The 57671-nt window shown below is 71.5% G+C and carries 52 protein-coding genes and 2 pseudogenes (2 of these 54 only partly in view); 33 read left to right on the top strand and 21 right to left on the bottom strand.

Translation table 11 applies throughout. The features are described 5' to 3' along the window. Positions 1 to 271: the 5' end (the start) of a hypothetical protein gene (locus ACN27J_RS27095; RefSeq protein WP_421370513.1), read on the bottom strand. The gene continues 683 nt to the left of window position 1, outside the view; only the first 271 of its 954 coding nucleotides appear in the window; the start codon lies at positions 269 to 271; its stop codon lies off the left edge, out of view. 305 nt (positions 272 to 576) lie between these two features. On the opposite strand from ACN27J_RS27095, the gene ACN27J_RS27090 reads away from it, so the two are divergent. From ACN27J_RS27090 to ACN27J_RS27080, 3 genes are read left to right on the top strand one after another with little or no spacing between them, the layout of a single operon-like run. Further along, a complete protein-coding gene (locus ACN27J_RS27090) occupies positions 577 to 3192 on the top strand; it encodes a nitrate- and nitrite sensing domain-containing protein (RefSeq protein ID WP_421370511.1) in 2616 nt (871 codons plus the stop codon). Positions 3193 to 3230: 38 nt separating this feature from the next. After that, on the top strand, positions 3231 to 3635 hold the full coding sequence (locus tag ACN27J_RS27085; RefSeq protein WP_123603540.1) for a roadblock/LC7 domain-containing protein: 405 nt from the start codon (positions 3231 to 3233) through the stop codon (positions 3633 to 3635). Positions 3636 to 3640: 5 nt separating this feature from the next. Continuing rightward, positions 3641 to 4864, top strand: coding sequence for an ABC transporter substrate-binding protein (locus ACN27J_RS27080; RefSeq protein WP_421370509.1), 1224 nt, complete (start codon positions 3641 to 3643; stop codon positions 4862 to 4864). Between the two features lie 91 nt (positions 4865 to 4955). Here ACN27J_RS27080 and ACN27J_RS27075 read toward each other — a convergent pair whose 3' ends face one another. Then, a complete protein-coding gene (locus tag ACN27J_RS27075) occupies positions 4956 to 6335 on the bottom strand; it encodes a cellulase family glycosylhydrolase (RefSeq protein ID WP_421370507.1) in 1380 nt (459 codons plus the stop codon). A gap of 186 nt (positions 6336 to 6521) precedes the next feature. After that, a complete protein-coding gene (locus ACN27J_RS27070) occupies positions 6522 to 7610 on the bottom strand; it encodes a LacI family DNA-binding transcriptional regulator (RefSeq protein ID WP_421370504.1) in 1089 nt (362 codons plus the stop codon). Positions 7611 to 7769: 159 nt separating this feature from the next. Between ACN27J_RS27070 and ACN27J_RS27065 the strand changes: the two genes are divergently transcribed. Continuing rightward, positions 7770 to 8483 carry an aspartate/glutamate racemase family protein gene (locus tag ACN27J_RS27065; protein WP_421370501.1) on the top strand — a complete coding sequence of 238 codons (714 nt, stop codon included), beginning with the start codon at positions 7770 to 7772 and terminating at the stop codon, positions 8481 to 8483. Between the two features lie 73 nt (positions 8484 to 8556). Here ACN27J_RS27065 and htpG read toward each other — a convergent pair whose 3' ends face one another. The 5 genes from htpG to ACN27J_RS27040 are packed head-to-tail and all read right to left on the bottom strand — an operon-like array spanning position 8557 to position 13684. Next, positions 8557 to 10410, bottom strand: a complete 1854-nt coding sequence (htpG, locus tag ACN27J_RS27060; RefSeq protein ID WP_421372517.1) for a molecular chaperone HtpG — start codon at positions 10408 to 10410, stop codon at positions 8557 to 8559. 34 nt (positions 10411 to 10444) lie between these two features. Further along, complete coding sequence (locus ACN27J_RS27055) at positions 10445 to 11644, bottom strand: ABC transporter ATP-binding protein (protein ID WP_421370499.1); 1200 nt, start codon at positions 11642 to 11644, stop codon at positions 10445 to 10447. Continuing rightward, on the bottom strand, positions 11641 to 12465 hold the full coding sequence (locus ACN27J_RS27050) for an ABC transporter permease (protein ID WP_421370497.1): 825 nt from the start codon (positions 12463 to 12465) through the stop codon (positions 11641 to 11643). Before ACN27J_RS27050 ends, ACN27J_RS27055 begins: the two co-directional genes overlap by 4 nt. Before the next feature lie 2 nt (positions 12466 to 12467). Beyond that, complete coding sequence (gene modA, locus ACN27J_RS27045) at positions 12468 to 13292, bottom strand: molybdate ABC transporter substrate-binding protein (RefSeq protein WP_421370495.1); 825 nt, start codon at positions 13290 to 13292, stop codon at positions 12468 to 12470. Then, positions 13292 to 13684: a TOBE domain-containing protein gene (locus tag ACN27J_RS27040; protein WP_416593549.1), complete on the bottom strand. Its 393-nt coding sequence runs from the start codon at positions 13682 to 13684 to the stop codon at positions 13292 to 13294. Before ACN27J_RS27040 ends, modA begins: the two co-directional genes overlap by 1 nt. 150 nt (positions 13685 to 13834) lie before the next feature. On the opposite strand from ACN27J_RS27040, the gene ACN27J_RS27035 reads away from it, so the two are divergent. Together ACN27J_RS27035 and ACN27J_RS27030 are read left to right on the top strand one after the other, a co-directional pair. Next, positions 13835 to 15745 (top strand): ABC transporter ATP-binding protein, encoded by a 1911-nt coding sequence (locus ACN27J_RS27035; protein ID WP_421370492.1) that lies wholly within the window; start codon positions 13835 to 13837, stop codon positions 15743 to 15745. A 108-nt stretch (positions 15746 to 15853) separates the two neighbouring features. After that, positions 15854 to 16504: a hypothetical protein gene (locus ACN27J_RS27030; protein WP_421370490.1), complete on the top strand. Its 651-nt coding sequence runs from the start codon at positions 15854 to 15856 to the stop codon at positions 16502 to 16504. Here ACN27J_RS27030 and ACN27J_RS27025 read toward each other — a convergent pair. After that, positions 16482 to 17288 carry an AfsR/SARP family transcriptional regulator gene (locus ACN27J_RS27025; RefSeq protein WP_421370488.1) on the bottom strand — a complete coding sequence of 269 codons (807 nt, stop codon included), beginning with the start codon at positions 17286 to 17288 and terminating at the stop codon, positions 16482 to 16484. The genes ACN27J_RS27030 and ACN27J_RS27025 overlap by 23 nt on opposite strands. Before the next feature lie 336 nt (positions 17289 to 17624). Between ACN27J_RS27025 and ACN27J_RS27020 the strand changes: the two genes are divergently transcribed. From ACN27J_RS27020 to ACN27J_RS26985, 8 genes and pseudogenes are all read left to right on the top strand, one after another. Continuing rightward, on the top strand, positions 17625 to 17960 hold the full coding sequence (locus ACN27J_RS27020) for a TcmI family type II polyketide cyclase (protein WP_416593545.1): 336 nt from the start codon (positions 17625 to 17627) through the stop codon (positions 17958 to 17960). Then, on the top strand, positions 17957 to 19696 hold the full coding sequence (accA, locus tag ACN27J_RS27015; protein WP_421370486.1) for an acetyl-CoA carboxylase carboxyl transferase subunit alpha: 1740 nt from the start codon (positions 17957 to 17959) through the stop codon (positions 19694 to 19696). Before ACN27J_RS27020 ends, accA begins: the two co-directional genes overlap by 4 nt. Beyond that, positions 19693 to 20247: an acetyl-CoA carboxylase biotin carboxyl carrier protein gene (gene accB / locus ACN27J_RS27010; protein ID WP_421370484.1), complete on the top strand. Its 555-nt coding sequence runs from the start codon at positions 19693 to 19695 to the stop codon at positions 20245 to 20247. Before accA ends, accB begins: the two co-directional genes overlap by 4 nt. Positions 20248 to 20260: 13 nt before the next feature. Further along, complete coding sequence (locus ACN27J_RS27005; protein WP_421370482.1) at positions 20261 to 21631, top strand: acetyl-CoA carboxylase biotin carboxylase subunit; 1371 nt, start codon at positions 20261 to 20263, stop codon at positions 21629 to 21631. Positions 21632 to 21655: 24 nt separating this feature from the next. Further along, the gene (locus ACN27J_RS27000; RefSeq protein ID WP_421370480.1) at positions 21656 to 22456 is read left to right on the top strand and encodes an SRPBCC family protein; all 801 of its coding nucleotides are present in this window, start codon (positions 21656 to 21658) and stop codon (positions 22454 to 22456) included. Next, positions 22453 to 22824: pseudogene (locus tag ACN27J_RS26995) on the top strand (cupin domain-containing protein); the annotation flags it as partial. The gene ACN27J_RS27000 and the pseudogene ACN27J_RS26995, both read left to right, overlap by 4 nt. 116 nt (positions 22825 to 22940) lie before the next feature. Beyond that, on the top strand, positions 22941 to 24224 hold the full coding sequence (locus tag ACN27J_RS26990; protein WP_421370478.1) for a beta-ketoacyl-[acyl-carrier-protein] synthase family protein: 1284 nt from the start codon (positions 22941 to 22943) through the stop codon (positions 24222 to 24224). Positions 24225 to 24268: 44 nt separating this feature from the next. Next, positions 24269 to 25510, top strand: a complete 1242-nt coding sequence (locus ACN27J_RS26985; RefSeq protein ID WP_421372514.1) for a beta-ketoacyl synthase N-terminal-like domain-containing protein — start codon at positions 24269 to 24271, stop codon at positions 25508 to 25510. A gap of 360 nt (positions 25511 to 25870) precedes the next feature. Here the strand turns inward: ACN27J_RS26985 and ACN27J_RS26980 are convergent, their stop codons facing one another. Both ACN27J_RS26980 and ACN27J_RS26975 read right to left on the bottom strand, forming a co-directional pair. Then, a complete protein-coding gene (locus ACN27J_RS26980; protein ID WP_421370476.1) occupies positions 25871 to 26245 on the bottom strand; it encodes a hypothetical protein in 375 nt (124 codons plus the stop codon). Between the two features lie 53 nt (positions 26246 to 26298). Beyond that, positions 26299 to 27204 carry a hypothetical protein gene (locus ACN27J_RS26975; protein WP_421370474.1) on the bottom strand — a complete coding sequence of 302 codons (906 nt, stop codon included), beginning with the start codon at positions 27202 to 27204 and terminating at the stop codon, positions 26299 to 26301. 210 nt (positions 27205 to 27414) lie between these two features. Between ACN27J_RS26975 and ACN27J_RS26970 the strand changes: the two genes are divergently transcribed. From ACN27J_RS26970 to ACN27J_RS26960, 3 genes are all read left to right on the top strand, one after another. Continuing rightward, on the top strand, positions 27415 to 28644 hold the full coding sequence (locus ACN27J_RS26970) for a sensor histidine kinase (protein WP_421370473.1): 1230 nt from the start codon (positions 27415 to 27417) through the stop codon (positions 28642 to 28644). After that, positions 28641 to 29324: a response regulator gene (locus tag ACN27J_RS26965; RefSeq protein ID WP_421370471.1), complete on the top strand. Its 684-nt coding sequence runs from the start codon at positions 28641 to 28643 to the stop codon at positions 29322 to 29324. The genes ACN27J_RS26970 and ACN27J_RS26965 overlap by 4 nt, the downstream gene beginning before the upstream one ends. A gap of 360 nt (positions 29325 to 29684) precedes the next feature. After that, entirely contained in the window at positions 29685 to 30647 is a 963-nt protein-coding gene (locus ACN27J_RS26960) for a TIGR03557 family F420-dependent LLM class oxidoreductase (protein WP_421370470.1), read from the top strand. Positions 30648 to 30680: 33 nt separating this feature from the next. On the opposite strand, the gene ACN27J_RS26955 is transcribed toward ACN27J_RS26960, so the two are convergent. The 4 genes and pseudogenes from ACN27J_RS26955 to ACN27J_RS26940 all read right to left on the bottom strand — a co-directional run. Next, positions 30681 to 30899, bottom strand: coding sequence for a hypothetical protein (locus ACN27J_RS26955; RefSeq protein WP_278174201.1), 219 nt, complete (start codon positions 30897 to 30899; stop codon positions 30681 to 30683). Positions 30900 to 31038: 139 nt separating this feature from the next. Then, complete coding sequence (locus ACN27J_RS26950; protein WP_421370468.1) at positions 31039 to 31803, bottom strand: enoyl-CoA hydratase-related protein; 765 nt, start codon at positions 31801 to 31803, stop codon at positions 31039 to 31041. A gap of 70 nt (positions 31804 to 31873) precedes the next feature. Next, complete coding sequence (locus ACN27J_RS26945; protein ID WP_421372511.1) at positions 31874 to 33271, bottom strand: hypothetical protein; 1398 nt, start codon at positions 33269 to 33271, stop codon at positions 31874 to 31876. Next, a pseudogene (locus tag ACN27J_RS26940) lies at positions 33263 to 34882 on the bottom strand (amino acid adenylation domain-containing protein); the annotation flags it as partial. The pseudogene ACN27J_RS26940 and the gene ACN27J_RS26945, both read right to left, overlap by 9 nt. Positions 34883 to 35120: 238 nt before the next feature. Here ACN27J_RS26940 and cobF point away from each other — a divergent pair. The 3 genes from cobF to ACN27J_RS26925 are packed head-to-tail and all read left to right on the top strand — an operon-like array spanning position 35121 to position 37769. After that, positions 35121 to 35948 (top strand): precorrin-6A synthase (deacetylating), encoded by an 828-nt coding sequence (gene cobF, locus ACN27J_RS26935; RefSeq protein ID WP_421370467.1) that lies wholly within the window; start codon positions 35121 to 35123, stop codon positions 35946 to 35948. Continuing rightward, positions 35941 to 36729, top strand: coding sequence for a GntR family transcriptional regulator (locus ACN27J_RS26930; protein WP_421370465.1), 789 nt, complete (start codon positions 35941 to 35943; stop codon positions 36727 to 36729). Before cobF ends, ACN27J_RS26930 begins: the two co-directional genes overlap by 8 nt. A gap of 2 nt (positions 36730 to 36731) precedes the next feature. Further along, positions 36732 to 37769: a helix-turn-helix transcriptional regulator gene (locus tag ACN27J_RS26925; protein WP_421370463.1), complete on the top strand. Its 1038-nt coding sequence runs from the start codon at positions 36732 to 36734 to the stop codon at positions 37767 to 37769. Here ACN27J_RS26925 and ACN27J_RS26920 read toward each other — a convergent pair. Further along, positions 37760 to 38674 carry an SDR family oxidoreductase gene (locus ACN27J_RS26920; protein WP_421370461.1) on the bottom strand — a complete coding sequence of 305 codons (915 nt, stop codon included), beginning with the start codon at positions 38672 to 38674 and terminating at the stop codon, positions 37760 to 37762. The two genes, ACN27J_RS26925 and ACN27J_RS26920, sit on opposite strands and share 10 nt — an antisense overlap. 178 nt (positions 38675 to 38852) lie before the next feature. Here ACN27J_RS26920 and ACN27J_RS26915 point away from each other — a divergent pair, with 178 nt between their 5' ends. Next, a complete protein-coding gene (locus ACN27J_RS26915) occupies positions 38853 to 40475 on the top strand; it encodes an RICIN domain-containing protein (RefSeq protein WP_421370458.1) in 1623 nt (540 codons plus the stop codon). Between the two features lie 74 nt (positions 40476 to 40549). Here ACN27J_RS26915 and ACN27J_RS26910 read toward each other — a convergent pair whose 3' ends face one another. The 3 genes from ACN27J_RS26910 to ACN27J_RS26900 form a co-directional block, all read right to left on the bottom strand. Further along, entirely contained in the window at positions 40550 to 41437 is an 888-nt protein-coding gene (locus ACN27J_RS26910) for a hypothetical protein (protein ID WP_421370456.1), read from the bottom strand. Then, complete coding sequence (locus tag ACN27J_RS26905) at positions 41434 to 42456, bottom strand: WxL protein peptidoglycan domain-containing protein (protein WP_421370454.1); 1023 nt, start codon at positions 42454 to 42456, stop codon at positions 41434 to 41436. The genes ACN27J_RS26910 and ACN27J_RS26905 overlap by 4 nt, the downstream gene beginning before the upstream one ends. A gap of 71 nt (positions 42457 to 42527) precedes the next feature. After that, positions 42528 to 44036: an HtaA domain-containing protein gene (locus ACN27J_RS26900; protein WP_421370452.1), complete on the bottom strand. Its 1509-nt coding sequence runs from the start codon at positions 44034 to 44036 to the stop codon at positions 42528 to 42530. Positions 44037 to 44253: 217 nt separating this feature from the next. Between ACN27J_RS26900 and ACN27J_RS26895 the strand changes: the two genes are divergently transcribed. From ACN27J_RS26895 to ACN27J_RS26865, 7 genes are all read left to right on the top strand, one after another. Then, positions 44254 to 45162 carry a hypothetical protein gene (locus tag ACN27J_RS26895; RefSeq protein ID WP_421370450.1) on the top strand — a complete coding sequence of 303 codons (909 nt, stop codon included), beginning with the start codon at positions 44254 to 44256 and terminating at the stop codon, positions 45160 to 45162. Next, entirely contained in the window at positions 45159 to 46202 is a 1044-nt protein-coding gene (locus ACN27J_RS26890; protein ID WP_421370448.1) for a heme/hemin ABC transporter substrate-binding protein, read from the top strand. Before ACN27J_RS26895 ends, ACN27J_RS26890 begins: the two co-directional genes overlap by 4 nt. 4 nt (positions 46203 to 46206) lie before the next feature. Then, positions 46207 to 47256 carry a FecCD family ABC transporter permease gene (locus ACN27J_RS26885; protein WP_421370445.1) on the top strand — a complete coding sequence of 350 codons (1050 nt, stop codon included), beginning with the start codon at positions 46207 to 46209 and terminating at the stop codon, positions 47254 to 47256. Beyond that, the gene (locus tag ACN27J_RS26880) at positions 47253 to 48173 is read left to right on the top strand and encodes a heme ABC transporter ATP-binding protein (protein WP_421370443.1); all 921 of its coding nucleotides are present in this window, start codon (positions 47253 to 47255) and stop codon (positions 48171 to 48173) included. The genes ACN27J_RS26885 and ACN27J_RS26880 overlap by 4 nt, the downstream gene beginning before the upstream one ends. Then, positions 48166 to 48843, top strand: a complete 678-nt coding sequence (locus tag ACN27J_RS26875; RefSeq protein ID WP_421370440.1) for a heme oxygenase (biliverdin-producing) — start codon at positions 48166 to 48168, stop codon at positions 48841 to 48843. Before ACN27J_RS26880 ends, ACN27J_RS26875 begins: the two co-directional genes overlap by 8 nt. After that, positions 48840 to 49151, top strand: a complete 312-nt coding sequence (locus tag ACN27J_RS26870; RefSeq protein WP_421370438.1) for a DUF2470 domain-containing protein — start codon at positions 48840 to 48842, stop codon at positions 49149 to 49151. Before ACN27J_RS26875 ends, ACN27J_RS26870 begins: the two co-directional genes overlap by 4 nt. 67 nt (positions 49152 to 49218) lie before the next feature. Further along, positions 49219 to 49692 carry a hypothetical protein gene (locus ACN27J_RS26865; protein WP_421370436.1) on the top strand — a complete coding sequence of 158 codons (474 nt, stop codon included), beginning with the start codon at positions 49219 to 49221 and terminating at the stop codon, positions 49690 to 49692. A 116-nt stretch (positions 49693 to 49808) separates the two neighbouring features. Here ACN27J_RS26865 and ACN27J_RS26860 read toward each other — a convergent pair whose 3' ends face one another. Further along, entirely contained in the window at positions 49809 to 51431 is a 1623-nt protein-coding gene (locus tag ACN27J_RS26860) for a PQQ-dependent sugar dehydrogenase (RefSeq protein ID WP_421370434.1), read from the bottom strand. A gap of 121 nt (positions 51432 to 51552) precedes the next feature. Here ACN27J_RS26860 and ACN27J_RS26855 point away from each other — a divergent pair, with 121 nt between their 5' ends. Continuing rightward, a complete protein-coding gene (locus ACN27J_RS26855; RefSeq protein WP_278174181.1) occupies positions 51553 to 52710 on the top strand; it encodes a tetratricopeptide repeat protein in 1158 nt (385 codons plus the stop codon). 33 nt (positions 52711 to 52743) lie between these two features. Here the strand turns inward: ACN27J_RS26855 and ACN27J_RS26850 are convergent, their stop codons facing one another. Beyond that, positions 52744 to 53010 carry a GlsB/YeaQ/YmgE family stress response membrane protein gene (locus ACN27J_RS26850; RefSeq protein WP_278174180.1) on the bottom strand — a complete coding sequence of 89 codons (267 nt, stop codon included), beginning with the start codon at positions 53008 to 53010 and terminating at the stop codon, positions 52744 to 52746. A 239-nt stretch (positions 53011 to 53249) separates the two neighbouring features. On the opposite strand from ACN27J_RS26850, the gene ACN27J_RS26845 reads away from it, so the two are divergent. The 4 genes from ACN27J_RS26845 to ACN27J_RS26830 all read left to right on the top strand — a co-directional run. Continuing rightward, a complete protein-coding gene (locus ACN27J_RS26845; protein ID WP_421370433.1) occupies positions 53250 to 54380 on the top strand; it encodes an LCP family protein in 1131 nt (376 codons plus the stop codon). Between the two features lie 103 nt (positions 54381 to 54483). Further along, positions 54484 to 55188, top strand: a complete 705-nt coding sequence (locus ACN27J_RS26840) for a Crp/Fnr family transcriptional regulator (protein ID WP_278174177.1) — start codon at positions 54484 to 54486, stop codon at positions 55186 to 55188. Between the two features lie 216 nt (positions 55189 to 55404). Next, positions 55405 to 56274 carry a hypothetical protein gene (locus ACN27J_RS26835; protein WP_421370431.1) on the top strand — a complete coding sequence of 290 codons (870 nt, stop codon included), beginning with the start codon at positions 55405 to 55407 and terminating at the stop codon, positions 56272 to 56274. Beyond that, positions 56271 to 57671, top strand: the 5' portion of a protein-coding gene (locus ACN27J_RS26830; protein ID WP_421370430.1) for a hypothetical protein. 954 nt of this gene lie beyond the right edge of the window; the window shows 1401 of its 2355 coding nt (coding positions 1–1401); its start codon is at positions 56271 to 56273; its stop codon lies beyond the right edge, outside the window. Before ACN27J_RS26835 ends, ACN27J_RS26830 begins: the two co-directional genes overlap by 4 nt.

Here is a 57671-nt window from a genome sequence, read left to right as displayed (position 1 = left end):
GCGCCGCGATGACCGGCGGAACCGGCGCCACGAACCGGTCGGTACGCAGGTAGTCGACGCCGCCGTGGTCCGGCGCCACCAGGGCGAGCAGCACCGTGCCGCAGCGCAGACCGCAGCCGCGCTCCAGGCCGCACTGGTCCGGGCCGCACTGGTCCAGCAGCAGCCTGCCACGCCCCGCCACCCGCACCCGCAGACCGGGCATCCGCCGCCGTCCGATATCGAGGGTGAGCGCCCGCCATGACCCGAGGACCGGACTGTTCGTTCTGCGCACCCGCGGCATGGTAGAACCCGCTGGCGCGGCGCCGCCCTACAAGATCACAGCCAGCATGGGCTCACCCGTACGGCCGATCGGTCCATCGATCGGTGGAGGCGAGCATCAGCCGTTGCGCGTCCCGGACGTGACCAGCGCGTCAATCCGGGCCGGGAGCCGAGCAGGAGCCTAGAAGGCGCCGTCAACGTCATGGTAGGAATGCGCCCTGACATGGGGAGACGTGCCGATACACCCATCGCCCCACGCTTCCCTGGCTCCTGCGGTGGCCGACGTCGACAACGCAAACGCAAGAGGACGGAGTTCGCGTGACACGGGCCTTGTCAGCAGGCGCGGCGCACACCCGCTCCGGTGACCACCGCCGCCGGTGGTTGACCCGCGGCAGCATCGTCCGCCTGCTCCGGCTCCTGGTGGCCGTACCGCTGGTCGCCGTCATCGGATTCGCCGGAATCGCCCTGCAGGGCACCGTCCGGCAGGTGATCAACACCAACCGGGTCACCGACCTGGTACAGCTCTCCGCAGAGGCAGGCACGCTCGCCCGCGCGTTGCAGGCTGAGCGGGTGGTCGCCGCCGTGGAGCTGACCGCCGACCGGGAGACGGCCAGCGACAGCTACGCGCAGCAGGTCGCCCGGACCGACGCGGCGATCGCCACGTTCCAGCAGCAACGGACCGAGGTGACCGGGGACAACCCCGTGCTACGCCGCGTCGACGCCGGGCTGGACGCGCTGACCACCGTTCGCGAACAGGTCCGCTCCAGTCCACGTGTGTCGCTGTCCGCGATCGCCTTCAGCTACCGGATCCTCATCGCCGACCTGCTCGCCTTCCGCACCTCGGTGGTCGCCGAGAACTCGGCGGCCACCGCCGACCTGGTCCGGGCGGCGGTCGCGGTGTCGGAGGCGAGCGAGGCAATCGGGCAGCAGCAGATCATCGTGCTGCGCAGTCTCGGCAGCCCGCTGACCGCCGCAGGCCAGCAGGAGAGCGCCGGCGCGCAGGCCCGGTTCGTCGAGGCCAGCAACTCGTTCCTCGAACTGGCCGGGCAGGAATGGGTGGTGCGCTGGGAGCAGATCGGCACCGACCCGCAGGTCGTCGCCGGTCAGCGCCTGCAGGACCAGGTCGGGCGGACCCTGCCCGGCGAACGGTTCGGGATCAACGCGGACGCCTGGGTCGAGGCAACCGAGGGGTGGATCGGTCAGCTGTTCGGCATCCAGCGCCAGATGGACGCCGCGGTGGCCGACGCGGTGGCGGCCGAGCGTCAGCAGCGGCTCTATGCCGCGGTGCTGCAGGGTGTCGGCATCCTCCTCGTACTGGTCCTCACCGCGGCGCTCACCGGTGTGGTGGCCCGGCGGATCACCAAACGGCTCCGCAGCCTCCGCAACATCGTGACCACCGTGGCGTACGACCGGCTGCCGGCCGTGGTCCGCGAACTCGACGCCGCCGCGCCCGGCACCGTCCAGCCCGACGAGGTCGCCGACCGGTCGGTGTCGGAGTTCCCGATCACCGGCACCGACGAGATCGCCGAGGTGGCAACCGCGACCCGCGCGCTGCACCGCGAGGCGGTACGGGTCGCCGGCGTGCAGGCGGTACTGCGGGCCAACGTCTCGGAGATCTTCGTCCACCTGTCCCGACGCGAGCAGCGACTGGTCGACGCGATGCTGGCCCAGGTCGACCGGGTGGAACGCGACGAGACCGACCCTGATCGGCTCGAACAGCTCTACCAACTGGACCACCTCGCCACCCGGATGGCGCGGATCAACCAGAGCCTGCTGGTGCTCGGTGGTTCCGGCATTTCCCGGGTACGGCGGGAAGCGGTACCGCTGGACAACGTGATCCAGGCCGCGCTCTCCCAGATCGAGCACTACACCCGGGTACGGATCGGCACGGTCGACCGGGAGCTGTCCGTCGCCGGCGCGGCCGTCGACGAGGTCGCGCACCTGCTCGCTGAACTGCTGGACAACGCGACCAGGTACTCGCCGCCGGAGACCGAGGTGATGGTCACCGGGCACGCGCTGTCCGACCGGGCCATCGTCGAGGTGGTGGACCAGGGGGTCGGGCTGTCCGAACAGCGGTGTGCCCAGCTCAGTGCCCAGCTCGCCAGCCCTGGGACGGTGGACGTGTCGGGCGTACGGGCGATGGGTCTCAGCGTTGTCGCCCGGCTGGCCGCCCGGCACGGCGTCCGGGTCGAGCTGCGTCCCGGATCATCCGGTGGCACGGTCGCCGAGATCATGATGCCCGCCTCGGTCATCACCCGCCGGCCGGTGCAGAATCCCGAGCCGGCGCCAGCCCTCGCCGGGCATGCCCGGCCGTCGCTGGTCGGCGGTCGGCCGATCGTACCGGCGGCCTTCGGCGGCGACCGGCCGGTGATCAACGCCGGCCGGGCCACGGTGAATGCGCCTGCGCCGCTGTTCCGCCCGGCACCCGCACCCGAGTCGGCACCGGCACCCCCGCCCGCGTCGACGCCACCACCGCCACCCGCGTCGCCACCACCACCGCCGATGTCGGCACCGGTACCGGCGGCGGCATCTGCGTCGGTGTCCGTACCCGCCCCCACGCGGCCGGTGTCAGCCCCACCGACGGCCGCAGCAGCGGCCACGGCGGGAACGGCGGTGACCGAGGCCCGGCGTTCGGTCAACGGCTGGTTCAAGACGGCGATGGACGGCGACTCGGTGATCGTCACCTGGCCGAACGACGAAGGTGAACGGTGGACGGCTGCCACGACCGCAGTCACCACCGCCGCGACCACCACCGCCACGAGCGCAGCCGACCAGGTCGGGTTGCCGCGCCGCGTACCGCAGCACCACCTGATCCCCGACGCGCCGCAGCCCGCTTCCGACGCGCCCCGCAAGCTCGACCCGGGCGCCGTATCGGCGGCGATGTCGGCCTACGCCAAGGGCGTGGCCGGGCGTCGCGCCCCCACCTCCGCCTGACGTCGACCCGCCCACCTCTCGCGACCTGGAGCGCCACCGTGACGAGCCCGAACGATTTGAGCTGGCTGTTGCAGAACTTCGTCAGTCAGACCCCAGAGGTCAGCCACGCCCTTGCCATCTCGACCGACGGGCTGGTCCTCGCGCACAACTACGGCCTGCCCCGGGACCGGGCCGACCAGCTCGCCGCTACCGGCAGCGGCCTGATCGCCCTGCTCGTCGGGGCGGCCCGCTTCTTCGAGGCGGGAACGGTGATCTCCAACGTGACCCAGATGGACGGCGGATTCATGTTCTGCATGTCGTTCAGCGACGGCGCGTCGCTGCTCGTACTCGCCTCCCCCACCTGCGACGTCGGCCAGGTCTCGTACGAAATGACCGACCTGGCGAACCGGATGGGCGAGGCGCTCACCCCGGCGGTCCGTGCCGAACTGCTGCGGGCCCTGTGATCGGCATGCGACGCCCGACCTGGTGGACACGCCGCCCTGCCGCCGCCCGCGCCGACCGTCGCCGGCTGCTCGCCGCCGGCCTGACCGGCGTCCTGGCCGTCAGCACCGCCGGATGCTTCGGCGGATCGGGCGAAACGCCGCAGCCGATCAAGGTCGGCATGCTCGCCAACATCGACGGCCAGCTCGAAGCACCCGGTGACGAGCTGCGCGACGGGTTCCAGCTCTACCTTGACATGCACGATGGCCAGCTCGGCGGCCACCCGGCCGAGATGGTCATCGGCGACGAGGGGTACGAGAGCGGAGTGGCCGTCGAGTCGGCCACCCGGCTGCTGGAGCAGGACGGCGTCTCCGCGATCACCGGCATCATCAACGGCGGAAACGTCACCGCCATCCTGCCGCTGATCAACGAACACAAGGTGCCGCTCGTCGGCGGGCTGGGCCGACCCGAGCTGGACGACGTGACGTACGTCTGGCACACCAACCTGCTCTCCGAAGAGCCCGGCGTCGCCATGGCACCGTTCGTCAAGCAGGAGGTCGGCAACGGCCGCGTGTACGCCATCGGGCCGGACTTCCAGGGTGGCCGCGACGAGCTGCGCGGCTTCGTCGACACCTTCAAGTCGCTCGGTGGCCGGATCGCCAACCCCACCGGGCAGGCTGTCTTCTCCCCGTTCCCGGGCACCACCGATTTCGGGCCGTACCTTGACGAGATCGCCCAGACCGGTGCCGACGCGATCTACTGCTTCTTCGACGCCCAGAGCGCCATCTCCTTCGTCCAGCAGTACGCCGAGTCGGACGTCGCCGACCTGCCGCTCTACGCGGCGGGCTTCGTGACCGAACCGGCGAGCCTCGATGCGCAGGGCACTGCGGCGGAAGGCATCTACAACGGGCTGAACTACTCCCCCGACCTGGACAACGCGGCCAACCGGGAGTTCGTCGCCGCATGGAACGCCACCTACCCCGGCCGGACCCCCACCTCGATCGTGATGGCGTCGTACGACGCGGCGGCCGTGCTGGACCGGGCGATCACCGCGGCCGGGGTCAACCCGACACCGGCGGAGATCAACACGGCGATCGCCGGGCTGGGGCAGCTCACCAGCCCGCGCGGGCCCTGGCAGTTCGCCAAGACCACCCACGCCCCGATCCAGAAGTGGTACCTGCGCCAGGTCCGCCGCGACGGCCGGGCACTGGCCAACGTGGTGGTGTCCGAGCTGACCACCCTCGGCGGCTGAGCTGGTGGGTCGGGGGACGACTTGTCGTCCCCCGACCCACCAGCACCTTGGTGGCCAGGCCGCACGTCAGGCCGCGTGCCGCGCTGTTGTGTCAGGCCGCGGCGCAGGTCAGCGTCGGAACACTGTTGGTACCGTTCCAGGACCCGATGAAACCGAACGTCGTGCCGGCCCCGGCGCCGAGGCTGCCGTTGTAGCTGACATTGCGGGCGGTCACATTGGACCCACTGTTGGTGACGGTGGCGTTCCAGGCCTGGTTGACGGTCTGGCCGTCGGCGAAGGTCCAGGTCACCACCCAGCCGCTGATCGCCGAACTGCCGGCGGTGACCCGGACGTCGCCCTGGAAGCCACCCGGCCACTGGCCGACGACCCGGTAGCTGGCGGTGCAGGCTCCGCCGCCGGGCGGGGCGGTGGTCGGCGGCACGGTGGTCGGCGGCGCCGTGGTCGGCGGCGCCGTGGTCGGCGGCGCCGTGGTCGGCGGGGCGGTGGTCGGCGGCGTACCGCCGAAGATGCTGGCCTCCCGGGAGGTGGAGCTGATGCCGTTCGGTCCGTTGAAGATCCGCTCACCCCAGGTGGTCATCTGGTTCGGGTCGAAGCTGAGCACCATGTCGAGGATCGGGTCGGTGTTGCCGCTCCACGACCAGCCGAGGTAGCCGAGGCCACGGGCCTGCGCCTCAGCCAGGATCGTGTCGTGGTCCACCTCGCCGGAGTTGAACTGCCAGCCGAACTCGCCGATCACCAGCGGCCAGCCGTTGGCCTCGAAGTCGTCGAGGTAGCTCACGATCGACGAGGCGCTGCTGTAGACCGCGTACATGTGGATCGACAGCACGGTGTTGCCGTGGCTGTCCGCGTCCAGCACCGTCTGGGCATCGGCCCGCATGACGTTCTGCCAGTCCTGACCCCAGTTCGGCGCGTCGACCATCAGCAGGTGTTCGAAGCCGTTGGCCCGCATCCGCCCGATGGCGTTCACGGTGGCCGCCGTCCACTGGCCGGCGTCGACGTTGCCGATCGGCTCGTTGCCGATGTTGATGACGACGTAGTTCTCCTCGCCGACCAGCGCGCTCTTCTGGCTGATCCAGTAGTCGACGGCCTGGTCGAGCGAGGCGGCGGCACCTTCCTCGCCGTACCCGGTGGTGTCGTGCACCTCGAGCACGCAGATCATCCGGTTCCGCTTGCACAGGTCGATCACGTCGGCGACGTCGTTGGACGGACCCCAGCGCTGGCCGCTGCCCAGCACCACCCGTACGGTGTTGGCACCGAGCGCCTTGATGTCGGCGAACGACTCGGTCTCGCCGGTGTACCAGACATGCGGGTGGTTGACCCCGCGCATGACGAGCGGCTGGCCGTTGGCCTCGACGATGTCGGTGCCGCTGATGTGCAGGCCGACGGCCGCGCTGGCCGGCCGCACGACGAGCAGGATCGACGCGACGAAGGTGATCAGGGCAGCGCCGAGGACAAAGAGTGTTCTCTTCATGACCTACCTCAGGTTGAGCCCGGGAAGTCCCGGGACGAGGCGCGCCTGCCCGAGCGCACGGACCCGGAGCGGGGGCGTGCGCGGCGCGCTGTTGCAACGTTTGTAAACCGGGAGTACGAGGACCGGCTCGGCGCTCTACGGTGTGCCAACAAGCTACGTCCGTACCCCGACCGGATGCAATAGCTATCAGTCGATGCGTTTCGACGCGTCGGACGGCGGGGCGGTCGAGGCGCGGACCGCCAGCGTCGGGCGGAACCCGATCTCCCGGTGAACGTGCCCCGGCCTGGCCTCGTCCAACAGCAGTTCGGCGGCGGCCCGGCCCAGCCGATACTTCGGCTGGCTGACCGTGGTCAGCGCAGGCGCCAGCCGGCGGGCGAACGGCAGGTCGTCGTAGCCGACGACCGAGATGTCCGCCGGCACCCGGACACCGGCTGCGGCGAACCCGTCCAGCAGGCCCAGCGCCGCCGTGTCGTTGAGACAGACCACCGCGGTCACCGGCGGGGTCGCGGCGAGAATCAGCGCCGCCGCTGAGGCGGCGGCTTCGACCAGCGGCGGCGGATGCAGCGGTACGCGGACGTCCAGCAACCCCGTCGCCGGGTCGAGACCGGCGGCGGCCAGCGCCTTGCGTACGCCGTCGCGACGGCGAGCCACCGGCCCGGCGTCCCGGGTGCCGCCGAGGAACGCGATCCTGCGGTGCCCCAGCCCGACCAGATGCTCACCGGCCAGCCGGCCACCGGCGACGTCGTCGACCGCGACCGCGCACAGGTCGAGCCCTGCGCGCGGATGGTCGATCAGCACGACCGCCATCCCGTGCTGACTCATCCACAACAGCGGCGCCGGGTCCGTACCGACCGGCGCGATGATGACGCCCCGTACGGCCTGGGTCTGCAGCAGTTTCAGCAACTGCCGTTCCTTGGCCGGGCGCAGGTCTGTGCTGCAGGCCAGCACCAGACAGCCGTGCTCGGCGAGCTCGTCCTCGATGCCCCGGTTGACCTCGGCGTAGAACGGGTTGGCCAGGTCCAGGGTGACGCTGGCGACGATCGGGCTGGGCCGGCCGCGCAACTGCCGGGCCGGACCGTTCGGCACATAGCCGACGGACTCGATGACGGCCTCCACCCGGCGGCGAGTCGCCGGCGCGACGATCGACGGTCGGCTCAGCACGTTGGCCACGGTGGAGACCGATACGCCAGCAGCCCGAGCGACCTCACGCATGCCGATCCGTCGCGCCGGTACGTCCCTGGGCACCATGGTCGCTCCCGCCCGTCGCTGGGTCATCGCAGGTGGCACGCCTGACGTTCGGACAACTGCCGGTAGTCCGCGAAAGATGAGTCCACAATAGTCAATACATGGACGTCCGCGACAGCCGCCAACCGGGTCGATGTCCGCCGACGAATATCCGCCCGGTACCCGGGCACCCGGTGGCACGATGGCAGCATGATGACGATCGGCATGCTCGGCGGCATGAGCTGGGAAAGCAGCGCCCACTACTACCGGCTCGCCAACGAACTGGTCCGCGACCGGCTGGGTGGGCACCATTCGGCACGGTGCGTGCTCTACTCGGTCGACTTCGCCGACATCGAACGACGGCAGGCAGCCGGCGAATGGGACGAAGCCGCCGACCTGCTCGCCGACGCGGCGCGGCGGGTCGAAGCGGCCGGCGCCGACCTGCTGCTGCTGTGCACCAACACCATGCACAAGGTCGCCGACCAGGTCGCCGCCGCAATCGACATCCCGTTGCTGCACATCGCCGACGTCACCGCTGACGCGGTCCGCAGCCACGGGCTGCACACGGTCGGTTTGCTCGGCACCGCGTTCACCATGGAGCAGGACTTCCTACGCGACCGGCTGGCCGGTCACGGCCTGACCGTCCTGGTGCCCGACGCCGCGGATCGCAAGATGGTCCACTCGGTCATCTACGACGAGCTGTGCCTCGGGGTGGTCAGCGAGTCGTCCCGGGCCAGGTACCTGAAGGTCATCGAGCGGCTGATCGCCGCCGGCGCGCAAGGCGTGGTGCTCGGCTGCACCGAGATCGAGCTGCTGGTCCGACAGGAGGACACCCCGCTGCTGCTCTTCCCGACCAGCCGGCTGCACGTCGCCGCCGCCGTCGACCAGGCGATCGCCGCCGAGGCGGCGGCGGTCACCGTCTGAGCCGTCGCGGGTCCGGTCGGCGGGCGTCCCCCAGCGGGTCGACGCCCGCCGGGGGAACCCGACGTCCGGCGGTTCAGACGGTACGGGCCAGTCGGTCGGCGAGCAGCTTGGCGAACCGGGCGGGGTCGTCGAGTTCACCGCCCTCGGCGAGCAGCGCGGTGCCGTACAGCAGCTCGGCGGTTTCGGCCAGCGCCGGATCGTCGGAGCGGGCACCGTACGCCTCGCGCAGGCCGGTGACCAGCGGGTGGGTCGGGTTCAGCTCCAGGATCCGCTTGATCTTCGGCCCGTCCTGACCCATCGCCCGGTACATCCGCTCCAGCGCCGGGGTCATGTCCGCGGCGTCGCCGACCAGGCAGGCCGGCGAGGTGGTCAGCCGGGTGGACAGCCGTACCTCCTTGACCTGCTCGTCGAGCGTCTGGCCCAGCCAGGACAGCAGCGGGGCGTACGTTTCCTTCTGCTGTTCCCGCTCCGGGTCGGACTCGGCGGTGTCGTCGTCGCCGGCCAGGTCGACCTGGCCCTTGGCGATCGACCGCAGCTTCTTGCCATCGTAGTCGGCGACCGACTCGACCCACATCTCGTCGACCGGGTCGGTGAGCAGCAGGACCTCGTACCCCTTGGCCTTGAACGCCTCCATGTGCGGCGAGTTCTCGATCATCGTCCGGGACTCGCCGGTCATGTAGTAGATGTCCTCCTGACCGTCGGGCATCCGCTCGATGTACCCGGCCAGGGTGGTCAACTGCTCCGGGTCATGGGTCGAGGCGAACGACGAGATGTCCAGGATCGCCCGCTGGTTCTCGTAGTCGTTGAGCAGGCCTTCCTTCACCGCCCGGCCGAGCTGGGTCCAGAACGTGCGGTACCGGTCGGCGTCGTTGTCCATCAGCTCCTTGAGCGAGGAGAGCACCTTCTTCACCAGCCGCCGCCGGATCAGCTGGATCTGCCGGTCCTGCTGCAGGATCTCCCGGCTGATGTTCAACGACAGGTCCTGCGCGTCGACGACGCCCTTGATGAACCGCAGGTACTCCGGGATCAGCGCCTCGCAGTCGTCCATGATGAACACGCGCTTGACGTACAGCTGCACGCCGCGCCGGGCGTCCCGCATGAACAGGTCGAACGGCGCCTGCGCCGGCACGAACAGCAACGCCTCGTACTCGAAGGTGCCTTCGGCCTTCATGTGGATGATGTCGAGCGGGTCGTTCCAGTCGTGGCTGACGTGCTTGTAGAACTCCTTGTACTCGTCGTCGGTGACCTCGGAACGGGGCCGCGCCCACAGCGCCTTCATCGAGTTGAGGGTGACCACCTCGCTGGTGGTCTCACCGTCGGATTCACCGGGACGCTCGGTGGTGGTGCGGATCGGCCAGGCGATGAAGTCCGAGTACCGCTTGACGATCTCCCGGATCTTCCACTCTTCGGTGTAGTCGTGCAGCTGGTCGTCCTTGTCCTCGGGCTTGAGGTGCAGGGTGACCGTGGTGCCCTGAGGCGCCTCGTCGAGCGTCTCGATGGTGTAGGTGCCCTCGCCGGACGACCCCCAGCGGGTCGCCTCGGTCTCCCCGGCCCGCCGGGTGGTCAGCACGACCCGGTCGGCGACCATGAAGGTGGCGTAGAAGCCGACCCCGAACTGCCCGATCAGCTCCTGCGCGGCGGCTTCCTTGGATTCCTTCATCTTGCGCAGCAACTCGGCCGTGCCGGACTTGGCGATCGTGCCGATCAGGCTGACCACCTCGTCCCGGGACATGCCGATGCCGTTGTCCCGCACGGTGAGGGTGCGCTGTTCGCGGTCGGCCTCGATCTCGATGTGCAGGTCAGACGTGTCGACGTCGAGATCCTTGTCGACCAGCGCCTGCAAGCGCAGTTTGTCCAGCGCGTCGGAGGCGTTCGAGATCAACTCGCGCAGGAAGATGTCCTTGTTCGAGTAGATCGAATGGACCATCAGCTGCAAGAGCTGGCGCGCCTCGGCCTGGAACTCACGCGTCTCGACCCCGGTGCTCACCTGGATTCCCTCCTGGAGACGAATTGCCGTCGGAAGCCTGGCTTCCACCGAGAATCGTACGGTCCGGGTCCGCCGGATATCCGGCCACCTCGGTCGCCTTGAGGGTCGCCCACACCCGCTCGCCGCGACGCAGGTCGAGGTGCGCGGCCGCCGCCGCGGTGACGTCCGCTCCGACCGGTAACGGCCCGGCCAGCTCGACCCGCAGCCGGTCGCCGTTGCGGGCGACGCTGCTGACGGTCGCCGGCCACGAGTTACGCGGGCTGCCGTCCGGACGCTGCCGGTAGAGCGCCACCGCCGACGGCGGGAACGCCACGAACACGTCGCCGCGCTGCGGCTCGGCGGCGACCAGCCGGAAGCCGCCGGGCAGCGTGACGGTGACACCGTCCCCGCTGCCCCGGTAGAGGTTGAGCCCGACCAGCCGGGCCACGTATTCGCTGCGCGGGCGGGCGGTGACGGTGGCCGCGTCACCCGACTGCACCAGCCGGCCGTCCTCGACGATCACCAGCCGGTCGGCGAGCATCATCGCGTCCAACGGATCGTGGCTGACCAGCACCGCGACGCCGGTGTGCGCGGCGAGGTGCTGCCGCAGGTGGGCGCGGGTCTCCGCGCGGGTCCGGGCGTCGAGCGCGGCGAGCGGCTCGTCGAGCAGCAGCAGTTGCGGGCGTACGGCGAGCGCCCGGGCCAACGCGACCCGCTGCGCCTGCCCGCCGGACAGTTCCCGGGGCCGGCGGCGGGCGTGCTCGGTCAGCCCGACCCGGTCCAGCCAGCCAGCCGCCGCCTCCCGCGCGACGCGACGCGGCACGCCGTGGCTGCGCGGCCCGAACGCCACGTTGTCCAGCGCGGTCAGGTGCGGAAACAGCAGATAGTCCTGGAAGACCACGCCGATCGGCCGGTGCTCCGGTGCCACCAGCACCCCAGCCTCCGGCTGGTCCAGCGTCCGGTCACCGAGGCGCAGGTGGCCGGCGTGCAGCGGCTGCAGCCCGGCGAGGGCCCGCAACGCCGTGGTCTTGCCGGCGCCGTTGGGCCCGAGCAGCGCGACCACCTCCCCGGCGGCGACGGTCAGCCGCAGGTCGAGGGTGAACCCGGCGCGGCGGACCACCAGATGCGCGTCGAGCGCCGCCGCCGGCCCCGGGTCGGGTACGGGGTCGGGGTCGGCCCGTCGCCGGGTGGTCACCGCAGACCACCGACCCAGCGGTCGCGCAGCCCGGCGAGGATCACCACGGAGACGGTCAGCAGCAGCAGGCTCAACACGATCGCGGCGTCGAGGTCCTGCTCCAGGGCGAGGTAGACGGCGAGCGGCATGGTCTGCGTACGGCCGGGGAAGTTGCCGGCGAAGGTGATGGTGGCACCGAACTCGCCGAGCGCCCGCGCCCAGCACAGCACCGAACCGGCGGCGATCCCAGGGCCGACCATCGGCAGGGTGACTCGGCGGAACGTGGTCCACCGGCTGGCCCCGAGGGTGGCGGCGGCCTCCTCGTACCGGGGGTCGGCACCGCGCAGCGCGCCCTCGACCGCGATGATCAGGAACGGCATGGCGACGAACGCTTCGGCGAGCACGACGGCGGTGGTGGTGAACGGCAGGGTCACCCCGAATGCGCTGTCCAGCCAACCGCCGACCAGGCCGCGCCGGCCGTAGACGAGCAACAGCGCGACGCCGCCGACCACCGGCGGTAGCACCAGCGGCACGGTGACCAGGGCGCGGATCAGACTCCGGCCGGGAAACCGGGTGCGGGCCAGCAGCCAGGCCAGCGGTACGCCGAGCAGCAGGCACAGGACGGTGGCAGCGGTGGCGGTGAGCAGCGACAGCCGAAGCGCGTCGAGGACGCCGGGCGCGGTGAGCCGGGCCGGCAGCTGCCCCCACGGGGTACGCAGCAGCAGCCCGGCCAGCGGCAGCGTCAGGAAGGCCAGCCCGGCCAGGGCGGGCAGGGCGAGGAAGACCGGCGGCCGCCGGTCGGTGCGGCGACGTCGCCGGCTGACGGCGGGCGGCGCGGTCACGGTCACGGACTCTGGAAGCCGGCGGCGGTCAGGACGGCCTGGCCGGCGGCGGAGCGGACGTACCCGACGAAGGCCTCCCCGGCCGGCGGGTTGGCGGCGGCGGCCAGGGTGACGATCGGGTAGTCGTTGATCGCCTGGGCGGACTCGGCGAACTCGACGGCGTCGACCTCGTCGGCGGCGACGGCCGCGTCGGTGCGGTAGACGACGGCGGCGTCGACCTCGCCGAGGCGGACCTTGGACAGCGCGGCGCGGACGTCCCGTTCGAAGGTGACCGGGACGAGGTCGCTGCCGGCGGCGTCGAGCGCGGTACGGGCGGCCGCCCCGCATGGCACCTGCTCGGCACAGAGGGCGACCTTGACGCCGGACCTGGTGAGGTCGGCCAGCCCGGTGACCCCGGCCGGGTTGCCGTCCGGGACCGCGATGACCAACTGGTTGCGGGCGAAGACGGCTGCCTCGCCGGCTGCCTCGCCGGCGGAGACGATCGTTGCCATGGTGGCCGGGCTGGCGGCGGCGAACACGTCGGCGGGTGCCCCGGCGGTGATCTGCTGGGCGAGCTGGGAGCTGCCGGCGAAGCTGAAGGTGACGGACACCCCGGGGTTGGCCGCCTCGAAGTCGGCTCCGATCCGGGTGAACGCGTCGGTGAGCGAGGCGGCGGCCAGCACGGTGAGTGGGCCGGTGACGCCGGCTACGGCGTCGTCCCGGGCACCGTCGGAGACTGATCCGGTGCCGGTGCCGGTGCCGGTGCCCGTGCCGGTGCCGGTGGCGCAGCCGGCGGCCAGCAGCGCGGTGGCGGCCACCAGGGCGAGGGAGCCGGCGCGGCGGCGCATCAGTTGCCCCGTTCGACGACGACGTTGGTGGACTTGACGACGGCGGTGGCGGTGGTGCCGACGGTCAGGCCGAGTTCGTCGACGGCTTCGCTGCTCATCAGCGAGACGATCCGGAACGGGCCGGCCTGGATGTCGACCTGGGCCATCACGGTGTCACGGGTGACCGCGGTGACGATGCCGCGCATCCGGTTACGGGCCGACGACCGGCCGACGCCCTCGTCGGGGTCGTCGGCGAGGGCGCGGGCGAAGGCCGCCAGATCGACGCCGGCGATCATCCGGTGACCGTTGCCGTCCCGGGCAGCGGCGAGTTTGCCGGCGTCCACCCAGCGCCGCACGGTGTCGACGCTCACGCCGAGCAGTTCGGCGGCGTCGCCGATCCGGTAGGTCGTCACGGACCAGACGTTATCCTCTCGCACCTGCGATGCGAAAGACAGTTTCACCTTGCAGATGCGAGTCAGGGGCGCACCTGAACGCCCGTCGGGCAGCGCCGCGCCACCAACCGCCGGGGTCCAGCTGGAACGGGCCGTGGTCCACTTGATGGTGTGACCGTCGCGCAGACCGCCGAACCCCCCGTCGCCGACCGCCGATTGCCCCGGCTCCGCCTGCTCTGGTCGTTCGCCCGGCCGCACCGCCGCGCGCTGGGCCTCGGCCTGTTCCTCGCTCTGATCGGCTCCGCCGCCGGCCTCGCCACCCCGATGGTCACCAAATGGGTGCTGGACACCCTGACCGGGGCGGCGTCGCTGCGCGGCCCGGTGCTCGCGCTGCTCGGGCTGCTCGTCCTGGGTGTCGTGATCTGGCTGTGGCAGTGGATCCTGCTCGGCACCGTCGGTGAACGGGTGATCCTCGACGCCCGCCAGTCGATGGTGCGCCGACTGTTCCGGGCCACCGTGCCGGCCGTCACCGCCCGGCCCACCGGCGAGTTCGTCACCCGGGTCACCTCGGACACGGTGCTGCTGCGCGAAGCCGCCTCGTCGAGCGTGATCGGCCTGATCAACGGCTCGGTGCGGCTCGTCGGCACGCTGGTGCTGATGGCCGTGCTCGACCTGGTACTGCTCGGCGCCACCGTCGCCTCGGTCGCCGGGATGACCGTCCTGTTCAGCCTGTTGCTGCCGGGCATCGCCAAGGCGCGCGAACGCGCCCAGGAGCATGTCGGCAAGTTGGGCGCGGCGCTGGAGGGCACGTTGCGGGCGATCCGCACGGTCAAGGTGAGCCGGGCCGAGCAGCGCCAGTCGGAGCGGATCGTCGGCGAGGCCCACGAGTCGGCCCGGCAGAACATCGCGGCCATCCGCCGCGAAGCCCTCGCCTGGACCGTCGCCTGGGCCGGCATCCAGTTGGCCATCATCACGATCCTCGGTCTCGGTGCCTGGCGGGTCGGCACCGGCGCACTGCCGGTCTCCAGCCTGATCGCGTTCCTGCTGTACGCGTTCGGACTGATGGAGCCGGTCACCACGCTGAGCCGGCACCTCACCGCGCTGCAGTCCGGGATCGCCGCCGCCGGTCGGATCCGGCAGGTCGAGGCGATGCCGGCCGAGGCCGACCCGACCGCTACACCGGCGCCGGCGGCCCGCCCGGAGCCGGGGACAAGCCCGGAGCCGGCGGCCCGCCGGGCGGGTCGGGCGACCGCCGACACCGACCGACCGGTGCTGGAGTTACGGCAGGTCACCGCCGGCTACGGACCCGACCTGCCGGCTGCGGTACACGACATCGATCTCGCCGTGCCACGCCGTGGGCACCTGGCCGTCGTCGGCCCGTCCGGCGCCGGCAAGACCACTCTCTTCTCGCTGATCCTGCGGTTCCTCGTACCGCAGCGGGGCGAACTGCTGCTCGACGGTCGACCGTACCCGTCGCTGGGCCACGAGCAGGTCCGGAGCCGGCTGGCGTACGTCGAGCAGGACACCCCGGTGATCCCCGGCACCATCCGGGAGAACCTGCTGTTCACCCATCCGGACGCCACCGACGGGGAGATCCACCGCGCGCTGCACGCGGTCCGGCTGACCGAGAAGATCGACTCGCTCGGCGACGGGCTGGACACCCTGCTCACTCCGTCGTCGATGTCCGGCGGACAGCGGCAGCGGATCGCACTGGCCCGGGCGATCCTGCGGCGGCCGGACGTCCTGCTGCTCGACGAGGCGACAGCCCAGGTCGACGGACTCACCGAGGCGGCCATCCACGACTGCATCCGGGAGCAGGCCGGCAACGGCGCGGTGGTCACCATCGCGCACCGGCTCTCCACCGTCATCGACGCCGACATCATCGTGGTGATGGACAGCGGGCGGATCCGGGCGTACGGCGACCACCGGACGCTGTTGGCCACCGACGAGCTGTACCGCGACCTGGTGGAGGCGCTGCGGATCGCCCAAGCCGGCGGGCCGGTGAACGGTGACCGCGTCGGCAGGCCGGTAAACGGTGACGGCGTCGGCACCGGGGATCTGGTGCCGAGCGACGTGGGCTGACCCCCGACGCCGAACTGACCGGCGACACCGTCGGGGGCGCGGCGGGCTGCTCCCGTTTGGTCCGCGCCGCCGGGGGTACCTCGTCGGCCGGGAACGGGGGTTGCCACGATGGCGAATCGGCAGGTACGCGCGGTCGACGCGCTGCTCGACCGGCAGGGCCGGACGTTCAGCGCCGAGGCGGGTATCGCCCTGGCCGACCGGCCGGCACCGCTGTACCAGCTGCTGGTGCTGGCCACCCTGCTCAGCGCCCGGATCTCGGCCGGGGTCGCGGTCGCCGGCGCCCGGGAGCTGTTCGCGGCCGGCTACCGCACGCCGGCGGCGATGTGCGGGGCCAGTTGGCAGGACCGGGTCGACGCGCTCGGCCGGGGCCACTACCGGCGGTACGACGAACGGACCGCCACGATGCTCGGCGACGGAGCCGAACTGTGCCACCAGCGGTGGGGCGGTGACCTGCGGCGGCTGCACGCTGAGGGCGGTGACGACCCGACCGTGCTGCGCCGGTTGCTCACCGCGTTCCCCGGCATCGGCCCGACCGGAGCGGACATCTTCCTGCGCGAGGCGCAGGCAGTCTGGCCCGGACTGCGTCCGTACCTGGACAAGCGGGTGGTGACCGGGGCCCGCAAGCTGGATCTGCCGACCTCGCCGCAGCGGCTGGCCGCCCTGGTGGGTGAGCGCGACCTGCCCCGGTTCGCCGCTGCCCTGGTCCGGGTCTCGCTCGGCGGTGACGCCGGACGGGTCAGCGGGCCGGGCGAGGGCTGACCGGGCCGGACGCCGACTCACCCGGCCGACGCCGGTCGAGCGTGCGCCGGGCCGGCGCGTCCCGGATCGGGGTGAGGATGTCGCCGATCAGCGCGGCCATCGCCGGGGACGGTTCCAGCCGCAGCTCCCGCAGGGCCAGATCGCGGTACGCGTAGAAGGCATGCAGCGCCTCGTAGGCGTTGCCCTCGGCGAGATGGATCTGCACGATCAGCCGGTGCGGGGTCTCCCGCAACGGTTCGGCACCGACCGCTTCCAGTGCGGCCTGCAGCGCCTCGTCGTGCCGGCCGGCGTCCAGATGGGAGCGGGCGATGTGCTCGAGCAGGTGCAGCCGCAGTTGCCGTAGCCGTTCCCGTTCCAGCAGCACCCAGTCGTCGTACCAGCCGGGCAGCAGGTCGTGCCGGGCGGCGGTGAGCACCGCGTCGGCCAGCCGCGGATCCCCACCGTCGCGCACCCGCGCGGCGGTCCGGACCAGGTCGTCGACGTCGACCTGGACCCGCTGGTCGAGCCGGACGGTGTCGCCAGCGGTCCGCAGCGGGCAGTTCGGCTCCTGACGCAGCCGCCACAGTGCGGTACGCAGCGAGGACAGTGCGCGGTCCTCGGCGGCTTCCGGCCAGAGCAGACCGGCCAGGTGGGCACGGGTGGCGCCGGGTCGCAGCCCGATCACCGCGACGATCCGCTGCAGTCCACGGGGGATCGACACGGTCTCGTGCTGGTGGATCAAACGGAAGCCGCCGAGGAGCAGCAGTCGGAATGATGCCCCCGCGTTGCCTGCCTCTGACGTCACGGCCGAACCCCCTGCACACGTCAGTCACCGGTCGCCGCCCTTGCATCACGTCATCGCGTCACGAAGATTATCAATCACGATTACTCTCAGTCAACACACAGTCGGCTACCCGATTCGCTCGACCCACCGATTCAATCCCGTCTGACCTGGGATTTTGTCAATCTCAACGACCGCCAGTGGTCCCGACGCACATTGAGAACGATCACGCACTGTACTCATAGTCCGTCACGTCGGCGTCACCGACGGGCGATGACCCGGGCGGTACGGACAACGCGCCGGTGACGCCGACGGCGGCAAGGTTGGCCAGGACCGGGCCCGACGCCGCTGGGAGGAACCATGGATCGCTCGCTGATCATCGCCAAGGTGGTCCCCGACGCGGAGCAGCAGGTCGCGGAGATCTTCGCCGAATCGGACCTGACCGACCTGCCCCACCTGGCCGGGGTACGACACCGGTCGCTATACCGGCTGCACGACCTGTACGTGCACCTGATCGAGACCGACGAGACCGGACCGGACGCGGTGGCCGCCGCCCGGCGACACCCCGAGTTCGACGAGGTCAGCCGCCGGCTCGCCAGCTACATCAGCCCGTACCTGGCGACCTGGCGGTCGCCCCGGGACGCGATGGCACACCGGTTCTACCACTGGGACGCACCCACCGGTCGGCCCCGATGACCACCGTGGCGGCCCCGGGCCGCAACCGCTGGCTGCGCTGCCGCGCCTGCCACGCACTGGTCTACCGGCGACGGATGCGCCGCAACCTGGAGGTCTGCCCCGAGTGTGGACACCACCAGCGGTTGACCGCGGCGGAACGGATCGGACAGCTGGTCGACCCCGACAGCTTCACCAGGCTCGCCGACCGCGCCGCCGAGGTGGACCCGTTGGGGTTCGTCGACTCGATGCCGTACCGGCGACGGCTGGCCCAGGCGCGGGCGGCGACCGGCCTGGCGGAGGCGGTGGTGTGCGGCACCGCCCGAATCGGCGGGCATCGGGCCGTCCTGGCGGTGATGGACTTCCGGTTCCTCGGCGGCAGCCTCGGCTGCGCCACCGGCGAGTTGATCACCCGCGCCGCCGAGGAGGCACTCGCCGCCCGGGATCCGCTGGTGCTGGTCACCGCCTCCGGCGGGGCGCGGATGCAGGAGGGCGTCCTGGCGCTGATGCAGATGGCGACGGTCAGCTGCGCGATCGCCGAACTGCGCGCCGCCGGACTGCTCACCGTCAGCGTCGTCACCGATCCGACGTACGGCGGCGTCGCAGCCTCGTTCGCCACCAACACCGACCTGGTGATCGCCGAACGCGGCGCCCGGATGGGGTTCGCCGGCCCCCGGGTGATCCGGGAGACGATCCGCCAAGCGTTGCCCCCCGGTTTCCAGACCGCGGAGTTCCTGCTCCGGCACGGCCAGGTCGACATGGTCGTCGAACGCCACGACCTACGCCCCCGGCTGCGCGCCCTGCTCGCGCTGGCTGCGGGTGGCCGGGCCGGAGCAGGTCCGCTGGCCGCGCCCGCCGGGCGGGCCGAGCCCGCACACCGCACGGCACCGACACCCCGCACCGGACCGACGCCGACCGCCTGGCAGTCGGTGCGTACCGCCCGGGACCTGGCCCGGCCGACCACTCTGGACTATCTGCGAACGGCGTTCGACGGCTTCGTCGAACTGCACGGCGACCGGCTCGGCGCGGACTGCCCGGCGATCGTCGCCGGACTGGCCCGGCTCGGCGACCAGCCGATCGCCGTCATCGGGCAGCAGAAGGGCCACGACGCCCGGGAGATGCTGGCCCGCAATTTCGGCATGGCCAGCCCGGCCGGCTACCGCAAGGCGTTACGGGTGATGGGGCTCGCCGCCCGGCTCGGACTGCCGGTGGTCACCCTGATCGACACCCCGGGCGCACATCCGGGGGTCGACGCCGAGGAACAGGGCCAGGCCGCCGCGATCGCCACCTGCCTACGCACCCTGGCCCGGCTGCCCACCCCGGTGGTCGCCGTCGTCACCGGCGAGGGTGGCAGCGGCGGAGCGCTCGCGCTGGCCGTCGCCGACCGGGTGTTGCTGCTGCAGAACGCCGTCTACTCGGTGATCAGTCCCGAGGGTTGCGCCGCGATCCTGTTCCACGACCGGGCCGCCGCGCCCCGGGCCGCCGCCGCGCTCCAGCTCACCGCGCCCGACCTGGTACGCCTCGGCGTCGCCGACGGCATCGTCGGCGAACCACCCGGCGGCGCGCAGCGCGATCCGGCCGGCGCCGCCGACCGGGTACGGGCGGCGCTGACCGCCGCACTGTCCGACCTGCTCGCCGTACCCATCACCGACCTGCTGCGTCGACGATCCCGACGGTTCCGCCGGTACGGGGCGGGCACCGTCGACGCCGGCGTACCGCAGCCCGACACCGAGCCGACGATCCAGGTGATGCCGCGATGACCAGTGCCGCCGCCAACGGAACCCCGGCCGGGTCGGATCCGGGCGGTCAGCTGCGCCGACTCGCCGAGCAGACCCGGGCGCTGGTCGGTCAACTCACCGGTCCGCTGCGCCGGGTCCAGGTCCGGCACGGCGACACGGTGATCGAGATCGAGTGGCACGACCGGACGACGCCGGTCGCGGCCCCACCGTCGTCTCCGGCCGACACGGCCGCATCCGGACCGACCCCAGCGGCCGGACTGACCGCACCGCCAGCGGACCACGCCACGCCAGCGGACCAGGCCACGCCAGCGGACCAGGCCACGCCAGCGGCCGGGCACCGGATCGGGTCACCGATCGTCGGCACGTTCTACCGGGCCGCAGAGCCCGGCGGAACGCCATTCGTCGATGTCGGCGACTCGATCGAGCCGGGTCAGGTGATCGGAATCGTCGAGGCGATGAAGCTGATGAACGAGATCACCACCGACCGGCCAGGGGTCGTCGTGGAGATCCTGGCCGGCGACGGCGAACCGGTCGAGTTCGACCAGCCGCTGATCATCGTGGCACCGGGCTGAGGAGGCGGTGAGCGTGTTCGAGAAGATTCTGATCGCCAACCGGGGAGAGATCGCGCTGCGGGTCGCCCGGGCCTGCCGGGAACTCGGCGTACGGACCGTAGCGGTGCACTCCACCGCGGACCGCGACTCGGCGGTGGTCCGGTTCGCCGACGAGGCGGTGCAGATCGGCCCGGCGCCGAGCCGGGCCAGCTACCTCAACGCGGCGGCGATCGTCGAAGCGGCCCGGCGCACCGGCGCCCAGGCCGTACACCCCGGATACGGGTTCCTCTCCGAGGACGCCGACTTCGCCGACATCTGCGCGGAGAACGGACTGGTCTTCATCGGCCCACCGCCGCAGGTGATGCTGGCCCTCGGGGACAAGGCCAAGGCCCGGGACGTGCTCGGCGCGGCCGGTCTGCCGCTGCCGCCGGGCAGCCGGGAGCCGGTGCCCAGCAGTGCCCACGCCGCCACGGTCGCCGCCGAAATCGGCTATCCGGTGATCATCAAGGCCGCGGCGGGTGGCGGCGGCCGGGGCATGACGGTGGTCACCGACGAGGCGGACCTGGCGCCGGCGTACCACCGGACCCGGCAGACCGCCCGGGCGGTCTTCGGCGACGACCGGGTCTACCTGGAACGGTTCCTCACCCAGGCCCGGCACGTCGAGGTGCAGGTACTCTGCGACGGCCACGGCAACGGGGTGCACCTGGGCACCCGGGACTGCTCGGTGCAGCGACGGCATCAGAAGCTGATCGAGGAGGGGCCGGCACCTACGCTGCCTGCGGCGATGCTCGACGAGATGGCCGCGGTGGCGCTGCGCGGCGCGCTCGCGGTCGGCTACGTCGGCGCTGGCACCTTCGAGTTCCTGGTCGACGAGAACGACCAGTTCCACTTCATCGAGATCAACTGCCGGATCCAGGTGGAACACCCGGTCACCGAGATGATCACCGGGGTGGACCTGGTGCAGGAACAGATCCACATCGCCTGCGGCACCCCGCTGCGGCTGCGCCAGCCGGACATCCGGCCCCGGGGCGTCGCGGTCGAATGTCGGGTCAACGCCGAGGACCCGCAACGCGGATTCACCCCGACACCTGGCCGGTTGGACCGCTTCGAGATCCCCGGCGGCCCGTTCACCCGGGTCGACACCCACGGCAACACCGGGTACGTCGTCGGACCGCACTACGACCCGCTGCTGGCCAAGGTCGTCGTCTGGGCGCCGGACCGGGAACTGGCGCTCAACCGGATGGAACGCGCGCTGAGCGAATTCGACGTACGCGGCCCCGGCGTCCACACCACCATCCCGTTCCTGCGCCGGGTGCTGGACGACGCCATGTTCCGCAAAGGACGGCTCTCGACCGGCCTGGTCGGCCGGCTGCTCGACGAGCCGTCGCAGACCCGTACGGCCTGACCACACACGCCCGAGGAGGAGCGGATGAGCATCACCGACGATCAGCCGAAGGTCACCGCCGCGGACATCACCGCGATCCTGGTACGCAACTGCGGGCTCGACCCGGCCGGCGCCGCCGACACCCCGGCGGCGTCCCTGGCCGAGCTCGGCCTGGACTCACTGGCGTTGCTGGAGCTGCAGGCCGTGGTCGCCGACCGGTACCGGGTGCGGATCCCGCCGGACAGCGCGGGCCTGACCATCGGCGAGATCGCCGAACTGGTCGCCGACGAAATCGCCGGCGACGCGGCCGCCGGGGCTGCCTCGGACACCGGCCCGTCCACAGTGGCCGCCGTGGACGCCACCGGGCCGCCGCCCGGGCACACCGAGAACAGCGTGGTGATCGCCGCCCCGTTGGATCTCGTCTGGGCGGTCACCAATGACGTCGACCGGTGGCCCGACCTGTTCACCGAGTACGCGTCGGTGCAGATCGTGCACCGGCACGGGGACACCGTGCGGTTCCGGCTGACCATGCACCCGGACGAGAACGGGACGGTCTGGAGCTGGGTCAGCGAACGCACCGCCGACCGGGACCGCCGCCGGGTGCTGGCCCACCGGGTGGAGACCGGACCGTTCGAGTACATGCGGATCCGCTGGGACTACGCGGAGGTCCCCGGCGGCACCCGGATGACCTGGGTGCAGGACTTCGCCATGCGACCGACCGCGCCGCTCGACAACGCCGGCATGACCGAACGGATCAACACCAACAGCCGGATCCAGCTGGACATCATCCGCGACCGGATCGAAACCCTGGCCCGTACCGCAGACCCCGCCGGAGGCACCCCATGAACGATCCACGGCTCGTCGCCGCCCGCGACCTCGCCGCCGACCGTCGACGCGGCGGCGAACTCCGGGTCCTGCTCGGCCCACGCACGGTCGGCAGCACCTCCGGCTTCCTCGGCCTGGCGGTGCTGCGCCCCGGCGAACGCATCGCCGAGCACTACCATCCGTACAGCGAGGAGTTCCTCTACGTCGCGCGCGGCGAGATCGTCGTCGACCTGGACGACCTGCCGGTGGCGGTGCACCGCGCCGAAGGGCTGTTCGTGCCGATGAACACCCGGCACCGGCTGCGCAACGTCAGCAAAGGGCCGGCCGAAGTGGTCTTCCACCTGAGCCCGCTGGCGCCGCGCCCCGAACTCGGCCACGTCGACACCGAGGGACCGGCGGTGCTCGGCCCCGGTCCGGACGCCGCCGGGGCAGGTCGGGACACCGCCAGGTCCGGCCCCCGGCCGGTGCCGCGCACCCGGACCACAACACCCAACGGGCACCGGCCGTGACCGCGGCCGGGTCGCTCCGGCGTACCGTCGTGACCGGTGTCGGGGTAGTCGCCCCCGGCGGCGCCACCCGGGAGGCGTTCTGGGCGACGATCACCGCCGGGCGTACCGCGACCCGCCGGATCACCGTCTTCGACCCGTCCCCGTTCCGGTCCCAGATCGCCGCCGAATGCGACTTCGACCCGGCGGAAGCCGGGCTCGGCCCGCGCGAGCGGCGACGGGCCGACCGGTACGTCCAGTTCGCCCTCGCCTGCTCGATCGAGGCGGTCGCCGACGCCGGGCTGTGCCTCGACGACGCCGGCCGGCAGCGGGCCGGGGTGGCGCTCGGCTCGGCGGTCGGCGGCACCGTGGCTTTGGAGCAGGAGTACGTGGTGGCCAGCGACGCGGGCAGCCACTGGCTGGTCGACCCGGACTGCACCATGCCGTACCTCTATCAGGCGCTGGTGCCCAGCAGCCTGGCCGCCGACGTGGCCTGCCGGCACGGGCTGCACGGGCCGGCGCAGGTGATCTCCACCGGCTGCACCTCCGGCATCGACGCGATCGGCTACGCCCACCAGTTGATCGTCGACGGGGACGCGGACGTGATGCTCGCCGGTGCCGCCGACTCGCCGATCTCCCCGGTCACCGTCGCGTCGTTCGACGCGATCGGGGCGACCAGCCCGGACAACGACGACCCGGCGCACGCCAGCCGGCCGTTCGACAACGACCGGCACGGCTTCGTACTCGCCGAAGGGGCCGCCGTGCTGGTGCTGGAGGAGCTGGACCACGCGCGGCGGCGCGGCGCGCGGATCTACTGCGAGATCGGCGGGTACGCCACCCGCAGCAACGGCTACCACATGACCGGGCTGCGCCCGGACGGCGCGGAGATGGCACTGGCCGTCGTGGACGCGATGAACCAGGCCCGGCTCAACCCGGACGACGTGTCGTACGTCAGCGCACACGGCTCCGGCACCCGACAGAACGACCGGCACGAGACAGCCGCGTTCAAACGGGCGCTCGGAGACGCGGCGTACCGGGTGCCGGTCAGTTCGATCAAATCGATGATCGGGCATTCACTCGGCGCGATCGGCTCGATCGAGATGGCGGCCTGCGCGCTCGCCATGGCGCACGGGGTGGTCCCGCCAACCGCGAACTGGCGCACCCGCGACCCGGAATGCGACCTGGACTACGTCCCGAACACCGCTCGTGAGCTACCGGTCGACGTCGCGTTGTCGGTCGGCAGCGGATTCGGCGGATTCCAGTCGGCGATGGTCTTCGCCCGACCGGAGAGGACAGTACGGTGAGCGCCGACGGCCCCCCGGCCGCGCTGCCCGGTCAGCGGGCCGCGGTGCCCGGCCGGCGGGCGGTGGTCACCGGGATCGGCGTGGTGGCGCCGACCGGACTCGGTGCCGACGCGCACTGGAAGGCGACCCTGGCCGGGCAGTTCCGCACCGGGCGGATCACCCTGTTCGACCCGGCGCCGTACCCGGTCACCCTGGCTGGCGAGGTGGCCGACTTCGACGTGCTGCAGTGGACCGACAACCGGCGGGCGGTGCAGACCGACCGGTGGACCCATCTCGGTTTCGCCGGCACCCGGCTGGCGCTGGCCGACGCCGGGCTGCCGGACACCGCCGACGACCCCGACCGGTACGCGGTGGCGCTGGCCAGCTCGTCCGGCGGCAACCTGTTCGGCCAGCGCGAGCTGCAGCGGCTGTGGAGCCGGCCCGGCCGTACCGTCGGGGCGTACCAGTCGATCGCCTGGTTCTACGCCGCCAGTGTCGGCCAGCTCTCCATCGCCCACCAGTTCAAGGGCGCCTGCGGGGTGCTGGTCGCCGAGGCGGCCGGCGGGCTGGACAGCCTGGCGCACGCCGCCCGGACCATCCGGCGGGGCGCCGACGTGGTGCTGGCCGGTGCCACCGAATGCGCGCTGAGCCCGTACGCGCTGGCCTGCCAGCTGCGTAGCGGGCTGCTCAGCACCGGCACCGACCCGGAGTCGGCGTACCTGCCGTTCGACGTCGACGCCGCCGGCTACCTGCCGGGTGAGGGCGGTGCGGTACTGGTCGTCGAGGAGTTGGGGCACGCGTTGGCCCGGGGTGCGCCGGTGATCTACGGCGAGGTCGCCGGCTGGGGCGCCAGCCACGACGCCCGGCACACCGACCGGCACACCGGCGGCGACGTCGACCAGTACGCCCGGGCGATGCGCCGGGCGCTGGCGACCGCCGGGGTGGCTCCGGCCCAGGTGGACGTCTGCCTGCCGGACGCGCTCGGCGTACCGCGTTTCGACCGGGCCGAGGCGCGTGCGGTGCGGGCGGTCTTCGGCCCGACGCCGCCGCCGGTGACCACGCCGAAGCCGCTGACCGGGCGGGCGCACCAGGGTAGTGCGGCGGTGGACGTGGCGACGGCGCTGCTGGCGCTGCGGCACCGGCTGCTGCCGCCGACCGCCGCGCCACGCCGCCCGGCCCCCGGCTGCGACCTGGACTTCGTCCGTACGCCACGGGAGTGCGCGGGGCACGCCGCGCTGGTCGCCGCCCGTGGCTTCGACGGCTTCAACAGTGCCCTGGTGCTGCGCCGTGACCCGGACTGGGAATGATCGACTACCACCGAAGCTGTGACCATTCGGGTGGTTCTGTCCCGCGACGAGGTGGTCGGCACTCAGTGGCAGTTGATTACCTGGGTATCCTGCGGCCGGAGTTCGCCGCCGCGAGCGCTCATGTCGAGCGTCAGGCGATATCGATCCGATGAATGTGCTGTCGGCACTGTCTGCTGGTACGGATCTGCCGGCCGGTGCGCACTTGTCTCCGCCGATGCAACTGGTCGACGCCCGCCGGGCCGAGCAGCGGGAGAGGCGGATCGGTGGTCACAAAACTCCATCCTGCTGCACCTGGACCGCAGCCGGGCCAGGGCATCCATGATCAGCGACGCTGCCGTGAGTGCCCTGGCCCGGAGCTTGTCAGGTACCCGCTACCGGGTAGCCATGCCACGACCCGTAGTAGTTACTGCTGCTGCCCGGTTTGTCCTCAACGACCCGGAGGTTCGTCAGCACATAGGAGAGTTCGTACGTGGTGCAGTCAACGCCCGACGTGTCGCTGCCGTAGATTACCGGTGCGGTCTGGTACGAGTTCGATGCGGTGGTGTAGTACCCCGCCCAGACCCGGTGCCCGTCGTTCTCCGCGTCACAGATGGTGAGGACCCTACCGTTGTACGAATGTAGGGCGTAGTCGTTGCCCTGGCTCACCCCGTAGGCACTCGCCGGGGTCGGTGCGGCCAACAAGGCCGCCGTGCCGATGCCGATTGCGGCCAGTAGTGCGATGATCCTGCGTCGCATAGTCTTCTCCGATCCAAGTTCCGATTGACAGACGCCCATCGATGTGTTGGCCTTCACCTCCCCTGGTCGGACGGGACGTGCGAGCTGAGAGCCATGGTGACGTTGTGCGCCCCGACGGTGAGCGACTGCTTCACCCGATCCAGCTCGTCAACGTGGGACTCAATGAGGGTTCGCTGGGACTCGGCGGTGGCATCCACCAGGGTGTCCAGATAGCCGACCGCTGTCTTGCAGGCGACGTCCGTTCCGGCCACAGCGACCTCCTGGGGCGACGGTTTCGGGGCGCGGCGCCATTGTTGGTCCCGGGCGGCACTCATCGGTGTCGAGTAGTGGTAGCCGGCCTCCGCCATGCAGGCGCTCCACGCGTCGAACATCGCGGTAACCCGGTCATCGGTGGCGGCCTCCCGCGCCGCTTCCTCCTCCAGACGCGTGACAAGCGAAGTGGTGGCCAGCGGACGGGTGTTGGCCGAGAGCTGGCGTGAGGCCTCACCCCGGCACCCCTCCGCCGGCACCGAATCGCCATCAATAGTGGATACCTGTCCGAAAAGCACCTCGGCCACATCCGCCGGAGGCTCGTGGTGGTGAGCGTGCTCCCGCGAGGCGATCAACGTCCGTGTGCTCCAGCGCGGCGGGTGGTAGCCATGCGCGACTGCCTGTGCCTCATCGACGAGCCCAAACCGCTCGGCCAGCCCTGCGGCGAGTATCGCCCGGCCGACCAACAGGTCCGAGTCGGCCGGCCCGGACCAGGTCAGGCCGAACCGGCTCAGACACGACACCTCCAGTGCCGCCTGGGCTCGATCCGCCCGCTCCTGCTCCTCCGGGCTGATCACATAGTCGTCCAGTGGCAGGACAATTGAGGTGGCTGCCCCGGGTGGCGGCAGGTCCGGGACTTCATGGGAGTGGTCCGCCTCCGCGGCGGTCCCCGAACATCCGGACGCCAACAACGCGGCAGTCAGGGTCAAGCCGGTCCACGGAAGTGCTGTCACCCGACCTCGCCGTCCCATCCTCGCCTCCTCCGGTGAGTGGCTGTGGCTGGGAACAAAGGTACGAAATCATGCCGTGCGACATCATCCATCCATCGATTGACGTATTGCTACCAGTGGTTGAAAAAGAGCACGTCCGGTAAACCCTCGTCGTAGGCGCCGCCGCCCGCCCCGTTAACCTTCGCCGGCATGCGAGCGGTAGTGCACCTGAGGCAACTTTCGGACCGGCATCCGCTGCTGGTAGATGTGGCGTTGGCGGGGGCGACCGCCGCGGTCAGCCTGGCGCTCGGCCGGCAGGATCCGCCGGAGCAGTTCCGCGAGCTCGACGGTGTGGGTTACGCACTGACATGCCTGGTCAACGCGACTCTGGCGGCGCGCCGGCGGGCTCCCAGCTCCGTACTGCTCCTGTACTGCACACTCTGGGTGGGGTATATCGCCACCGGCTACTGGCCCGTGGTGAACAGCGCGGGAGCTCTGCTGGCGCTATACACGGTGGCCGCCCACCGGTCACCCCGGACAAGCGTGACCGCCGCCGTTGTGGTGGCCACGGTATGGTTCTACGGTGGAGTCGCCCTCGGCGCCGGCTCCGCGTGGACTGCCTTGGCGCAGAGCGTGGTCTGGACTGCTGTCGTATGGCACTTCGGGAACCGCGCCCAGCAACTGGCGGAGCGCAACCGGCACCTCGCCGTACTCGCGGAGCGGTTGCGCCGCGACCGCGAGGAGCGGGCCCGCCGTGCGGTCATCGAGGAGCGGGTGCACATCGCGCGAGAGCTGCATGACGTGGTCGCGCACCACATGTCGGTCATCTCCGTGCAGGCAGGGCTGGCCAAATACGTACTCGAGTCCGACCCGGCAACCTCGCGAACCGCGCTGGAAACGGTCCTGCGGGCGAGTGGCGAGGCGTTGCGGGAGATGCGTCGGGTGCTGGCGGTGCTGCGCGTCGACGCGGACGAGGTCGACGGTGCGCCCGACGGTGAGACCTACCAACCCTCACCGGGCATCGGCCGCCTCGACGAACTGGTGGAGCGGGTACGCGGGGCGGGCGTTCCGGTCGAGGTGGTGGTGGTCGGCGTGCCGCGCCCCCTCGCGGCCGGCCTTGACCTGTGCGCGTATCGCGTGATCCAGGAGTGCCTGACCAACGTCCTGCGGCACGCCGGCCCGACCTGCGCCACTGTGACTCTGCACTACGACGCCGACCGATTCGTGGTTCGGGTAAGCGATGCGGGTCGCGGCATGGCCGAATCACGAGACGACGCCAAGCCCGGGCACGGACTAATTGGGATGCGGGAACGCGCCCGAGTCTATGGTGGAACTCTCGTCACCCGCAGCCGGCCACAAGGTGGATTCGAGGTCTTGCTCACGTTACCCACGGCGGCCGCGGAATCGGAGTGGGCTGAGCCAGGGGAGGGCCGTAGATGACCAGCGTGCTCGTCGTCGATGACCAGGTGCTGATTCGCGCCGGGCTGGCCGCGTTGATTGATGCCGCGCCAGGGCTCACCGTGGCCGGTGAGGCCGAGGACGGCCAGGCGGCGGTGATCCAGGCGGAGACTCGCCGGCCGGACGTGATCCTGATGGACATCCGGATGCCACGCCTGAACGGGGTGACCGCCACCGAACGCATCCTCGCCGACGCGACGCACCGTCCACGGGTCCTCGTGCTGACCACGTTCGACCTGGACGAGTACGTCTACGCCGCTCTGCGCGCCGGCGCCAGCGGATTTCTCCTCAAGGACACGCCACCGGAGCGCCTCATCGCGGCCATCCAGACCGTGGCGGCCGGTGACATGCTCTTCGCCCCCACGGTCACAAGACGCCTGATCGAGGCATACACCCGAGACTCCAACCTCCCCCAAGCGCCGCTACCTGACCTGCGAGGGCTCACCGCTCGCGAGATCGAGGTGCTGCGGCTGGTCGGCACCGGCATGACCAACGGCGACATCGCACGCGGACTGGTGGTCAGCGAGGCGACGGTCAAGACCCACCTACATCGGGCGATGACCAAGCTTGGCCTCGCCAGCCGAGCACAGGCCGTCGTGGTCGCGTACGAGAGTGGCCTGGTCACCCCGGGACGCGACGCCACGCCCGGCTCCCGGTCATGAACTCACGGGCGCCGCTCGCGTGCGATCGCCGCGGCCAGGCCGGCGAGCAGGGCGCGCTCGTGTGCTTATTCGCTTACTCGATCACCGAGAAGCTGAGAGTGTTGCTCCGGAACGGCGCCTCGCGGTGACCGTCTGGCCGGTCGACAGCGAGGAACGGATCGAGGTCACCCAGGACGCCACCGTCGCGGAGCCGAAGATCGGCGCTCTGATCCGCCGTCGGTCATCTCGCCGACCCGGCCCCGAAGCGGCAACTGCGGGTCGAGCACGACCGCGAATAGATCCGTCGGGCAAGGGTACGAAAACCTCGGACGGCGCCACGGTCACCGGACGTGGTGGGACCAGCAGGGGAAGGGCAGACACATGCGGATCGGCTACAAGCTGGCCACCGAGGCGTTCGGACCGGCCGACCTGATCGCCCAGGCGGTCCGGGCCGAGCAGGCCGGGTTCGACTTCGTCGAGATGAGCGACCACTTCCACCCGTGGCTGGACTCCCAGGGCCACTCGCCGTTCACCTGGAGCGTGCTCGGCGCGATCGCCGCCCGTACCGAACGGCTCGGGCTGGCCACCGGCGTGACCTGCCCGAGCCTGCGCTACCACCCGGCGATCGTCGCCCAGGCCGCGGCGACCGTGGCGCTGCTGTCCGACGGCCGGTTCACCCTCGGGGTGGGTGCCGGCGAACGCCTCAACGAGCACGTCACCGGGGAGCCGTTCCCGAGTGTGCACGGGCGGCACGAGCGGCTACGCGAGGCGCTGGAGATCATCCGGCTGCTCTGGTCCGGCGGCTACCACACGTACCAGGGAAAGCACCTGCAGCTCGACGACGCGCGAGTGTTCGACCTGCCGCCGACCCCGCCGGTGATCGCGGTGGCCGCCAGCGGCTCGGAGTCCGCCCGGCTGGCCGCCGAGCTCGGCGACGGACTGTTCGCCACCGAGCCGAAGGGCTCGATCGTCGAGCACTACCGGCGGGCCGGCGGCGCCGGACCGCGCTACGCCGAGGTGCCGATGGCCTGGGCGGTGGACGAGGAGCAGGCGGTCAAGGCTGCCTGGGAGTCCAGCCGTTGGGCGGTGACCGGCTGGAAGGTGATGAGCGAGCTGCCCAACCCGGTCAACTTCGAGGCGGCCTCGGCGATGGTCGACGCCGACGACATCGCCGCGCACTTCAGCGTAGGGCCGGACCCGGCGGTGCACCTCGATGCGGTCAAACCGTACGTCGACGCCGGCTTCGACCACATCGTGCTGCAGAACGCCGGGCCCGACCCGGACGGTTTCCTGGACTTCTTCGAGCGAGAGCTGGCCGACCGGCTGCGAGGGCTCGACCGGTGACGGTGGCCGGCTCGGGCGTCGGCGCCGCAGTTGTCAGGCGCGGGCCGGGCCGGAATAGTCGGGGGCGACGTAGACCGGCAGCCGCTCGCCCTGACTGCGGGCGTAACGGCGGGTGTAGGTGACGGGCTTGACCCCGGGTCGGAGCGGCACCGTGTACTGCGTTGGCAAGGTGTCCGCGGCAGCGGCGAGGCGGCGGGGCGTCACCTCGCGACGTTGGTCATGCCACGGGCCACCCAGGAAGAGAACCTTCATATGCCGATCCTTGCCGGTTCAGCCAGCCCGCGCCTCATCCGTACGCACAATAACTATCAAATCCCGCCGGATCCGTCCGTCGCAGCTGGCTGGCCGGCCGGCCGGTGACAGCCCGGCCGGCCAGTGAAGCCCGGTCGGCTCAGCTGCCGGTGAACCGTGCCGGCCGTTTCTCCAGGAACGCGGACATCCCTTCCGCCCGGTCGGCGGTGGCGAACAATCCGTGGAAGACCCTCCGTTCGAACAGCAGGCCCTCGCGCAGTCCGACCTCCTGCGACCGCTGGACCGCCTCGCGGGCGGCGGTGACCGCGAGCCGGCTGTGCCCGGCGATCACCGCCGCCGCCGACCGGGCCTCGGCGAGCAACTGATCTGCGGGCACGATCCGGGACACCAGGCCGCACTGCTCCGCCTCCCGGGCCGGCATCATCCGCCCGGTGAGGATCAGATCCATCGCCTTCGCCGTGCCGACCAGCCGGGTCAGCCGCTGGGTGCCGCCGATCCCGGGAATCACCCCGAGGGTGATCTCGGGCTGACCGAACCGGGCGTCCTCGGCGGCGAACACCAGGTCGCACATCATTGCCAGCTCGCAGCCGCCGCCGAGTGCGTAGCCGGCGACCGCGGCGATCTTCGGCGTCCGGAACGCGGCGAACTCCTCCCAGCCGGCGAAGTGATCGGCCGTCATCGCCTGCACCGGGCTCATCGCCGCCATCTCCCGGATGTCGGCGCCGGCGGAGAAGAAGCCGTCGGACCCGGTGATCACGAAACAGCCGATGTCCGGGTCCCGGTCCAGCGGTCGCAGGGTCGCAAGAAGTTCGTCGCAGAGTGCGGTGCTGAGTGCGTTTCGGGTCGCAGGCCGGTGCAGCCGTACGGTGACCACGCCACCGTCCCGCTCGGTCGTCAGGTGCATGTCGGTTCCTCCAGTCGGGTTGCAGGATGGTGGGTCGGATGGTCCGTGTTCAGTCGGCCCGGTCCCGGTTTCACGAGTCCCAGATAGCGCCGTAGGCGGGGATCCCCCGGCGCTCCAGCCCGTGGACCACCTGCCGGGTGAGCTTCTGGTTGGCGATACAGATCACCGCTTCGGCACCGGTGGCCCGCCACGCCTGGAGCGCCAGGGCCACCATGTCCGGCTTGCCGCGCCGCGCGGTGTCCCAGATGGTGGCGTCGGGCTGCACCCGCAGGATCTCGTCGACCAGCTGGTCGCCGTAGGTCGTCCGTGGGCTGCGGGTGGACCAGACCAGGTGCGCCGGTACCTTGCCGGCCAGCAGATGCGGCAGCACCGGCCCGATGCCGCTGCCGGTGGCGACGTACACCACCCGGGTGAACAGGGTCTCGATGTTGGCCACGCCGGCGGTGGTGATGCCCTTGACCCAGATCCGGTTCGGCGGGTCGTCGATCAGGGCGCCGGTCCAGTCGCCGGCCCGGGAGACGGTCAGTCGGAAGCCGCGCTCACCGGGTGCCGGCACGTTGGCGAACGAGTGCCATTCGAGCAGCGGACGGCGGCTGATCGCGGTGGACGAGCCGGCGAACGGGGTGGTGTGGCCGAACGTCAGCAGGGCCACGTGGTTCGACGGCCGGTCCACCTGCACCGGTACCCGGCGCAGTCGCAGCCACGGCAGGGCGACGCTCACGGTGAGCAGGGCAAGGGTCCACAGCGCCGGCGAGCCGAGCAGCGCGCCAGCCAGCGGCGTACCGTCGCGGGCACCGTCGACGACCAGCACCGTCTGGGCCCACAGGAGGATCAACGCGGCCCACCCGCCGAACCGGTGGACCCGCTCGAACAGGTCGTGCCGGCGGCCGCGGACCGGCGGCAGTGCGGTCGCCACCAATGCCAGCAGCAGCGCGATCAGCAGGTAGGACAGCACCAGTACGGCGGTGACGGCCCGGTCGGCCAGCGCCTGCCGGGTCAGTTCGGCGACGTACCCGGCGAACCAGGCGGTGCCGGCGAGTGCGCCACCGACGTGCAGCCCACCGAAGTGGTACACCTTGCCCAGCCCCCACCGCAGGCGCAGCGGCCACCGGGTCGGCGCCCGGGTGGCCAGCCAGAACAGCAGGTTGATCACGTACTGCTGGCGGATCAGCACGGCCAGGGCGACGTTGGCCAGAGCGGCGTAGGACAGGTTCGCCAGGCCGCCATCGGCCGCCCGCCACCAGCCACCGGTGGTCAGCGCGTAGTACAGCAGCGCGGCGTTGCCGACCAGGACCAGGGCGGCCAGCCGGTGGTACGGCATCAGCCGGGGGTGGCTGAGAATCCGGCGCGCCCACGGCAGCGGAGCCGGTGGATCGGACGGAGTCGAATGGCTGGGCGGGGCCGGACTGCCGGGCAGGCCCGGACTGCCGGACGGAGCCGGTGGATCGGACGGAGTCGGGCGGTCCAGCGACCGGCGCAGCGCAGCCTTGTCGATCTTGCCCCGGTCGGTCACCGGCAGCGCCCCGAGGGCGTGCACCCGCTCGGGCACACAGTAGTACGGCAGGGTCCGGGCGACCGCGTCACGCGCCGCCGTCGGGTCGACGGTCGCCGGGGCGACGAACGACACGAGCGTACGGTCGTCGACCTTGATGGTCGCCGCCCGACGGCACCCCGGCACCGCTTCCAGGACGGCGGAGACCGAATCCAGCTCGACCCGGAACCCACGGACCTTGACCTGGTCGTCGGTGCGGCCGAGATGCTCCAGCTCACCGTCGGGGGTCCAGCGCCCGAGATCCCGGGTACGGAACATCATCCGTCCACCGCCGAGGAACGGGTCCGGGACGTACCGCTGCCCGGTGAGCTCGGGATCGCCGAGGTAGCCGACCGACACGCAGTCACCACCCGCCCACATCTCCCCCACCTCGCCGATCGCACAGGGCCGGCGGTCGGCGTCCAGCACGTACACCGTGTTGTTCGGGGTCGGCCGGCCGATGGTGAGCCGTTCGGAGGCGGGGTCGTGCCGGTGCATGGTGTTGACGATGGTGGTCTCGGTCGGTCCGCAGCCGTTGTAGAAGACCGCCTGTCGGGCCCACCGGTCGGCCAACTCCCGTGGGCACGGCTCACCCGCCACGGCGACCACCTTGACCCGGCGGCACCGGTCCGGGTCGACGGTGCCCAGCACGCTCGGGGTCGCGACGACCACGTCCACCGTCTCGACCGTCGCCGCGATGTCCTGTCCCCGGACGGCCAGGGTGCCGCCGTGGCTGAGGCATCCGAGGATCTCCCAGGCAGCCATGTCGAAGGCGATGTTGAGGATCTGCCCGACCCGCCATCCCGGCTGGATGCCCAGGTCGCCGGGGGCGGTCAGGAGCAGGTTGCACACGTTGCGGTGGGTGACGGTGACCCCGTTGGGCCGGCCGGTGGTGCCGGAGGTGAACAGCACGTAGCAGCCGTCGTCCGGGCTGGTCAGGCCGGCCGGGACGACCGGGTACGCCGATTCCGTCAACGGCTCGGCGAGCAGTTCGTCGACGGCGATCAGCGCCCGGCCCGGCAGGTGCGGCAGCTCACCGACCGTTTCGGTGCTGGTCAGCACGATCCGGATCTCGGCGGTCTCGGTGACATGCCGCAGGTGGGCCTCGGTGGCCACCCCGGCGTGCTGGGGCACGTACGCGGCGCCGGTCTTCAGGGTGGCGAGGATGCCGACCACCATGGGGATCGACCGGCGCATGAACACGCCGACCCGGTCGCCCGGACGTATCCCGTGGGCGATCAGCCGGGCGGCGAGACGGTCCGCCTGCTGGTCCAGTTGTCGGTAGGTGATGCGTTCGTCGAGGTGTTCGACGGCGACCGTGTCGGGGGTGAGGACGGCCCACTGTTCGATCGCGTGCTGGATGTGGGTGGAGCCGGTCGGCTCAGCAGGGCCGTAGCCGAATCGGCGGAACAATTGTCTGTCCTGCTCGGACAGGATGGCCAACGGTCCGGTGCCGACCGCAGCAGCGGCGGTGCCGGGAATGCCGCGTTGCCGCACGGCGCTGGCCCGGGAGCGGGTCGCCGGGAGGGCGGAACCTCGCTGTGACATGACTGCCCCTTTCTCGATGTCGGGGCACCGGCCAAGGAGGACGGTGCGCTTCTCCTCCATCGAACCGCGCAAGTGGTCATTAGCCCACAGACAGTGATGATCGGTAATAAATACGTAAGAGGCGTAAGAAAACGGTTAAGACGGGCGGATCTTGGCGGAAGTCCCGCCGGCACGCGTTGCGCTGCCCGCTGCGCCCGCGACTACCGCCGCCCGGTCGAGGTGCGGCACACTCCCCCGGGTGCGAGAGATACTGATCATCGGGATCGGGGCCGGCGATCCCGACCACCTGACCGTGCAGGCGATCGAGGCGCTGCGTCGGGTCGACGTGTTCTTCCTGCTCGACAAGGGTGCGGTCAAGCAGGACCTGGCGGCGTTGCGGCAGGAGATCCTGCGCCGGCACACCACCGGGGCGTACCGGGCGGTCGAGATCGCCGACCCGGAGCGGGACCGGACCGCGGTGGACTACCAGGCCGCGGTCGAGGACTGGCGCCGCCGCCGCGCCGACCGCTTCGCCCAGCTGATCCGCGACGAACTACCCGACGGCGGCTGCGGCGCCTTCCTGGTCTGGGGCGACCCCGCGCTGTACGACAGCACCCTCGCCATCCTCGACGACCTGCGGGATCGCGACGTCGTCGAGTTCGACCACCAGGTGATCCCGGGGATCAGCAGCGTCGCCGTGCTGACCGCCCGGCACCGGATCGCACTGAACCGGATCGGCCGCCCGGTGCAGATCACCACCGGTCGGCGGCTCGCCGACGAGGGCTTCCCGGCCGGCGTGGACGACCTGGTGGTGATGCTCGACGCGCAGTGTGCCTTCACCCGGTTCACCGCCGCCGACGGCATTGACATCTACTGGGGGGCGTACCTCGGCACCCCGGACGAGATCCTGATCGCCGGCCCGGTGCACCGGGTGGCCGACCGGGTCGTCACCACACGCGCCGAGGCCCGCCGCCGCAAGGGCTGGATCATGGACACGTACCTGCTGCGGCGTACTCTTGTCCAGACAACCGGACAGCACCAGAAGACCGGACAGCAGACACGAGACGATCAGGCAGACGATGACTGACCAGGCCCGGCCGGTCGACCGGGACAGCCCGATGCCGCTGTGGGCCCAGCTGCACGACGACCTGGTCCGCCGGTTGACCGCCGGCGGGTTCGCCGCCGGCTTCCCCGGCGAGCACGAGCTGGTCGACGAGTACGGCGTCAGCCGGCACACGGTACGGGAGGCGTTGCGCCGGCTACGCCAGGCCGGGGTGCTGGACTCGGCCCGGGGCCGACGGACCGCCGTCCATCAGCAGCGGATCGAGCAGCCGCTCGGTGCCCTCTACTCGCTCTTCCACGAGGTGCAGGCGCGGGGAATGCGCCAGCGCAGCGAGGTACTCGCCCGCGACCTGCGGGTCGACGTCGCCGTCGCGGCCCGGCTCGGGCTGGACCCGGACACCCACTTCGTACATCTGGAACGGCTCCGGTTCGCCGACGACGAACCGTTGGCCACCGACCGGGTCTGGCTGCTGGCCGAGCTGGCCCGGCCGCTGCTCACCACCGACCTGACCGGTACCGGCATCTACAGTGAGCTGGCCGGGCATGGGGTCCGGGTCACCGACGGCGAGGAACGCATCCACGCCATCGTGCCCACCGCCGAGCAGCGCCGGCGGCTGGGCGTCGGCCGGGGCGTCGGTCTACTCGCCGTCGAACGGATCGGCCGGGCCGACGGGCGGCCCGTCGAATGGCGGGAGACCTTCGTCCGTGGCGACCGGTTCAGCCTGGTCGCCGGCTGGGCACCGCACCGGGCGTACCAGTTGCGGGTGGCCGACGGATCCCCGTTGCGCTCACCCGCCGGGCGCTGACCGTGCGGGTCGCCCGGTTGATCTCCCTGGTCCTGTTGCTGCAGTCCCGGGAGACGATGACCGCTGCGGAGCTGGCCCGCGAGCTGGAGGTTTCCGAGCGCACCATCTACCGCGACGTGCTGGCGCTGTCCGCCGCCGGGGTGCCGGTCTACGCCGACCAGGGCCGGGCCGGCGGGTACCGGCTGCTGGACGGCTACCGGACCCGGCTGACCGGGCTGAGCCGGGCCGAGGCGGAGACGCTGTTCCTGTCCGGGCTGCCCGGACCGGCCGATGAGATGGGCCTCGCCGACGTACTCGGGGTAGCCCAGCTCAAGGTGACCGCCGCGCTGCCGGTCGGGCTGCGCGACGCCGCCGGCCGAGCCCGGCAGCGGTTCCATCTGGACGCGCCCGGCTGGTTCCGGCAGGCCGATCCGCCGCCTGCGCTGGCCGACCTGGCCCGCGCCACCTGGCAGGACCAGGTGGTCCGACTCAACTACCGGCGGAGCGGCACCGAGGTGGTCAGAACGGTGCAGCCGTACGGTCTGGTGCTCAAGAACGGCACCTGGTACCTGGTCGGCAGAGTCCCCGAGGTCGGCCAGGTCAACAGCGTCGGCCAGGTCAACGACGTCGGCCAGGTCAACGACGGCTACCGGATCTACCGGGTGGACCGGATCGCCGCAGTCGAGGCCACCGGCGACGTCTTCGACCGCGACCACCGCTTCGACCTGGCCGACGTGTGGGCGGCCGGCACCGCCAACTTCGTCCGCAGCATCCTGGTCGACGAGATCGTCGTACGGCTGAGTCCGGCCGGGCTGCGGGCGCTGCGCTGGGCGGTGGAGGCACCGGCCGCCCAGGCAGCGCACGAGGCGGCCGGGCCACCCGACGGTCAGGGCTGGGTGCACACCCGGCTGCCGGTCGAGTCGCCCGACGTGGCGTACAGCCAACTGCAGGCGCTCGGTCCGGAGGTGGAGGTGCTCGCCCCGCCCGCGCTACGGGACCGGATGCGCGACGCCGCCCGCCGGCTCGCCGCGCTGTACGGCGACACCGCCGGTCAGCGGTAACCGGTGGTGTCCGCCGGCCGGCCGGTCTCGACGACCTCGACGATATAGCGGTACGCGTCCGGGCTGCTGCCGTCGACGTCGGTGAAGCCGTACTCGCCGGCCAGCTGCCCACTGGACAGTGACCGCCCGGTGAACCGGGACACCTGCGGATCGGCGGCGAGCGCGACCACTGCCCGACCGACCAGCGCCGGTGTCTCGGAGATGGCGAAGTGCGGGTCCTTGGCGGTGCCGTCGCGCCAGTTCGCCTCGGTCACCCCGAAGTGATCCAGCATGGCCTCGGACCGGATCCAGCCCGGGCTGAGCGCCACCGCTGTCGCGCCGTACGGCCGCAGCTCCTCGGCCTGGGCGAAGGCCAGCCGGATGACGGCGTTCTTGGCCGTGTCGTAGAAGACCGACTCGCGGTAGTGGGTGCCGTTGTAGTCGGCGGTGCCGTCGGTCATCTCCACCACCAGCCCGCCCGGCTGGCGGATCAGCAGCGGCAGCGCGTAGTGGCTGGTGATCAGGTGGGTGTCGATGGCGAGCCGCAGCGTCCGCAGGCCACGGTCCAGCGGCTGCTCCCAGATCGGCGACTCGAAGTCGGTCAGATGGTCGGCCCCCCAGATGTCGTTGACCAGCACGTCGAGCCGGCCCTGTTCACGGTCGATCCGCTGCACCAGGGTACGGACCTGGTCCGGTTCCAGGTGGTCGGTCGGCACCGCGACTCCGGTGCCGCCGGCGGCGTCGACCAGTTCGGCGGTCTCCTCGATCGTTTCCGGGCGGTCCATCTCGGAACGTTGCCGTCGGGTGCTGCGGCCGGTGACGTAGACGGTGGCGCCGGCGGCACCGAGTTCGATGGCGATCCGCCGGCCGGCGCCGCGGGTCGCCCCGGCGACCAGTGCTGTCCTGCCGTTCAGTGGTGTGGTCATGCCGCTGACGGTGCCAGCAAAACCTGACATCCGACGTCAGCTTTTCCAGAAAACAGCAGCCTTGTTGACTCCATCGAATAGGGTCGATACATTGCCGTAACAATAGGAAAACCCTTTCCCCGCGTCGCTGTGGGGGCACGACCAGGCAGAAGCAGTCTCCGACAACCCAGGAGGTTCCATGACAGCCACCAGATGGCGGCGCTGGCGTACCGGCGTCGTGGCGCTCGCCACGACCGCCATGGTCGCCACCGGCGCAGCGGTCGGCATCCAGCACGCGGCCGCTGCCACCGTCGACACCAACGCCTGGTACGTGCTGGTCAACCGGCACAGCGGCAAGGCGATCGACCTGTACAACTGGGCGACCAACGACGGCGCGCCGATCGTCCAGTGGGCGCGCAACGACCAGGCCGTTCAGCAGTGGCAGTTCGTCGCGGCCGGCAACGGCTACTACAAGATCCGGTCCCGGCACAGCGGCAAGTACCTGGAACTGCCCAACGCCAACGACGGCACCCAGCTCGTCCAGAACTCCGACAACGGCAGCACCCGCCAGCATTTCGGGGTGCTGGACTCGGACAGCGGTTACGTCCGGTTCGTCAACCGGCACACCAGCAAGGTGCTGGACGTGTGGGAGTGGTCCACCGCCGACGGCGGGATCATCTCCCAGTACCAGGACCTCAACGGCTGGAACCAGCAGTGGCAGATGGTCCGGGTCGACAGCGGCGGCCCGCCGCCGACCACCCCGCCGCCGTCCGGCGGCTGCGGGTCCGGCTCGTTCAACGCCGAGGCCGTACAGAACGGCTCGACCTGGACGGCACGCAACGGCGGCAGCACCGTCTACACCGGCTCCAGCATGCTGTCGGCCATGCAGGCGGCGGTGAACAGCCTGTCCGCCGGGCGCAACAGCAAGCAGAAGGTGATCGTGCGTGGCTCCGGGTCGATCAGCGCCGGCTCCCGGCTGTCGCTGCCGTCGTACACCGTCCTGGAGGTCTGCGGCACGGTCAACGTGACCGGTTCCGGCTCCGGTGACCAGGCGGTGGTCTACGCCCGCGGCGTCACCGACGTCGAGGTGACCCGGCTCAACATTACCGGCAACCCGCTGTACGGGATCTTCATCCGCAACGGCAACAACATCACCCTCGGCCAGATCGACATCCGGGTCACCGCCGGCCTGGGCATCCGGATCGACAACCACGGCGACCGCAGCCAACGGTCCCGCAACGTGCGGATCGACAACGTGTACGTGCAGGGCACCAGCGCGCACGGCGTCGAGACGTACGGGGTCGACGGGCTGACGGTCGGCACCGTCACCGCCCGCAACACCGGCTACTCCGGCCTGATCCTCAACGACACCATCAACGCGACCGTCGGCACCGTCGACGCGCAGGGCGCCGGCACCGGCACCGGCTACGCCGGGTTCCGGATGGCCAACCGCAACGGCCGGGTCGGCAACAGCTACCCGACGAACATCCGGGTCGGCACGGTCATCGCCCGGGGCGGCGGCCGGGGCATCTTCTGCGTGTCGGAGTCCGGCGGCGCGGTCATCGACCGGATCGACATCTCCGGCACCGGCAGCAACTCGATCCTGCTGGAGAACTGCTACAACGTGAACATCGCGGCGGTCTCCGGTTCGGTCAACGGCTCGGACGTGCGGATCGCCTCGCGCACCGAGTTCCCGGTGTCGCGCGACATCACCCTGCAGAACCTGACGCTGACCAATTCGCAGATCAACGAAAACCCGTGCGGGCAGAACATCGTGATCCGCAACATCGCGCTGAACAACTCGACCATCAACCGCTGTTGACGGGCCGGCCGGCGCGGCGGCACCGGCGGGTGCCGCCGCGCCGGCTCACCCCGCCAGCTGGCCGCCGGGCCGGCTCAGCCGCCCGGCTGGCCGGCGCGCCGCCACCCGACGAACTGCCGTACCAGCAGCACCAGGATCAGCAGGCCGGCCAGGGCGGCCCAGCCCCACGGATACCGTTCGGTCTGCACCTCGAACTCCACCGCGGCGGAGCCGCCGACCATCTCCGCCGTGGTCAACCGCCCCAGTACGGCGTACCGGCCGTACAGCGGTCCGTCGACCGGCACCACGATCCGGACCGTTGTGCCATGCCCTGCCGGCAGCGGTGCGATGTCGGTCCCCTCGACCACTGATGTCGCGCGGCCGGGCCGGCCGGTCAGCAGGGACAGCTGCACCGCACCGACCTCGGCGGTGCCGTCGTTGCGCAGGTCGACGTCGATGGCGATCTCGCCGCGCAGCGCGAACAGCGCCGACCAGGTCCGCTCGGCCGGTGCCACGCTCACCCCGGCCAGCCGGAGCCCGGCCCGATCGGGCCCGGCCGGGGCAACCGGCGCGGTCAGGTCGGTGACGTCGATCGCGGCGGTGCCGGTCACCGGTACCGCCACCGCGTACTCCGTCTCCGGGGCGAGGGCTCGGGCGCGAACCACGCAGGGGCAGGCCACCGGCGGCGCGGCGACGGTGAGCTGGGCGGCGACCGGCTGCCGGTCGGCGACGTACAGCTGCCGGGCCGATCCGGTGGCGCAGTCGAGCGCGCCCCGGCGGGCCTGGTTGCCGCAGATCTCCAGCTGCACGGTGCCGGTCGGCCAGCCGGTCAGGGTGACGCTCACCGGCACGCCGACGAGGGCGTCGGCCGGTGCGACGGCGACCTGGGGCGCGGTGGCGGTCGCGGGTGCCGACGGCAGGCCGCCGGCCCCGGCGACCAGGACCAGGGCCAGGGCGCACACCGAGGTTCGCCGGCCGGTCACGGCGCGGTGCTGGTCGGGGCGGTGCCGGAGGCCGTGCGGCGGGTACGCCAGCGGCGTACCCCGAACCACCCGGCGAGGGCGACGATCGCGGCGAGCAGCAACCACGGCGGCGCCCAGACACCGGCGGTACGGGTGACCGGCGGCAACGCCACGTCCACCGTGGTCGGGGCCAGATCGACGGTGGCGGTCAGCCGCAGCGCCGGCGGTACGCCGGTGATCCGCTCGGTCACCGTGAAGGTGCTGCCGGGCAGCAGTTCGGGCAGGTCGACCGGATCGGTGCGGGCCAGCTCCCAGCCCAGCGGGCCGTCCAGCAGCACCGCTCCCGTACCACCGACGCGGATGTTTCCGGTGTTGCGCACCTGGTAGGTGACCTCCACGTCACCGTCGCCCAGCGGGTTGACCGGGTCGTCGTAGCTGATGCTCATCGATTCGACGTTGACCGCCGGGCGGACCGGGCCGTCGACCCGCAGGTAGACCCGGGCGGCGACCCGCTGGTCGACGTTGACCTGCTGGCCGCTGGCGTCGGTACGGAGCTGGGCGATGGAGCCGATCACCCCGCCGGCGTGGTCGCCGGGTGTCGCGTTGGCCGGCACCGTCAGGCGGAACGGGATGTCCAGCCGTTTCCCGGCCGGCACCGCGTACTCCCGCTGGTCGAAGTGGATCCAGGTGCCGACGTCGGTGGCCGGTTCGTCGGCCGGGAGCAGGGCGAACGCGCCGTCGTCGGTGAGGAACCCGTCGGTGCCGTACACGGTGAACGTCCGGTCCTGGTCGCCGAGGTTGCGCACCGCGACGTGGTCGGTGATCTCCGCGCCTGGGGCGAGGTCGTAGACGAAGTAGTTGCGTCCGGTCGGCCCGTCCGCGCTGGACGGCTGCACCGCCCAGGTGACCGCGGCGGCCGGAGCCGGACCGGCCGGCTGAGCGGCGGCCGGGGTGGCGCCGGGCAACGCGAGCAGTCCGGCCACCAGCAGGCCGATGGCGGCGCGGCGGCGGTGCGGGCGACGGGTGGGCGGGGCGGACATCGGGCGCTCCAGTCGGGCCGGTGGCCGGTGCGGGACCGTCGCGGCCCCGCACCGGCCGGTGGGGCTGATCCTCAGGACAGGGTCAGCGTCAGGGTCGCGGTGTAGTCGCCCGGCGCCGCCGCAGCGGGTACGCCGAGGTTAAGCTGCGCGCCGCAGGTGAAGCTGCCGGCGCTGGCGCCGGCCGCCGAGGTGCACAATGCCCGGGCGGTGCCGAGTCCGGCACCCGGGTCGGCCACCGCGCCCGGGGTGACCGTGCCGCTCTGCCCGACCAGCGGGTCGTCCACCACGGATGCGGTGGGCGCCCAGCCGAGGTTGTCCGCCGCGATGACCGCGCCGCCGGCGGCGACGAAGTCACCCACCTGACCGACCAGACTCCAGCCGGCGTTGGTGCCGCGCAGGTCGGACACGGTGGCGGTGTTCAGCTCGCCGCTGGTGACGGCGCCGTTGCCGGTCGGCGGCAGGGTGACCGAGCTACCGGCCACGCTGAGCGTGAGCGGGCCGCCGCCCAGCACGGTCGCGGCGATCTGCTGGCTGGCGTCGCCGCCGCCGGCCGGGGCCGCGAAGCTGATCGGAGTGAAGGTGTCCTGGCTGCGGTCGGCGGAGCCGCGCGCAGCGAAGGTGATCACATAGCACTGGGTGACGGTGCAGTCGACCGCGTTGCCGTTGCGGTCGGTGTACTGGGCACTGATCGGCAGCGTGGTGCTGAACGAGCCGTCCGGGTTCATCGTGTCCCGGGCGTCGGTCGGCTCGTTGGTGCTGCTCACCCACTTGGTGACCTGCAGGACGCTGGCGTTGGTCCAGTGTTCGTCGACCTTCGGGCCGAACGACACGTAGATCCCGGCGGCGTCGTTGGCCTGCGGGTCGAAGCCGCTGCCGTCGACGGTGATGGTGGCGCCGGCCGGTTCGACGTCGGTGTCCGGGTTGACGTCGACGGACGGAGCGGCCGGTCCACCGCCGCCGGAGGTGACCGCCTCGAACGACAGCGGATCGAGGACCTGGCCGGCCGGGTAGAAGCCGGCGAAGGCGGTGGCGCCCTCAGCGGTCAGAATGGCGGTCAGGTCGGTGCCGGTGATGCCGTCCGCACCAGCCGCCAGGTTGGCGTCGGTGGTGGTGAGGTCGGCGATCACCGCCTGGGTGACGTCGACCGACGGGAACGCGGTGCTTTCCAGTTCGACGTCGGCCTTGAGGACGGCGGTGCCGCCGGAGATGGCCACCGTCGGGTTGGCCAGGGTGATGGTGAACGTGTGCGCCGGGAACGAGAAGACGACCGTGCCGCCGTACGTGGCGTTCGTCTCACCGGTCTCGGCGTCGTAGCTGCCGCCGGTGGACGGGAAGGCGAACGTGCCATCGGCGTTGATCGACGCACCGTCACTCACCGCGATCGGCGGATTACCGTCGCCGGACGACACGTAGTTGCGGAACGACTCCTTGAAGCCCCAGTTCAGGCTTCCCTCGGTGATGTCGGCAGGGGCAGCCACTGCGGGTGCGGCGCCGACGAGTGCGGTCGCGGTGCCCAGTACGGCCGCAGCCGCCCAGGTCGCCGACCGTCGCCCCAGAGCACCAGCTCTGGATGTGATCATCGACTGGTCCTTTCCGGATAGTTACTCACCGTGTTCCACCTCTGCTGTGGACACGGCATGCGATCGAGATTAGGTTAGCCATACCTAACAAGAAACGGCTCCGGCGGGGGTACCTGATCTTCGAACCGGTCGGACCCTTGTCCCGACCTGCGGCGATGACTTAGGTTAGGCAAACCTTCATTGAGAACTCAACCGACGATCGTCGGAGGGATCACCCATGCCAACGCCGCTGCTCAGCGGCCGGGTCACCGCGACCTTGGCGGTCGTAACCGCCACCGCCGCGACCGCCGTCGTCGCGACCGCCGCCGTACTCGCCGCACCACCGTTGGCGTCGCCGGCCCACGCGGACACCTCCGCAACCGGATCCGGCGGCCAGCGACTCACCGTCTCCGACTCCACCGGCATCAGTCGCTCCGGCGCGACCGTCACGGTCACCGGCACCGGGTACGACACCAACAAGGGCATCTACGTCGGGTTCTGTGTGGACAACGGCGACGGGGCGCTGCCGACACCGTGCGGCGGCGGGGTGGACACCTCCGGCGGCAGCGGCAGCTCACACTGGATCTCCAGCAACCCCCCGTCGTACGGCGAAGGACTTGCCGTGCCGTACGGCGAAGACGGCTCGTTCCAGGTCCGAATCCCGCTGACCGCGAGAATCGGCGACGTCGACTGCACCGTACGCACCTGCTCGGTGGTCACCCGCGCCGACCACACCCGGACCAGCGACCGCAGTCAGGACGTACGCGTCCCGATCAGCTTCGCGGCCGCCGCCGCGCCCGCCCGCACCAGCGCCGCCCCGGCGGCCGGCAGCCCGGACCGGACCACCGCGCCACCGGCCCCGGCAACCGGCGACGCCGCAGGCCCGGCCGACACCGACGGTACGGCCGGTGACCCCAGCGGCTCCGCACCAGCTGCCGGTGGTGCCACCGGCCAACCGACCGACGGCACCGGCGGCCCGACCGCCGTCGCCGGCACCGACCCGACCGGGTTGGCGGTCACCCGGGTCAGCACCGTCGGCCCGGCCGGCCGGTGGTGGAGCAGCACGCTGATCCTGCTGGCGCTCGGCGTACTGGCACTGGCCGGGCTGTCCGCTGTCCGCCGCCGGCACCGCCGGAGCCGGTCGTGAACCGCCCGACCCTGGTCGTGAACCGCCCGACGCTGGTCGGGCTGCTCGCCGCCGCGCTGCTCGCCGGCCCGGTGGCCGGCTGCGCCGACAGCGCCGCCGGCCCCGGCGCGGCACCGGAACCGGCGACCTGCGGGCCGGTCACCGCCGTCGTCGCCGACGACGCGGTGACCCCGCTGGACCCGGCGCCGCAGCCGGCGTTGCCGGTCACCGTCACCGACGCCGCCGGCGACCGGGTCACGGTGACCGACGCCGACCGCATCCTCGCGGTGAACCTGTACGGTTCCATCGCCGAGATCGTCTTCAGCCTCGGCCTCGGTGACCGGGTCGTCGGGCGGGACACCTCCACCGACTTCCCGGCCGCCGCCGACCTGCCGCTGGTCACCCCCGGCGGACACGACCTGTCCACCGAGGCGGTCATGGCGCTGGACCCCAGCGTGGTGCTGCTCGACGACAGCATCGGCCCGCCCGAGGTGCTCGACCAGCTGCGCGCCGCCGGCATTCCGGTGGTACGGATCGGCGACGAGCAGAGCCTGGCCGCCGTACCGGTGCACATCCGTGAGGTGGCCGCCGCGCTCGGCGTCGCCGACGCCGGCGAGGCACTCGTCGCCCGGGTCGAAGGCGAGATCGCCGCCGCCCGCGACGGCATCGCGGACGACGCCCAGCGACCCCGGGTCGCCTTCCTCTACCTGCGCGGCACCGCCGGCGTCTACCTGATGGGCGGCGAAGGCGCCGGCTCGGACGCGATGATCGCCGCAGCCGGCGGCGAGGACGCCGGCACCGCTATCGGACTGGCCCGGTTCCGGCCGCTGACCAGCGAGGGTCTGATCAACGCCGCACCGGACGTCATCCTGGTGATGACCAAGGGCCTCGAATCGGTCGGTGGGGTGGACGGCCTGGTCGCCATGCCCGGCGTCGCCCAGACACCGGCCGGCCAGCAGCGACGGATCATCGACATGGACGACACCGTGCTGCTCAACTTCGGCACCCGTACCGGCAAGGCGATCCAGGCTCTCGCCCGCGCCATCCACGAATGCCGGTGACGGCGTGACCGCCCCCGTACTCGCCAACCGCCGGCCGCTGCTGCTCACCGGCCTCGCCGGCACGCTGCTCGTCGTCGGCGTGGTCGCCGCCGGCTCCGGACAGGTGCAGATCGCCCCGGCCGAGGTGGTCGCCTCGGTGCTGCACCGGCTCGGTCTGGAGATCGGCGCGCTGCCGACCGCCCCGCACGGCGAGAACGCGCTGTGGATCGTCCGGTTCCCCCGGGTCGTCCTCGCCGCGGTCGTCGGCGCGTCGCTCGGCTGCGCCGGCGCCGTCATGCAGGGCATCTTCGGCAACCCGCTGGCCGAACCCGGGGTCATCGGGGTCTCCTCCGGTGCGGCGGTCGGCGCCGCCCTGGCCATCGTCACCGGGATCTCCGCGCTCGGCGGCTGGACGCTGGCCGCCGCCGCGTTCGTCGGCGGGCTGGTCACCACCTACCTGGTGTACGCGTTGTCCCGCGCCGACGGACGTACCGAGGTGGTCACCCTGGTGCTCACCGGCATCGCGGTCAACGCGGTCGCCGGTGCCGCGATCGGTCTGCTGATGTTCGTCACCGACGCGGCCGGGGTGCAGGCGATCGCCTTCTGGAACCTCGGCAGCCTGGCCCAGGCCAACTGGAACGCGGTGGCGGTCGCCCTGCCCTGCCTGGTCGTCGGGCTGACCGCCGCGCTCGCTTCGGCCGGCAAGCTGGACCTGCTCGCCCTCGGCGAACGCTCCGCACGTCACCTCGGGGTGGACGTGGAACGGCTCCGGATACGCATGATCATCGTCACCGCGCTGCTCGGTGCCGCCGCGGTGGCCTTCACCGGCGTGATCAGCTTCATCGGTCTGGTGGTGCCGCACCTGGTCCGGATGGTCGCCGGACCCGGGCACCGGGTGCTGCTACCGGCCAGCGCGCTCGGCGGGGCGGTGGTGGTGATCGCCGCCGATCTGGCCGCCCGGACCCTGGTCGAGTACCAGGAACTGCCGCTCGGGGTGCTCACCGCGGTGGTCGGCGGACCAGCCTTCTTCTGGCTGCTGCGCCGTACCCGGCGCCGGGCCGGAGGTTGGGGATGAGCCCGCCGCCGATCCGGCTGCTCGGCGGGCGTACGGCGCGGCTGCTCGGCCGGCGCGGGCCCGTCCGGGTGCCGGCCACCCGGCCGGCCGGCAGCGCGCTGGTCGAGGTCGACCGGCTGCGGGTCGAACTCGGCGGGCGGGCGGTGCTCGACCAGATCGACCTGGTGGTCCACACTGGCGAGGTGGTCGCCCTGGTCGGTCCGAACGGTGCCGGCAAGTCGACGCTGCTCGCCGCCATCGGCGGCGACGTCGCACCGGCCGCCGGCGCGATCCGGATTGACGGCGCGCCGCAGTCCGCCTGGACCTCGACCGAGCTGGCGCTGCGTCGGGCGGTGCTGACCCAGCGCAGCGTGCTGTCCTTCCCGTTCACCGTCGCCGAGGTGGTCCGAATGGGCCGGGCGCCGTGGGCCGGGCTGCCCGCCGAGGAGTCCGACGACCCAATCGTCGAGGAGTGCCTGGCGGCCACCGACGTGGCGCGGTTCGCGGACCGTACCTTCACCTCGCTGTCCGGCGGCGAGCAGGCCCGCGCCGCGCTGGCCCGGGTGCTCGCCCAGCGGGCCGCCGCGCTGCTGCTCGACGAGCCGACCGCCGCGCTCGACCTGCACCACCAGGAGCTGGTGCTCCGGCTTGCCCGGCAGCGCGCCGCCGCCGGTGACGCCGTCGTGGTGGTGCTGCACGACCTCGGTCTGGCCGGCGCGTACGCGGACCGGATCGCGTTGCTGTCGGCCGGCCGGCTGCGGGCCGTCGGGCCACCCGGCAAGGTCCTCACCGGTGCGCTGCTCAGCGAGGTGTACCGGCACGACATCGAGGTGTTGCCGCACCCCGAGACCCGACTCCCGCTGGTCGTTCCGCGACGGCAGCACCCGACACCGGCAGGGGCCCGACACGGCAAGGAAAGGAACCCCCGACATGAGTGACACCTTCTCCGCCCGGCTGCGGGCGGCCAGCTGGCAGGACCACCAGGCGGCCGAGTCCCAGCAGTACGTCTCCGCCCTGGTCGCCGGGGAGCTGCCCCGGCAGCGGTACGCCGACCTGGTCGCCCAGCACTATTTCATCTACCAGGTGCTGGAGGAGGCGGCCGACGCGATGCGCGACGATCCGCTGGCCGGCGGCTTCGTCGACGACCGGTTGACCCGGTTGCCGGCGTTGGAGGCCGACCTGGCGTACCTGCTCGGCCCGGACTGGGCCGGCCGAATTGCCCCGAACCTGGCGACCCGCCGGTACGTCGCCCGGATGCAGGAAATCTGTTTCACCTTCGCGCCGGCGTTCATCGCCCACCACTACACCCGGTACCTCGGTGACCTGTCCGGCGGGTTGTTCATCGGCCGCCAGGTGGCGCAGACGTACGAGCTGACCGAGGAGGGCGGCGTGGCGTTCTACCACTTCGCCGGCATCGACGATCCGCGCGGATACAAGAACGCGTACCGGGCCCGGCTGGACGCCCTGCCGCTGGACGTCACCGCCGAGGCGGCTCTGGTCGGTGAGGTGGCGGTGGCCTACCGGCACAACTCCGCGGTCCTCGCCGAGCTGGGCCAGGAGCAGGAGCCGAAGCCGGTGGCGCCGGAGTCGATGGAGTCGGCGGCGTGACCGGCCCGTTCACCGCCGAGGTGGTCGCCCAGGTGGCTCGGCACATGAACGACGATCACGCGGCCGACTCGTTGCTGATCTGCCGGTCGCTGGGTGGCACTCCGCAGGCGACGGCGGCTCGGATGACCGGCCTGGACGCCGACGGCATCGAGTTCGCCGCCACCGTGGCCGGCGTCGAGGTGCCGGTCCGGGTGCCGTTCGCGTACCGGCTCACCGAACGGGTCCAGGTCCGCCACGAGGTGGTCCGGATGTACCAGGAGGCCTGCGCCCAACTGGGCGTCACGCCCCGGCCGGCGGAGACGCGGTAGGCCGGCAGCGGAGACGCGGTAGGCCGGCAATCGAGCGGGGCCCTCCGGCGTGTGCGACCATCACGAAATGGTTGCCAACCGGCATCACGGTCATATCTCGCACGGCGGTGTCGCGGTGCGGCTCGTCGCCTGGCTGGCGACGGCCGTAATCGTACTGTCGATCGCCGGGTGCACCGGGATCGGCATCGGCGAAGCACCCGAATCCGGCAGCGCGACGTACTCGGCGTGGGGGCTGAACGAGGCGTCCAGCGCGCTGACCGGCTCCGACCGGATGATCGTCCTCAACGGCGACGTGCAGCGCAGCGAGCAGGAGTTCTTCCAGGTGCGTGGGGTGTGGGGGCCGGACGGCTTCACCCTCGACGAGACGTCCGCGACCAAGGTACGGGCGTTGGCCGGCCAACTGCCGCAACGCACCGGTGACCCGGACTGTCACCGGCTGGTCCTGGTCAACCACGGCTTCTTCGGCGGCGGGGCGATCGCCGTGGTCGACCCGGAGGAGTTCCCGCCCGGCGAGCCGGTGGTCGCCCGGCCACTGAACTGACCTCACCTGCCAGGGCTGATGCCGCAGGTGCATCAGGATGCACCTGCGGCATCAAGCTCGACCGGTACCCCCGCCCCGGGACGGCACTGGTTCCAGACAGCCGGTTCCAGCCGCTCCTAGCCGGCGGTCACGGCCGGTGCCGGGTCGCAGGGCAGGCCGTTGAGGGTGAACCCGGCCGGCACCGGTCCGGCACCTGCGCCGCCGCTGCCGAGGAAGCCGAACTCGACCCGGCCGCCAGCGGGCAGTGAGGCGTTCCAGGCGGCGTTGGTGGCGGTCACCGTCGCCGCGTCCTGGGTGATCACCGCGTTCCAGGCGACCGCTACCTGCTGTGCGCCGGCGAACGACCAACCGAGCGACCAGCCGTTGATCGGCTCGTCACCGGTGTTGCTGACGCCGACAGTCACGGTGAAGCCCGACCCCCAGTCGCTGTCCACCCGGTAGTCGACCAGACACTCGGCGACCGGCTCCGGTTCGTCGGCCTCGAAGGTGATCCGGTGCAACTGGCCGGGCAGGTCGTTGGCGAGGTAGAACTCGCCGTCCGCGGCCACCGCGAGGGTGGTCGGTTGGATCGGCAGCTCACCGATGACCGCCGTGTCGTACCCACCGTCCGCGACGGGCCGGATCGCGTACGCGGTCGCCGAGCAGTAGTCGGTGGCCAGGTAGGTGCCGGTAGCGGCGGATTCGCTACCCCGGTAGACGTGGCCGCCGATCACCGCGCAGCCGCCGACCGAGGTCTGGTAGTGGAACACCGGGTCGACGTACTCGGCCGCCGGGTCGCACCGCTGCGGGTCGAACTCGACCGGACCTTCCCGGCAGGACCAGCCGAGGTTGGCCCCGGCCACCCCGCGCAGATGGTTGACCTCCTCGTAGCTGCCCTGTCCGACGTCGGCGATCCACAGCGAGCCGTCCGCCGGGTCGAACGAGAACCGCCAAGGGTTGCGCAGGCCGTACGCCCAGATCTCGGCACGGGCGCCGGCTTCGTCGACGAACGGGTTGTCCGCTGGTACGCAGTACGCGAGGTCGCCGCAGGCGGCCGAGACGTCCAGCCGGAGGATCTTGCCGAGCAGGGTGCCGAGGTCCTGGCCGGTGCCGAGCACGTCGTCGGCGCCGCCGCCGTCGCCGATGCTCCAGTAGAGGTGGCCGTCCGGGCCGAAGGCCAACTGCCCGCCGTTGTGGTTGGCGTACTCGGTGTGCGGCTGGCTGAGCAGGATCTCCTCCCGGTCGGCCGGCACCGGCTGCTGGTCGGCGGCGTCCAGCCGCAGCCGGGACAGGGTGACCGCGCCGTCGGGCAGCGCGGTGTATGCCAGGTAGATCGCCGGGTCGGCGGCGAATCCCGGGGACGTGGCGATGCCCAGCAGGCCACGTTCGTTGCCGGAGGTGTCGACCCGGTCACCGATGTCCAGCAAAGCCGTCTCGGCCAGGCCGGAGGCCGGATGGTAGACCCGCACCCGGCCGGCCTTCTCGGTGATGAACAGCCGGCCGCTGCCGTCGTCCGGAGCCACCATCGCGGTCGGTCGTTGCAGCCCGAAGGCGACCTGGGTGCTGGTGACGGAGAGCTGGTCGAGCGGCACCTCGGCGGCCGCCGAGGTCGCCGCCGAGGCGAGGTCGGCGGGCTCGGCGTGTGGGTCGGTGTACGGCGCGGCATGGGCCATGGTTGCGGAAAGCACCAGCGCGGTAGCGGCGAGTGTCGTTGCGGCGACCCGCCAACCAGCCAACGCAAAAGATCGAGGATCTCTCATATTCATGATGATCAGCTTATGGCCAGGGTGACCCGATCGCCACGCCTGCGCCACCCGACCGAGACAGAATTCCACCACTCAGGGTAGTCAAATGGGCGCACAAAGTGGTTACTCTGGGTACATGGAGCCGGACTCCCCCGACCCGATCCAGATCGCCGAACTGGTGATCGCCTGGTCCGGTGGGATAATCGCGGCTTTTGCCCTTTTGGTCACTGCGTTGACGGTGGTCTTCGTCTTCGCAGGTTTCGTCGGTGTCCGTGAACTGCGCACCATCCGGCGCACCGGCGCCCGCGCCCGGCTGGAACTCGACCGCCAACGGGTGGTCGCCGAGGAGATCGTCGCACAGGCCGACCGGGCCATAGACCAGGCGGAGACCCTCTCCGAGCAGGCCGACACGCTGGTCGGCCGGGTGGAGACGGCGGTCGGCCGGGCCGAACGCCAGTCCGAGCAGGTACACCTGCTGATCGAGGACATGCGGTCCCGGCTCAGCGACTTCGATCACCGGTTGACCACCCAGGTCGAGGTCTCCTACCTGTTCAACCAGGGAGAGGCCGCGTACTGGGAGGGCTACTACGAGAAGGCGGTGGAATGCCTGCGCCGGGCGGTCGAACTCGATCCGCGTAACCCCCGGGTGCGCTACCGGCTGGGCCGATCGCTGACCAACCTCGGCGAGGACGCCGCCGCCGAGCAGGAGCTGACCACCGCCATGTCGCACCGGTTGCCGGCCGACGCCGCCGACCGGGCGTTGGCCCTGCTGCACCGCTACGCGCGGCCGGACCGGGCGCTGGCCTACGCCCGCAACTCGACCAAGCACGGCCCGCACGACGCGCAGAACTGGAACTGTCTCGGGCTGCTGCTGCGCGACAATGGTGACTTCACCGCTGCCCGGGACGCCCATCAGCAGGCCAACCGGTTGGACCAGGAACTCGTCTCCACCCCGTTCTTCCTGGCGCTGCTCGCCGCCCACGGCCAGGCGCTGCCACATGCCCGGGACCGTTCTGCCGAAGCGATCAGCCGGCTCGACTCCAGCGAACGACGGGCCAAGATCAAGCCAATGTGGGCGTCGTTGATCCGGTGGACCGACGAGGTGCTGCGCGGCAACTACGCCGAGGCCGACCTGCACGCCGCGGTGCTCTACCAGACCTGCCAGTCGAGTCGGCGGGCGCGGGAGATCTGCGACCACATGGACTTCCTGTTGCGGTCACTGGCTCGCGAGGAGCACCGGGACCGCTATCTCGGGGCCATCGAACGCACCTGGCTGACCGGCCGGCCCTGCTGACTTTCTGCCCGCTGCCGTGCAGCCTGCCGACTGCTACCCCTGCTTGCCGGCCGCTCCGGAGATGGCCGCCACGCCGAGTGCGGCGAGCGCCACCTGCAACGCGAGCTCGATCCAGTCGACACCCCGGGTCTCGGCCACCCCGAACAGGCTGGCGACCAGAGTGCCGAGCAACGCCGCCACCACACCGATCAGCAGGGTGACCCAAATTTTCAGCTTCTGCTTGCCCGGGACGACCAGCCGCCCGAGCGCTCCGACGATGAGACCGATGATAAGCGCCGAGAAGATTCCGTCGATTTCCACCGCATACCCCCTGTACCGGTCGGCTGGCCGCCCCTACCGCACTGTCGGCCCTCTCCTACCACCATGCCAGAACCGGGCAACGACGCCCATCGCGTCAAGCACCGGACAGCCCATCGATGAATCACAGTAGATAGTCGCGCTGAGCTGGATCTTCTCAGCAGATTCGCAGCATGACGCGATAATCTCTCGGGTAAGACAAAGCTGTCCTCCCTTCGTCACCCCTCGACTGGAGCATCGGCATGTCGGCACCGGACGCACCCGCCACGAAAGCCTCCCGACCGGGCCGCCGCACCCCGATCTGGGCGGTGCTGACCATCGCCGTCGGCGCGCTGCTGATGGCCACCAGCGCGACTGCGGTTGTCGGCGGCAAGCTGCTGATCGACCGGTACACGAGTCGAATCCAGCAGCAGGACCTGCTGGCCGGTGCCGCGAAGGTCCCACAGGAGCCCGACGGCGAGGCGCTGGACGGCCCGATCACCATGCTGCTGCTCGGCGTGGACGAACGGGGCAGCCGGCCTGGCGAGATGCGTTCCGACACGATCATCATCCTGCACGTGCCGGCCACCCACGATCAGGCGTACCTGGTGTCGGTCCCCCGGGACACCTGGGTCGAGGCACCGGCGTTCGAGCCGAGCGGATACCCCGGCGGCGAGTCGAAGATCACCGACGTGTTCCGAGCCGGCTCGCGCAACGGAGTCGGCCGGACCGGCGGCGCGCAACTCGTCGCACTCACCCTCAACGACCTGACTGGCATCGAGTTCGACGGCGCGGCGATCATCGACTTCGGCGGTTTCCGGGACGTCATCGACGCGCTCGGCGGGGTCCGGATGTGCGTCGACCAGCGGGTGAAGTCGCAGCACATGCGGCTGGTCGACGGCGAGCCCACCTGGCTGGCCGAGGCCCGCGAGGTCGGTGGCGGCGAGGAACTGTGGCACGAGGAGGGCTGCAAGCGGATGGCCGGGTGGGAGGCGCTGGACTACTCCCGCCAGCGCTACGGCCTGCCGAACGGGGACTACGACCGGCAGCGTCACCAGCGGCAGCTGCTGAAGGCCATGGTGCAGGAGGCGAGCAGTACCGGCGTACTGACCAACCCGGCGAAGATCGACCGGGTGATCACCGCGGCCGGCAAGGCCTTCGTACTGGACACCGGGGGCGTCCCGATCGCCGATTTCGTATTCACCCTGCGCGGGATCACCTCGAACGACCTCATCATGGTGAAGACCAACGGCGGCGAGTTCAATCCGGCTGGATTCAGCAGTACGGCGGCCGAACGGCTCACGCCGGAGAGCCTGGAGATGTTCGACGCGGTACGGACCGGCACACTGGACGACTACCTGTTGGCCAACCCGGACGCCGTCCAGCGGGATTGACCGTCCGGCGGGATTGACCGTCCAGCGACATTGACCGTCCGGCGGATCGGGACATCCGTCACCGTGATTCCCACCGCACGGTCCACATCGGTACGGTGTCCCCATGACCGCCGCGTACCCGGTCCGGGTCAGCTTCACCAATCACGTCACCGCCGCCGACTGGCAGGCACTGCAACAGGCCGGACAGCCGGTCCAGCTGGGCCGCAAACATGGGCTCTTCCTTCAGGACGAGCAGAGCCGCGACGTGTTCGTGCTGCTCCACGGTGCGGTCAAGGTGTACCGGACCGAGGCCAACGGCAGCGAAACAATGCTGACCGTACGGTCTACTGGGGATCTGCTCGGTGACATCGCGGCGCTGGACGGCACGCCCCGGTCGGCCAGCGTCTCGGTGCTGCGCCCGGTCACCGCCCGGAAGCTGACCACCGAACAGTTCCTCAAGCTGGTCGACGACCGCGACCTGCACCCCGCGCTGCGCCGCTACACCAACGCCCGGCTGCGCGAATCCGACGAACAGCGGGTGGAGATCGCCTCGCTGCCGGTGCCGCAACGGCTCGCCCGGGCGCTGCTCCGGCTCGCCAAGGCCACCCCGGACGGCCCGAACCAGGCCTCGCTCGACCTCGGCCTCTCTCAGGACGGCCTGGCCCAGCTGATCGGGGCGTCCCGCAACGCGGTGGTGACCGCGATCACCCGGTTCCGCGACGACCGGTTGATCGCGACCGCACCCCGCCGGTTCGTGCTGCTCGACCTCGGCCGACTCGCCCGGATCGGATACAGCGGACCACGGTCCGGCAGCCACTCGTCGACCTGAGTATCCGCCGGCCTGAATGCCTGTCGACCGAACAGCAGACGGCGGGAAACCGATTGTCGGGCCGGGACCGCGATCAGTTCGGTCCGGGTCGCGGACCGGCCATCCGACGACCGCCTTGGTCCATTGATGGCCGTGTTGCCCACTGGTTGGCAGAAAACGCCGGGTAACCAGGGCACGATGCGGAGCCGACGAAACTCGACCTCGACAGGAGCACCGGTGGTCGTCTCACCTCCGCCATTCACCGTGACCCGGGAGTTGCCGCCGTACACCGGCATCCTCGCCGTCGACGCCAAAGGTTTCACCGCCGAGCCCGGCGGCACCCATCAGGACATCAACCAGCTCATTCCCCAATTGGTCCGGCAGGCCTTCGAGGCGGCGGCGATCGGCGAAGCCTGGCAGAACCCACTGTTCTACGGCGACAGCGGCGACGGGCTCGCGATCGGCGTGCCGACCCGGCTGCTCCCCGCCCTGGTGCACCCGTTCCTGACGGTGCTGCAGCACGTGCTGGCCGAGCACAACGCCGGTGTCCCACGTGGCCAGCCGGTCATCCGGCTGCGCGCCAGCCTGCATGTCGGGCCACTGCCGGTCGACCCGGACCGGCCGGAGCGGGCCGGCAACGGCACCGCCCGCAACGAGACGCACCGGCTGCTCGACTCCGACGCGGTCCGGATCATGCTCGACTCGGCCCAGCCGACGATCACCCACGTCGCGGCGATCCTGTCCGACCGGGTCTTCACCGACGTCGTCCGGGCCGGCTACACCAGCCGGCATCCGGACCACTTCATCGAGGTCGCGGCGGCCGTGCCGGGCAAGAGCTTCAGCCAGCAGGCCTGGCTGTACGTGCCGGAGCCGTCCGGCAGCCTACTGGCGGTGCCACGGTTCGCGCCGCAGCCGACGACGGCCGAACCAGCTGCCGAGTCAGCGGCCGGCCCGGCGGCACCGGACAGCGGGCGCACACCCACCGGCAACGCTGGCGGCCGACAGCCCGCGCAGACCGGCGAGCTGCGGATCCGCAGCAACTCCGGGCAGGCGGCCAACCAGGTCAACGGTGGGATGTGGCAGTCCCGGGGCGGACGTCACGGATGATCCGTACCGACCGGGACCTGCCGGACCTCGCCGAGCCCGACCGGTCGGAACTCGCCGACCGGGACCTGCCGGAACTGGCCGACCTCGACGACCTCGACGCGCTCGACGACCTCGACGCGCTCGACGACCTCGACGCGCTGGACGACCTCGACGGCGGCGGCGGTCCCGACCTGCCGGCCGGCGGCACCGGTGCCGCCGTGACCATCGACCACAACGACGGGCAGGTCGCAAACGTCGTCTACGGCGGTCTGCACCAGTACGTCCAGCGGGTACGGGACTACCACGAGCTCAGTGCGGAGTACGTACGGGACCGACTCGCCGGATTCGTCGACCCCGGCTACCGCACCCTCGCAGGCGACCGGCTGACCGCCGAGACGGCGGTCGCCCGGATCCGCCGCAGCGGCGGGGTGATCCTGGTCGGCGGCCCCGGGACCGGGCGGTACACGGCCGCGCTGCGGCTGCTGCACGGCACCGGGCTACGGCTGCGGGAGATCCGGCCGACCTTCGACCCCGCCCGCGGCGAACAGCTGACCATCGCGGAGCTGCCGGTCGCGCCGGGCTACGCGTACCTGCTCGAACTGCCCGAACACGCGCCGCACATCCAGTACGGCTTCGCCCGGGACATCGGTGCCTACTGCGACAGCCTGGCCCGGCGGGGTTCGGCCATCGCGGTCACCGTCACCGGTACGACCTGGGAGCAGCTCGGCGCGGTACGCGACGGTCCGGTGCTGCAGGTGGCGGCGCCACCCGCCGACCTGGTCCTCGGCCGGCGGCTGCGTCAGCTCCGGCCGGATCTGGCGCTCGACTGGCTGGCCGGTCAGCCGCAGATCGCCGAGCTGCTGGTCGACGCGTCACCCGCCGAAGCGGTCCGGCTGGCCCAGCTCGCCGCCGACGTGCTGACCACCCAGCCCGGCCCGGCCGGACCGCCGGTCACCGCCGAATCCGACGCCGGCCGGCAACTGGTCGAGGCGCTGGTCTCGGCGTACCACAACTGGGAGGTGGAGCTGACCGCCTGGTTCCACCACCATCCCGACCCGCGCCACCGGGCGTTCCTGGTCGCCGCCGCAGCGTTGGAGGGTGCCCCGGCGGGACGGGTACTCGGCGCCGCCGAGGCGCTCGACGCCCGGCTCGCCGGCACCGACGCGCCACCGGCCGGCCTCGGACACGCCGGCGTCCGTACCCTCGTCGAGGCCGTCGACGCGTACCTCGACGACGATCACACGGTCCGCTACCGCCGGGCCCGGTACGCCGAGGCGGTGCTCGATTTCGTCATCACCGACCGGGCCGACACGTTCCAGCGCGAACTGTGGCGGTGGGTGTCCGAGCTGCCGCTGCGGGGCGGACAGCGGCGTGGTCCCGTCGACCGTGCGTTGGCCACCCGCAGCGCCGAACTGGTG

Origin of the sequence: Solwaraspora sp. WMMB762 (assembly GCF_049179115.1) — a bacterium.
In the GTDB taxonomy this organism is placed as follows: domain Bacteria; phylum Actinomycetota; class Actinomycetes; order Mycobacteriales; family Micromonosporaceae; genus Micromonospora_E.
This window is presented reverse-complemented; position numbering and strand designations above follow the sequence as displayed.

Coding starts and splice junctions, on each gene's coding strand:
- ACN27J_RS27080 (WP_421370509.1), top strand. CDS start 3,641: ATGCGACGCCCGACCTGGTGGACACGCCGCCCTGCCGCCGCCCGCGCC.
- ACN27J_RS27075 (WP_421370507.1), bottom strand. CDS start 6,335: ATGAAGAGAACACTCTTTGTCCTCGGCGCTGCCCTGATCACCTTCGTC.
- ACN27J_RS27070 (WP_421370504.1), bottom strand. CDS start 7,610: ATGACCCAGCGACGGGCGGGAGCGACCATGGTGCCCAGGGACGTACCG.
- ACN27J_RS27065 (WP_421370501.1), top strand. CDS start 7,770: ATGATGACGATCGGCATGCTCGGCGGCATGAGCTGGGAAAGCAGCGCC.
- htpG (WP_421372517.1), bottom strand. CDS start 10,410: ATGGTCCATTCGATCTACTCGAACAAGGACATCTTCCTGCGCGAGTTG.
- modA (WP_421370495.1), bottom strand. CDS start 13,292: ATGCGCCGCCGCGCCGGCTCCCTCGCCCTGGTGGCCGCCACCGCGCTG.
- ACN27J_RS27030 (WP_421370490.1), top strand. CDS start 15,854: ATGGCGAATCGGCAGGTACGCGCGGTCGACGCGCTGCTCGACCGGCAG.
- ACN27J_RS27020 (WP_416593545.1), top strand. CDS start 17,625: ATGGATCGCTCGCTGATCATCGCCAAGGTGGTCCCCGACGCGGAGCAG.
- accA (WP_421370486.1), top strand. CDS start 17,957: ATGACCACCGTGGCGGCCCCGGGCCGCAACCGCTGGCTGCGCTGCCGC.
- accB (WP_421370484.1), top strand. CDS start 19,693: ATGACCAGTGCCGCCGCCAACGGAACCCCGGCCGGGTCGGATCCGGGC.
- ACN27J_RS27000 (WP_421370480.1), top strand. CDS start 21,656: ATGAGCATCACCGACGATCAGCCGAAGGTCACCGCCGCGGACATCACC.
- ACN27J_RS26980 (WP_421370476.1), bottom strand. CDS start 26,245: ATGCGACGCAGGATCATCGCACTACTGGCCGCAATCGGCATCGGCACG.
- ACN27J_RS26970 (WP_421370473.1), top strand. CDS start 27,415: ATGCGAGCGGTAGTGCACCTGAGGCAACTTTCGGACCGGCATCCGCTG.
- ACN27J_RS26965 (WP_421370471.1), top strand. CDS start 28,641: ATGACCAGCGTGCTCGTCGTCGATGACCAGGTGCTGATTCGCGCCGGG.
- ACN27J_RS26960 (WP_421370470.1), top strand. CDS start 29,685: ATGCGGATCGGCTACAAGCTGGCCACCGAGGCGTTCGGACCGGCCGAC.
- ACN27J_RS26955 (WP_278174201.1), bottom strand. CDS start 30,899: ATGAAGGTTCTCTTCCTGGGTGGCCCGTGGCATGACCAACGTCGCGAG.
- ACN27J_RS26950 (WP_421370468.1), bottom strand. CDS start 31,803: ATGCACCTGACGACCGAGCGGGACGGTGGCGTGGTCACCGTACGGCTG.
- ACN27J_RS26930 (WP_421370465.1), top strand. CDS start 35,941: ATGACTGACCAGGCCCGGCCGGTCGACCGGGACAGCCCGATGCCGCTG.
- ACN27J_RS26920 (WP_421370461.1), bottom strand. CDS start 38,674: ATGACCACACCACTGAACGGCAGGACAGCACTGGTCGCCGGGGCGACC.
- ACN27J_RS26915 (WP_421370458.1), top strand. CDS start 38,853: ATGACAGCCACCAGATGGCGGCGCTGGCGTACCGGCGTCGTGGCGCTC.
- ACN27J_RS26905 (WP_421370454.1), bottom strand. CDS start 42,456: ATGTCCGCCCCGCCCACCCGTCGCCCGCACCGCCGCCGCGCCGCCATC.
- ACN27J_RS26900 (WP_421370452.1), bottom strand. CDS start 44,036: ATGATCACATCCAGAGCTGGTGCTCTGGGGCGACGGTCGGCGACCTGG.
- ACN27J_RS26895 (WP_421370450.1), top strand. CDS start 44,254: ATGCCAACGCCGCTGCTCAGCGGCCGGGTCACCGCGACCTTGGCGGTC.
- ACN27J_RS26880 (WP_421370443.1), top strand. CDS start 47,253: ATGAGCCCGCCGCCGATCCGGCTGCTCGGCGGGCGTACGGCGCGGCTG.
- ACN27J_RS26875 (WP_421370440.1), top strand. CDS start 48,166: ATGAGTGACACCTTCTCCGCCCGGCTGCGGGCGGCCAGCTGGCAGGAC.
- ACN27J_RS26865 (WP_421370436.1), top strand. CDS start 49,219: ATGGTTGCCAACCGGCATCACGGTCATATCTCGCACGGCGGTGTCGCG.
- ACN27J_RS26860 (WP_421370434.1), bottom strand. CDS start 51,431: ATGAGAGATCCTCGATCTTTTGCGTTGGCTGGTTGGCGGGTCGCCGCA.
- ACN27J_RS26855 (WP_278174181.1), top strand. CDS start 51,553: ATGGAGCCGGACTCCCCCGACCCGATCCAGATCGCCGAACTGGTGATC.
- ACN27J_RS26845 (WP_421370433.1), top strand. CDS start 53,250: ATGTCGGCACCGGACGCACCCGCCACGAAAGCCTCCCGACCGGGCCGC.
- ACN27J_RS26840 (WP_278174177.1), top strand. CDS start 54,484: ATGACCGCCGCGTACCCGGTCCGGGTCAGCTTCACCAATCACGTCACC.